The sequence below is a fragment of the Maritimibacter alkaliphilus HTCC2654 genome, assembly GCF_000152805.1.
GTDB lineage: Bacteria > Pseudomonadota > Alphaproteobacteria > Rhodobacterales > Rhodobacteraceae > Maritimibacter > Maritimibacter alkaliphilus.
Map to the genome: position 1 here is coordinate 1,596,855 of NZ_CH902578.1, position 55,457 is coordinate 1,652,311.

The 55,457-nt window shown below is 65.0% G+C and carries 55 protein-coding genes and 1 riboswitch (2 of these 56 cut by a window edge); of the genes, 26 read left to right on the forward strand and 29 right to left on the reverse strand.

Annotation, left to right across the window (positions count from 1 at the left end; all coding sequences use genetic code 11):
- Positions 1-367: the 3' portion of a D-aminoacyl-tRNA deacylase gene (gene dtd / locus RB2654_RS08800; RefSeq protein ID WP_008330575.1), read on the forward strand. 71 nt of this gene lie to the left of the window's left edge; 367 of the gene's 438 nt are visible here — the last part of the coding sequence; its start codon lies beyond the left edge, outside the window; it ends in the stop codon at positions 365-367.
- Positions 368-374: 7 nt separating this feature from the next.
- Here the strand turns inward: dtd and RB2654_RS08805 are convergent, their stop codons facing one another.
- From RB2654_RS08805 to RB2654_RS08830, 6 genes are all read right to left on the reverse strand, one after another.
- Positions 375-1,226 (reverse strand): oxygenase MpaB family protein, encoded by an 852-nt coding sequence (locus RB2654_RS08805; protein ID WP_187432385.1) that lies wholly within the window; start codon positions 1,224-1,226, stop codon positions 375-377.
- A 58-nt stretch (positions 1,227-1,284) separates the two neighbouring features.
- Entirely contained in the window at positions 1,285-1,731 is a 447-nt protein-coding gene (locus tag RB2654_RS08810; protein WP_008330577.1) for a hypothetical protein, read from the reverse strand.
- Between the two features lie 3 nt (positions 1,732-1,734).
- Entirely contained in the window at positions 1,735-3,006 is a 1,272-nt protein-coding gene (locus tag RB2654_RS08815; protein ID WP_008330578.1) for an agmatinase family protein, read from the reverse strand.
- Between the two features lie 94 nt (positions 3,007-3,100).
- Entirely contained in the window at positions 3,101-3,871 is a 771-nt protein-coding gene (locus tag RB2654_RS08820; RefSeq protein WP_008330579.1) for an ABC transporter ATP-binding protein, read from the reverse strand.
- A complete protein-coding gene (locus RB2654_RS08825) occupies positions 3,868-4,680 on the reverse strand; it encodes an ABC transporter permease (protein WP_008330580.1) in 813 nt (270 codons plus the stop codon). The genes RB2654_RS08820 and RB2654_RS08825 overlap by 4 nt, the downstream gene beginning before the upstream one ends.
- 52 nt (positions 4,681-4,732) lie before the next feature.
- A complete protein-coding gene (locus RB2654_RS08830) occupies positions 4,733-5,800 on the reverse strand; it encodes a putative urea ABC transporter substrate-binding protein (RefSeq protein WP_008330581.1) in 1,068 nt (355 codons plus the stop codon).
- 94 nt (positions 5,801-5,894) lie between these two features.
- Positions 5,895-6,004: riboswitch (guanidine-I (ykkC/yxkD leader) on the reverse strand.
- 207 nt (positions 6,005-6,211) lie between these two features.
- Here RB2654_RS08830 and RB2654_RS08835 point away from each other — a divergent pair.
- The gene (locus tag RB2654_RS08835; protein ID WP_008330582.1) at positions 6,212-7,726 is read left to right on the forward strand and encodes a glycosyltransferase family 2 protein; all 1,515 of its coding nucleotides are present in this window, start codon (positions 6,212-6,214) and stop codon (positions 7,724-7,726) included.
- Here the strand turns inward: RB2654_RS08835 and RB2654_RS23830 are convergent.
- The 8 genes from RB2654_RS23830 to choX form a co-directional block, all read right to left on the reverse strand.
- A complete protein-coding gene (locus tag RB2654_RS23830; RefSeq protein ID WP_008330583.1) occupies positions 7,723-8,088 on the reverse strand; it encodes a GFA family protein in 366 nt (121 codons plus the stop codon). The genes RB2654_RS08835 and RB2654_RS23830 overlap by 4 nt on opposite strands.
- A gap of 42 nt (positions 8,089-8,130) precedes the next feature.
- Positions 8,131-10,632 carry a GcvT family protein gene (locus RB2654_RS08845; RefSeq protein ID WP_008330584.1) on the reverse strand — a complete coding sequence of 834 codons (2,502 nt, stop codon included), beginning with the start codon at positions 10,630-10,632 and terminating at the stop codon, positions 8,131-8,133.
- A 90-nt stretch (positions 10,633-10,722) separates the two neighbouring features.
- Positions 10,723-11,400, reverse strand: a complete 678-nt coding sequence (locus RB2654_RS22360) for a hypothetical protein (protein ID WP_008330585.1) — start codon at positions 11,398-11,400, stop codon at positions 10,723-10,725.
- A gap of 74 nt (positions 11,401-11,474) precedes the next feature.
- Positions 11,475-12,494, reverse strand: a complete 1,020-nt coding sequence (choV, locus tag RB2654_RS08855) for a choline ABC transporter ATP-binding protein (RefSeq protein ID WP_008330586.1) — start codon at positions 12,492-12,494, stop codon at positions 11,475-11,477.
- Positions 12,491-13,324 (reverse strand): choline ABC transporter permease subunit, encoded by an 834-nt coding sequence (gene choW / locus RB2654_RS08860; protein ID WP_008330587.1) that lies wholly within the window; start codon positions 13,322-13,324, stop codon positions 12,491-12,493. Before choW ends, choV begins: the two co-directional genes overlap by 4 nt.
- A 7-nt stretch (positions 13,325-13,331) precedes the next feature.
- Positions 13,332-13,931 (reverse strand): hypothetical protein, encoded by a 600-nt coding sequence (locus RB2654_RS08865; protein WP_008330588.1) that lies wholly within the window; start codon positions 13,929-13,931, stop codon positions 13,332-13,334.
- Positions 13,928-14,515: a hypothetical protein gene (locus RB2654_RS08870; RefSeq protein ID WP_008330589.1), complete on the reverse strand. Its 588-nt coding sequence runs from the start codon at positions 14,513-14,515 to the stop codon at positions 13,928-13,930. The genes RB2654_RS08865 and RB2654_RS08870 overlap by 4 nt, the downstream gene beginning before the upstream one ends.
- Positions 14,516-14,554: 39 nt before the next feature.
- Positions 14,555-15,478 carry a choline ABC transporter substrate-binding protein gene (gene choX, locus RB2654_RS08875; protein WP_008330591.1) on the reverse strand — a complete coding sequence of 308 codons (924 nt, stop codon included), beginning with the start codon at positions 15,476-15,478 and terminating at the stop codon, positions 14,555-14,557.
- A 79-nt stretch (positions 15,479-15,557) separates the two neighbouring features.
- Here choX and betI point away from each other — a divergent pair, with 79 nt between their 5' ends.
- From betI to RB2654_RS08905, 6 genes are all read left to right on the forward strand, one after another.
- Complete coding sequence (gene betI / locus RB2654_RS08880; protein ID WP_083783363.1) at positions 15,558-16,133, forward strand: choline-binding transcriptional repressor BetI; 576 nt, start codon at positions 15,558-15,560, stop codon at positions 16,131-16,133.
- Positions 16,130-17,638, forward strand: a complete 1,509-nt coding sequence (betC, locus tag RB2654_RS08885) for a choline-sulfatase (protein ID WP_008330595.1) — start codon at positions 16,130-16,132, stop codon at positions 17,636-17,638. The genes betI and betC overlap by 4 nt, the downstream gene beginning before the upstream one ends.
- A 1-nt stretch (position 17,639) precedes the next feature.
- Positions 17,640-19,097 (forward strand): betaine-aldehyde dehydrogenase, encoded by a 1,458-nt coding sequence (gene betB, locus RB2654_RS08890; RefSeq protein ID WP_008330597.1) that lies wholly within the window; start codon positions 17,640-17,642, stop codon positions 19,095-19,097.
- A gap of 19 nt (positions 19,098-19,116) precedes the next feature.
- Positions 19,117-20,760: a choline dehydrogenase gene (betA, locus tag RB2654_RS08895; protein WP_008330599.1), complete on the forward strand. Its 1,644-nt coding sequence runs from the start codon at positions 19,117-19,119 to the stop codon at positions 20,758-20,760.
- Positions 20,761-20,774: 14 nt separating this feature from the next.
- Positions 20,775-21,344, forward strand: coding sequence for a hemerythrin domain-containing protein (locus RB2654_RS08900; RefSeq protein WP_008330600.1), 570 nt, complete (start codon positions 20,775-20,777; stop codon positions 21,342-21,344).
- Between the two features lie 70 nt (positions 21,345-21,414).
- Complete coding sequence (locus RB2654_RS08905; RefSeq protein ID WP_008330602.1) at positions 21,415-21,657, forward strand: HP1242/YdcH family protein; 243 nt, start codon at positions 21,415-21,417, stop codon at positions 21,655-21,657.
- 52 nt (positions 21,658-21,709) lie between these two features.
- Here RB2654_RS08905 and RB2654_RS08910 read toward each other — a convergent pair whose 3' ends face one another.
- The 5 genes from RB2654_RS08910 to RB2654_RS08930 form a co-directional block, all read right to left on the reverse strand.
- Positions 21,710-22,180, reverse strand: coding sequence for an SRPBCC family protein (locus RB2654_RS08910; protein WP_008330603.1), 471 nt, complete (start codon positions 22,178-22,180; stop codon positions 21,710-21,712).
- Between the two features lie 61 nt (positions 22,181-22,241).
- Entirely contained in the window at positions 22,242-23,633 is a 1,392-nt protein-coding gene (locus RB2654_RS08915; RefSeq protein ID WP_008330604.1) for a helix-turn-helix domain-containing protein, read from the reverse strand.
- A 56-nt stretch (positions 23,634-23,689) separates the two neighbouring features.
- Positions 23,690-24,910, reverse strand: a complete 1,221-nt coding sequence (locus RB2654_RS08920) for a multidrug effflux MFS transporter (RefSeq protein ID WP_008330605.1) — start codon at positions 24,908-24,910, stop codon at positions 23,690-23,692.
- Positions 24,911-25,007: 97 nt separating this feature from the next.
- The gene (locus RB2654_RS08925) at positions 25,008-26,255 is read right to left on the reverse strand and encodes a M10 family metallopeptidase (protein WP_008330606.1); all 1,248 of its coding nucleotides are present in this window, start codon (positions 26,253-26,255) and stop codon (positions 25,008-25,010) included.
- A gap of 136 nt (positions 26,256-26,391) precedes the next feature.
- Positions 26,392-27,783, reverse strand: a complete 1,392-nt coding sequence (locus tag RB2654_RS08930; RefSeq protein ID WP_008330609.1) for a M10 family metallopeptidase C-terminal domain-containing protein — start codon at positions 27,781-27,783, stop codon at positions 26,392-26,394.
- Between the two features lie 262 nt (positions 27,784-28,045).
- Here RB2654_RS08930 and RB2654_RS08935 point away from each other — a divergent pair, with 262 nt between their 5' ends.
- The 5 genes from RB2654_RS08935 to RB2654_RS08955 all read left to right on the forward strand — a co-directional run bounded on the left by RB2654_RS08935 (position 28,046) and on the right by RB2654_RS08955 (position 34,510).
- The gene (locus tag RB2654_RS08935; protein ID WP_008330610.1) at positions 28,046-29,578 is read left to right on the forward strand and encodes an acyl-CoA carboxylase subunit beta; all 1,533 of its coding nucleotides are present in this window, start codon (positions 28,046-28,048) and stop codon (positions 29,576-29,578) included.
- A gap of 49 nt (positions 29,579-29,627) precedes the next feature.
- Positions 29,628-30,014: a DUF6497 family protein gene (locus tag RB2654_RS08940; RefSeq protein WP_008330611.1), complete on the forward strand. Its 387-nt coding sequence runs from the start codon at positions 29,628-29,630 to the stop codon at positions 30,012-30,014.
- Positions 30,015-30,028: 14 nt separating this feature from the next.
- Entirely contained in the window at positions 30,029-30,433 is a 405-nt protein-coding gene (locus tag RB2654_RS08945) for a hypothetical protein (RefSeq protein WP_040885582.1), read from the forward strand.
- Positions 30,434-30,727: 294 nt separating this feature from the next.
- A complete protein-coding gene (locus RB2654_RS08950; protein WP_008330614.1) occupies positions 30,728-32,773 on the forward strand; it encodes an acetyl-CoA carboxylase biotin carboxylase subunit in 2,046 nt (681 codons plus the stop codon).
- Positions 32,774-32,914: 141 nt separating this feature from the next.
- Positions 32,915-34,510 (forward strand): DUF8728 domain-containing protein, encoded by a 1,596-nt coding sequence (locus RB2654_RS08955; RefSeq protein ID WP_148912469.1) that lies wholly within the window; start codon positions 32,915-32,917, stop codon positions 34,508-34,510.
- A 7-nt stretch (positions 34,511-34,517) separates the two neighbouring features.
- On the opposite strand, the gene RB2654_RS08960 is transcribed toward RB2654_RS08955, so the two are convergent.
- A complete protein-coding gene (locus RB2654_RS08960) occupies positions 34,518-34,958 on the reverse strand; it encodes a DUF4174 domain-containing protein (RefSeq protein ID WP_008330616.1) in 441 nt (146 codons plus the stop codon).
- Positions 34,959-35,042: 84 nt separating this feature from the next.
- On the opposite strand from RB2654_RS08960, the gene scpA reads away from it, so the two are divergent.
- Positions 35,043-37,169, forward strand: coding sequence for a methylmalonyl-CoA mutase (scpA, locus tag RB2654_RS08965; RefSeq protein ID WP_008330617.1), 2,127 nt, complete (start codon positions 35,043-35,045; stop codon positions 37,167-37,169).
- A 54-nt stretch (positions 37,170-37,223) separates the two neighbouring features.
- Here the strand turns inward: scpA and RB2654_RS08970 are convergent, their stop codons facing one another.
- Genes RB2654_RS08970 through RB2654_RS08985 form a run of 4 tightly spaced genes read right to left on the reverse strand, consistent with a single transcriptional unit; the run spans position 37,224 to position 41,669 of the window.
- A complete protein-coding gene (locus RB2654_RS08970; protein ID WP_008330618.1) occupies positions 37,224-38,024 on the reverse strand; it encodes a DUF1194 domain-containing protein in 801 nt (266 codons plus the stop codon).
- Positions 38,025-38,083: 59 nt separating this feature from the next.
- Complete coding sequence (locus tag RB2654_RS22365) at positions 38,084-39,256, reverse strand: hypothetical protein (protein WP_008330620.1); 1,173 nt, start codon at positions 39,254-39,256, stop codon at positions 38,084-38,086.
- 6 nt (positions 39,257-39,262) lie between these two features.
- Complete coding sequence (locus RB2654_RS08980; protein ID WP_008330622.1) at positions 39,263-41,044, reverse strand: SLC13 family permease; 1,782 nt, start codon at positions 41,042-41,044, stop codon at positions 39,263-39,265.
- Between the two features lie 31 nt (positions 41,045-41,075).
- Positions 41,076-41,669 (reverse strand): LysE family translocator, encoded by a 594-nt coding sequence (locus RB2654_RS08985; protein ID WP_008330624.1) that lies wholly within the window; start codon positions 41,667-41,669, stop codon positions 41,076-41,078.
- Positions 41,670-41,751: 82 nt separating this feature from the next.
- On the opposite strand from RB2654_RS08985, the gene RB2654_RS08990 reads away from it, so the two are divergent.
- From RB2654_RS08990 to RB2654_RS09000, 3 genes are all read left to right on the forward strand, one after another.
- Entirely contained in the window at positions 41,752-42,195 is a 444-nt protein-coding gene (locus RB2654_RS08990; protein WP_008330626.1) for an Lrp/AsnC family transcriptional regulator, read from the forward strand.
- Positions 42,196-42,430: 235 nt separating this feature from the next.
- Positions 42,431-43,171 (forward strand): YebC/PmpR family DNA-binding transcriptional regulator, encoded by a 741-nt coding sequence (locus RB2654_RS08995; protein ID WP_008330627.1) that lies wholly within the window; start codon positions 42,431-42,433, stop codon positions 43,169-43,171.
- Positions 43,172-43,283: 112 nt separating this feature from the next.
- Complete coding sequence (locus RB2654_RS09000) at positions 43,284-44,204, forward strand: pirin family protein (protein ID WP_008330629.1); 921 nt, start codon at positions 43,284-43,286, stop codon at positions 44,202-44,204.
- Positions 44,205-44,232: 28 nt separating this feature from the next.
- Here the strand turns inward: RB2654_RS09000 and RB2654_RS09005 are convergent, their stop codons facing one another.
- The 3 genes from RB2654_RS09005 to RB2654_RS23365 are packed head-to-tail and all read right to left on the reverse strand — an operon-like array spanning position 44,233 to position 45,009.
- Complete coding sequence (locus RB2654_RS09005; RefSeq protein ID WP_008330631.1) at positions 44,233-44,682, reverse strand: hypothetical protein; 450 nt, start codon at positions 44,680-44,682, stop codon at positions 44,233-44,235.
- 7 nt (positions 44,683-44,689) lie between these two features.
- Positions 44,690-44,848: a hemin uptake protein HemP gene (hemP, locus tag RB2654_RS22865; RefSeq protein ID WP_008330633.1), complete on the reverse strand. Its 159-nt coding sequence runs from the start codon at positions 44,846-44,848 to the stop codon at positions 44,690-44,692.
- The gene (locus tag RB2654_RS23365; RefSeq protein WP_008330635.1) at positions 44,845-45,009 is read right to left on the reverse strand and encodes a hypothetical protein; all 165 of its coding nucleotides are present in this window, start codon (positions 45,007-45,009) and stop codon (positions 44,845-44,847) included. Before RB2654_RS23365 ends, hemP begins: the two co-directional genes overlap by 4 nt.
- A 148-nt stretch (positions 45,010-45,157) precedes the next feature.
- Here RB2654_RS23365 and RB2654_RS09010 point away from each other — a divergent pair, with 148 nt between their 5' ends.
- Entirely contained in the window at positions 45,158-46,069 is a 912-nt protein-coding gene (locus RB2654_RS09010) for a DMT family transporter (RefSeq protein WP_040884631.1), read from the forward strand.
- Between the two features lie 3 nt (positions 46,070-46,072).
- Here the strand turns inward: RB2654_RS09010 and RB2654_RS09015 are convergent, their stop codons facing one another.
- Positions 46,073-47,059, reverse strand: coding sequence for a 2-hydroxyacid dehydrogenase (locus RB2654_RS09015; protein ID WP_040884633.1), 987 nt, complete (start codon positions 47,057-47,059; stop codon positions 46,073-46,075).
- A gap of 159 nt (positions 47,060-47,218) precedes the next feature.
- Between RB2654_RS09015 and RB2654_RS09020 the strand changes: the two genes are divergently transcribed.
- The 7 genes from RB2654_RS09020 (at position 47,219) to RB2654_RS09050 (ending at position 54,482) form a co-directional block, all read left to right on the forward strand.
- A complete protein-coding gene (locus RB2654_RS09020) occupies positions 47,219-47,698 on the forward strand; it encodes an SH3 domain-containing protein (RefSeq protein WP_171043002.1) in 480 nt (159 codons plus the stop codon).
- A 35-nt stretch (positions 47,699-47,733) separates the two neighbouring features.
- Entirely contained in the window at positions 47,734-48,696 is a 963-nt protein-coding gene (locus RB2654_RS09025) for a capsular polysaccharide export protein, LipB/KpsS family (protein WP_008330642.1), read from the forward strand.
- 43 nt (positions 48,697-48,739) lie between these two features.
- Entirely contained in the window at positions 48,740-49,645 is a 906-nt protein-coding gene (locus tag RB2654_RS09030; RefSeq protein ID WP_008330643.1) for a cation diffusion facilitator family transporter, read from the forward strand.
- A gap of 63 nt (positions 49,646-49,708) precedes the next feature.
- Positions 49,709-50,905: a bifunctional phosphopantothenoylcysteine decarboxylase/phosphopantothenate--cysteine ligase CoaBC gene (gene coaBC / locus RB2654_RS09035; protein WP_008330644.1), complete on the forward strand. Its 1,197-nt coding sequence runs from the start codon at positions 49,709-49,711 to the stop codon at positions 50,903-50,905.
- Positions 50,902-51,372 (forward strand): dUTP diphosphatase, encoded by a 471-nt coding sequence (gene dut, locus RB2654_RS09040; protein ID WP_008330646.1) that lies wholly within the window; start codon positions 50,902-50,904, stop codon positions 51,370-51,372. The genes coaBC and dut overlap by 4 nt, the downstream gene beginning before the upstream one ends.
- On the forward strand, positions 51,369-52,430 hold the full coding sequence (locus RB2654_RS09045; protein ID WP_008330653.1) for a HesA/MoeB/ThiF family protein: 1,062 nt from the start codon (positions 51,369-51,371) through the stop codon (positions 52,428-52,430). The genes dut and RB2654_RS09045 overlap by 4 nt, the downstream gene beginning before the upstream one ends.
- 24 nt (positions 52,431-52,454) lie before the next feature.
- Entirely contained in the window at positions 52,455-54,482 is a 2,028-nt protein-coding gene (locus RB2654_RS09050; protein ID WP_008330654.1) for a M3 family metallopeptidase, read from the forward strand.
- Between the two features lie 9 nt (positions 54,483-54,491).
- Here the strand turns inward: RB2654_RS09050 and RB2654_RS09055 are convergent, their stop codons facing one another.
- Entirely contained in the window at positions 54,492-55,274 is a 783-nt protein-coding gene (locus RB2654_RS09055) for a ChaN family lipoprotein (RefSeq protein ID WP_008330655.1), read from the reverse strand.
- A gap of 74 nt (positions 55,275-55,348) precedes the next feature.
- On the opposite strand from RB2654_RS09055, the gene cobU reads away from it, so the two are divergent.
- On the forward strand, positions 55,349-55,457 hold the 5' end (the start) of the coding sequence (cobU, locus tag RB2654_RS09060; RefSeq protein WP_008330656.1) for a bifunctional adenosylcobinamide kinase/adenosylcobinamide-phosphate guanylyltransferase. 434 nt of this gene lie beyond the right edge of the window; the window shows 109 of its 543 coding nt (coding positions 1-109); its start codon is at positions 55,349-55,351; the stop codon falls past the right edge of the window.

Sequence of the window (55,457 nt, forward strand, 5' to 3'; positions counted from 1 at the left end):
CGCGGGGCTGTTGATCCTCGTCTGTGCGAAGGACGGCGATGCCGAGGCGAATGCCGACACGCTGGCCGCCAAGGTCGCGAAGCTGCGGATTTTCAAGGATGATGCGGACAAGATGAACCGCTCGCTTCTGGACACGGGCGGGGCGGCGCTGGTGGTGAGCCAGTTCACGCTGGCCGCCGACACGCGCTCGGGCAATCGTCCGGGGTTTTCCACGGCGGCGCGACCCGACGAGGGCGAGCGGCTGTACGAATATTTCGCGGATCAATTGCGCGCGCAGGGAATCGAGGTCGCGCAGGGGCGGTTCGGGGCGGACATGAAAGTGTCGCTGGTGAACGATGGGCCGGTGACGATCTGGCTGGAGTTCTGAAGCGCCGCTACTCCGCCGCGCGCAGGGGGCCGTTGCCCAATTCCGAAATCACGTAGCCGCCGGGATAGGTCGGGCGGCGGCGCGCGGTGATGAGGCGCGGTTTCTTGCGGCGTGGAAGCTTGCCCAGCACCCATTTGCGCGCCGCCATCGCCCGCTCCACCGTCTTGCGCACCCCGCGCGACGGCGGCTCGAACCCCATCGCGAGGATCAGGGGGCCGTCCATCAGGGCGAGGGCGGCGGGCCGGGCGAGAGAGAAAAGCGGGCGCGGCAGGTAGAAGCCCAGCAGCAGGTCGAGCGAGGCGACGGCGATCCGGTGATTGCTCTCGGCGTAGCGGAACTGCGCGCCTTCATAGGCTCGGTTGAGGGCATCGAAGGCGGCGTATTCCGTGGGAATGCCGGAGATGCCCATGCGTGCGCCCAAGGCGCGGTAGTAGTTGGTCCAGGCCCGCACTTCGTCGTCGCTGAAAGGGCGCTTGGCGTATTTGGCGCACCAGCGGACGGGTTCGCAGACGAAGGTGGACAGGACGTAGAGCATATCGTCGTTCGAGATGCGGAAGCGCCCGTGGATCGCGTTGATGCGCGTCACCGCCTCGGCTCCGCGATCCGAGTCCAGCCCGTGTTCCATCGGTTCGGACAGCAGAAGCTCGGTGTCGTCGTAGCGTTTGCGCGGCTCGGTTTCGAACTTGCCGGTGCGCACCAGAAGGCCCGAGATCGACGGCACCGCGTAGGTGCGGAAGAGCGCGAATTCGAGCGATTTTTCGATGTCCCACGCGAATTCGATCGCGCCGAGCCAACGGCAAATTTCTTCGTACTCGGTGTCGGGGTCGCGCCCCAGCCCGCTCGTCTCGGTGATCGTCATGCCCATGTCCCGTCAGGCCCTGCCGTCACTATTGCGGTCGGCAGGGCCTTGGGCAAGGTCAGGCTTCGATCTCGTGCTTGCGGGCATGAAGGAAGTCGCGCAGGTCGAGCACGGATTTCTCGTCCATCGAGACGTAGATCAGCGACATATTGGTCCGCTCGCGCACCATTTCGCCGGGGAACGGCAGGTAGCTGAGTTCGCGCGACCCGAAACTGGGCGACGCGGTGCCGACCTGCCAGTCCGTCGTCAGTTCCACGTCCACGAGTTTCAGCGCCTTGTCGCCCCCCTGCCCCGGACGCTCGAACGGGACGCCCGCGAGTTTCAGGTAACTCGTCTTGTCGGCGGCCTTCACGAACCCGTCGACGAACTGGGCGGCAAGCACCTGAAGGTCCGCCGCTTCGTCAGGGTGGTGCATGTGCGAATGCAGGTGGTCGGCGTCATGCGGGTGGTTGTGATCGTGCGGGTGATGATGATCATGGTGGTGGTGCGGGTGGTCATGCGGCATGGATCAGCCCCCCACCTTGTGCGGATGCGGGTTCGACCAGCGCTTGCCCTCGAACTCGCCATGCGGGAACTGAACCGGCTTGTCGATCATCGCCTTGTGCTTGCCCAGCGTGCCGTGGCTGACCATCGCGCCCAGAACGTCGACGATGACGCGGGTGCCCATGAGGGCCGTGATGTCGGAAGTGTCGTAGGGGGGAGAAACCTCGACCAGTTCGAGCCCGCACAGCCCCTCTTTCGCGACGCCGGAGGCCAGCGCCAGCGCCTCACGCGGAAGAAAGCCGCCGGGTTCGGGCCAGCCGGTGCCGGGAACGAAACCGCAGTCGATCGAGTCGATGTCGAAGGACATATAGACCATGTCGACGCCGTCCCATGCCATGTCGAGCGCCATTTCGACGGTCTTGTCGATGCCCATCGCCTCGACATCCGCCATGGTGATGATGTTGGTCTGCCGCTCGCGCGCGACCTTCACCGCCTCACGCGGCACCTGCCAGCCGCCGATCCCGATCTGGACGAGGTTCTTGGCGGGCACGTTGGGCATATTCGTTGCATGGAACCACGGCGTCGTGTGCATCCGTTCGTCGAGGTCTTTTTCCTGAATGTCGGCGTGGCGGTCGAAGTGGACGATGCCGATCTTCTTGGACGTGACTTCCGCGATACCGCGCACACAGGGAAAGCCGATGGAGTGGTCGCCGCCGATCATGATCGGGAAGCTGCCGGAAGATGCCACGTGGCTCACCGCCCGCGTGATCTGGTCGAAGGATTTCTCAAGGTTCGCGGGGATGGTGAACACGTCGCCCGCATCGCAGAGCGTCATCTGTTCGCGCAGGTCGACGCCGATTTCGTAGTTGTAGGGCGTGTAGAGCGCGGAAATCTTGCGCACACCTTGCGGGCCGAACCGGGTGCCGGGGCGATAGGTCGTGCCGCCGTCGAAGGGGATGCCAAGGACGGTCGCGTCATAGTGCGCGACCTCCAGCACGTCCTCGGCGTAGGGCGCTTTCAGAAACGTATTGATCCCCGCGTAATGCGGCAGCTCGCCCCGCGCGAAGATGGGGATCGACTTGTCCTCGATGCTGTCGGCGCCGGTCAGGCCCATGCGCAGCGCCCAGCGGCGCTCTTCGTCCCAGCGGCCTTCGGGCAGGTCGCCCTCTTTCTGCATCGCTTTCCAGCCGCCAAGCTTGGTCAGGTCAGGATGATGGGCGCGTCGGTCGCGGGCGTCATGCGCGGCCGCGAGGTCGCGGGGATGGTGGGAACGGGTGTGTCTCGGGGTCGAAAACATCGCTGTCTCCTGTCGTCGTGCCGCGTCTGGCGGCGTCTGTCGCGGGCCTTGGTTGCAGCGACACGCGGAGCCCGTGGGCGCGTGCCGTGTCGGGTCAACTGGCGCGGGCCAGCGAGGGGTAGAGGTCGAGGATGCGCTGGAACGGGATGCCCCGGTCGCGGGCGTCGAAATCGTAGGTGATGGTCGCACCGAAGGCGCCGGGGTCGTGCGGGTCCCAGCGCGGCTTGTCGAAGACGAGGACGCGGTCGCCCAGTTTGAAGCCCTCTTCCAGATCGTGGGTGACCATGAAGACTGTCATCTTGGTCTCGGCCCTGAGTTCGGTGAGGAACTGGTGCATCGAGAGCCGCGTGCCGGGGTCGAGCGCGCCGAAGGGCTCATCCAGCAGAAGGATGCGCGGTTTCGCGGTGAGCGCCTGCCCGATGGCGAGGCGTTGCTGCATCCCACCCGACAGGCTCGCCGGATACTGGTCGGCCACGTGGTTCAGCCCGATCCGGTCGAGCATGGCGTCGGCGCGGTCCAGCGCCTCGCGGCGCTTGGCCCCGCGCAGGCGACCCGATGCGGTCTGAAAGCCCTCGCCCGCCACGATGTTCTGACGCACGGTCAGGTGCGGAAAGACCGAATATTTCTGGAACACCACGCCCCGTTCCAGCCCTGGCTCGACCGCTGGCGCGCCCCCGTCGATGGTGATCGCCCCCCGCGTAGGCTGCTCTTCGGCCAGAAGCATGCGAAGGAAGGTGGATTTGCCGCAGCCAGAGGCCCCGACGATAGAGATGAACTCCCCCTCGGCCACGTCGAGGTTCACACGTTCGAGGATCGGGCGGTTTCCGTAGCTTTGGAACACGTCGCGGACGGAGACGAAACTCATAGCCCCGCCTCCATCCACGGGAACGCCTTGCGGGTCAGGAGCCTGAGCGCCCAGTCGATGAGGAAGGCCAGGAGCGTGATCCAGATGACGTAAGTGAGGATGACGTCCATGGCGAGGTAACGGCGGACGAGGAAGATGCGGTAGCCAAGGCCCACGTCCGAGGCGACAGCTTCGGCGGCGATCAGAAAGAGCCATGCGGAGCCGAGCGACAGGCGGACATTGGCGATGAGGCGCGGCAGGATTTGTGGGAGCGCTACGCGGGCGGCGATGACCCATGTGGAGGCGCCGAGGGTCTGCGCCTTGACGATCTGTTCGTGCGGGATGTCGAGCACGCGTTGGCTGAGATCGCGGGTCATGAAGGGCGTGATGCCGATGACGATGAGCACGATCTTGGCGGTTTCGCCAAGGCCGAACACGATGAACAGGATCGGTAGCAGCGCGAGCGGCGGCACCATCGACAGGACCGCGACGAAGCCCGAGAGGCCACGCCGCGCGTAGGGCAAAAGGCCGATTAGCATCCCGAGGATGAGCGAGGTCAGGGCCGCGATCCCCACGCCGCCCAAAAGCCGGAGCAGAGAGGCCGCCGTGTCGCGCCACAGCAGGATTTCGCCCGAACGGCGATCAGGCTCGGTGAAAAGCCGGATCGCGGTATCGAGGATCGTCGCGGGCGCGGGCAGCAGCTTGTCCGCCGGGTTCGCGGCCAGCCGAATCTCGGACCCGATGGCATAGGCGATGGCGACGGCCACGAAGGGGGCCGCCGCGAGGGCGACCGCGAGGGGCCGGGCCGGGGATCGGTTGATGAGACGCATGGGTCAGCCTCGTGGCAAGGCGGGGCCGCGCGAACGGACCCGCGACGCGTGCTTACAGTTCGCCGTCGGCGGCCATCTGCATGTAAGTGGCGTCGTAGCGGAACTTGACGTTGTTCGCGTCACCGCTGGTCGAGCCATCCGGATAGGCCACGCCCACGAAGTCCGCGCTTGGTGCGCCCTCGCCAAGGATGCCCTTGTCGAACAGGAACTCGGCCACGTTGGTCATGGTCGTCGGCAGATCGGCGGACGAGGCCTGCGCAACGGCATCGGCCGGGTCATAGAACATCTCGGTCGCGGCGAGCTGTGCTTTGTAGCCCTCAAGATCGGTCCCCGAGGCTTCGGCCATCGCCGTCAACGCCTCTTCGTCGCCTGCGGCCATCAGACCCATGACTTCGTACCAGGCGCCCACCAGCGCCTTGCCGAAGTCCGGGTTGTCGGCCAGCGTTTCCGAATTCACGACCATGAGGTCGAGGATTTCGCCGGGAATGGCGGACGAGTCGAACACGTTGGTCGCGTCGGGGTTGCTGCCGAGGATTTCCGACACCAGCGGGTTCCACGTCACGACCGCCTGCACATCGTCGGTGGCATAGGCCGCGATCATATCGGCATCCGAGGTGTTGATGACCCCGTCCAGATCACGCTCTGCCAGACCGACGCTGTCGAGGCCACGGGCGAGCAGGTAATGCGAGACCGACAGTTCGACGAGGTTCACGGGCTTGCCCGCAAGGTCTTCGATCGTGCCCTCGCCTTTCAGGATCACCGCATCGTTCCCGTTGGAATAGTCGCCGATGATGAGCGCGGTGGTGTCGACGCCGCCGCCCGAGGGGATCGAGAGCGTGTCCATATTGGTGGCCGACACACCGTCGAAGGCGCCTGCGGTGTATTGGTTGATCGACTCGACGTAGTCGTTGATCTGCACGATCTCGACGTCGATGCCGTATTTCTCGGCCCATTTGTCCATGATGCCGCTGTCTTCGAGATAGCCCCACGGCATCCAGCCGACATAGATGGACCACGCCACCTTGAACTCGGTCTTTTCCTCGGCCTGAGCCGGAGCGAGAGATGCGCCGAGGACGCCGAGAGAGAGCGCCCAAGCGGACAGGATGTTCGTTTTGGTCATGATGTTCCCCGTTCTGCGTCCCGCCTTTGACTGGTCGGGTTCCGGTCCACTGGCGGAACAAAGAGATTGGGCGCGGACGAAACCAGCGCAGTATGTCTCCCGGGATTTTGGCCCGCCGTGTGCCCTGCCGGAATTTGCCGGATGGGTGACGCTTCTCGGACCAGACCCGCGCTTTGGCGCGGCGGAACCCTAAGCGTCCTGCACGTCAAGGTGAGCGCAAGCGCGATTTCCGCGTCAACCGAGAACCGAACGCTGCGGGGCGCGGGCATGACAATGGCGCACAAATGCGCGGCGATGGTGCAAAAATGGGCAGCCGCTGTCTGGATCGTGGCCCGGACAGGGACGCCCGACTTGGCCTTGCCGCCCCGCTCCACTAGACGTTCTGGCGAGGGACAAGGGAGTCACCGGCGCATGGCGACGGACACAGGGCAGACCGACGGGCCGCGCGTTTCGGTGATTATCCCGGTGCATGGGGTCGAGGCCTATATCGAGGACTGTATCGCTTCGGTTCAGGCGCAGGATCTGGCGTCGCTGGAAATCATCACGGTCAACGACGTGTCCCCCGACGACGCGCAACGGGTGATCGACCGTCTTGCCGCCGACGATCCCCGGATCAGGCCGATGGTTCTGACCGAGAACGTCGGACAGGGCTTTGCGCGCAACCGGGCGCTGGAGGTGGCGACGGGCGAGTATGTCTGGTTCATCGACGGCGACGACTGGATGCCCGACCCCGGCTTTCTGTCGCGGGCCGTCGCGCTCGCCGATACGACCGCGAGCGACATGGTGCGCGGGCGAAAGCTGTATCACGCGGTTGAGCGCAAACCGGGCCAGCCGCTGCGGCTGGTGGCGGACGAGGCGGAGCAGCGGTTTTCCGAAACGCGCGCGGGCATCGCCTTGGCCGACGATCCCTTCATTCTGGAAAGCTGGCATTTCTGGCTGTGGCTCTATCGTCGGTCCTTTCTGGAAGACCACGGCATCCGCTTCGCCCTGACCCAGATGGAAGAGCGGCCTTTCGTGGTCGAGGCGCTGTTGCGCGCGGACCGGATCTCGCTCCTCGCTGTCGAGGCGACGCGCTATCGCCAGCGGGCGCAGTCGACGATGCGGCGGGCGCGCACGATGGAGGACAACGCGCGCCTTCTGCAAAACCTCGCGCTGGTGGTGGACAGCTTCGACAAGTCCGGGGCCGTCGACCGCGCGAGCCCTTTGCGCGCGCATCTGAACGTGGCGATGACGCAATTTCTGGAGATCCTGTTCTTCCGCGAGGCCTTTGCCGATGTGCGCACCCGGTCGCAATCGGATCGGGATGCGTTCTGGCGGCAGGCGTCGGCAGCCTTTCGGCGCGCGGCTTTCACGCCCGCCGACATCGTGCCGGGGCTGGCCGGGCAGAACGACGCGGCGCTGGAAGCGCATGCCTATCACCTTGCCGTCGCCGGGCTTGGTGCCGACGACCCCGCGGTGACCACTCTGGCGGTCGATTTCGGGTTTCCGCCCGAGCCGGGCGAGGTGCCGGATGAGTTGGCGCGGGCGCTGGCGGATTACGCGGCGCACCGTCCGGGGGCCCATGCGACGCACCGCAACGCATCGACGGTGGTCAATTACGGCCTGTTCGGCTGGCGTCTCTGGTGCCTCGCCCCCATGCTCGCGCTCGTCGTGCCGCATGCCCAGCGCGCCGCGTTTCGGGCGGAACCCTCGACCTACGCGCACCGCCATTGGGCGCGCGGGGTCGCGCTTGCCTTTCCGACCCGCGATCCGGCACGGCCCTTCAGGTTCTGGATGCCCGTCTTCGCCCGCATCCTCGCAGCGCAGGGGCTGGCGGGCCACGTCCCACGCTTTCGCCGCGATCCGGTGAAATTCGTGCGCACCCTCGCGACGCCGTTGGAGCGATTGGCCGGGCGGCTGCTTTTTCCGGCGGGCGAGCTTCGCTAGTCCAGAAAGGTCCAGTTGTCGGCCCCGTCGAACTGGCGGATGCGAATGCCGTCGATCGCGCGCGGGTCGTCAGCCAGACGCAGGTTGAACGCGCGGTTGTCGTCGGCCTGCCCCTGCCAGTGGGTGACGCAGCCGCAGGTCGCGCAATGGTGGAAGGCGAGCGATTTCTCACCACGCAGATAGGGGACCGTGTGGTCTTCGCCTTGCAGAAATCGCGCATTCGTGGGCGGAGAATAGCCCCAAAGGGCGCCATATCTTCTACAAGCCGAACAATTGCAGGAATTCAGCTTCGGCGGTCGGGTGATCTGAAACCGCACCGCGCCGCACAGGCAGGAGCAGGTTATGAGGTCGTCGTCGGGCATGGCCGCCTCCGGGGATACCCCCGAAAGCTACCATGAAACACGTCAGCCATCCACGCGGATGCGGGCGTTGGTCGGGTCGTGCGGGCTGTCCTCCACGATCTCGCATTCCCACAGACGGTTCTGCATCTTGACCTTCAGCTTGGTCCCGACCTTGGCCAGTTCGGGCTTCACATAGCCCATGCCGATCTGCTTGCCGAAGGCGACCGAGTAGCCGCCCGAGGTCAGGCGACCGACTTTGGTGCCTGCGTCGAACAGCGCCTCGCGGCCCCACGGGTCGGCATCCTCCGGCCCGTCGATCAGGAGCGTGACGCACATGGACCGGATGCCTTTCGCCGCCATCTCGGCCTTGCCGTAGAAGTCCTTGTCCATGTCCACGAAGCGGTCCAACCCGGCCTCAATCGGGGTCGCGTCGCGGCCAAGTTCGGTGCCGAAGGCGCGGTAGGATTTCTCTTGCCGGAGCCAGTTCTGGGCACGGGCACCCACGGGTTTCAGCCCGTGCTTCTCGCCCGCCTTCATCAACTGATCCCACAGGTAGTTCTGCATCTCGATCGGGTGGTGAAGCTCCCACCCAAGTTCGCCGGTATAGGCGACGCGGATCGCCATGACCGGGCACATCTTGAGTTCGATGTTGCGCATCGACAGCCACGGGAAACGTTTGTTGGACAGGGCCGTGTCCGGGTCGGCGTCCACGATCAACTCTTTCAGGATGTCGCGGGCGTTGGGTCCGGCCAGCGCGAAGACGCCGTAGCGGGTGGTCACGTCTTCGCGGTTGATGCGCCCGAATTCCTCTTCTTTGTCCTCGATGGCCTTGTAGAGGTAATCTTCGTCGTAAGCCTGCACGCCGCCCGCGGAGACGAGGTAATAGCTATCCTCGGCCTCGCGCACAATGGTGTATTCGGTGCGGGTCGTGCCCGTGGAAGTCAGCGCATAGGTCAGGTTGATCCGGCCCACTTTCGGCAGCTTGTTGGTGGTGAACCAGTCAAGGAACGCGGTCGCGCCGGGGCCGGAAATGCGGTGTTTGGCAAAGGCAGAGGCGTCGATCAGCCCGGCGGTGTCGCGGATCGCCTGCGCTTCGGCCTTGGCATGGTCCCACCAGCCGCCACGGCGGAAGGACCGCGCGTCGTGGTCGAAGTTGTCGGGCGCATCCAGTGGGCCGTAATAGTTCGGGCGCTCGAACCCGTTCACGCAGCCGAACTGCGCGCCCAGTGCCTTTTGCCGGTCATAGGCGGGCGCGGTGCGCAGAGGGCGGCAGGCCGGGCGCTCTTCGTCCGGGTGGTGCAGGATATAGACGTGGTCGTAGCATTCCTCGTTCTTGCGGGCCGCATATTCGGTCGTCATCCAGTCCTGCCCGTACCGCTTGGGGTCGAGCGCGGCCATGTCGATCTCGGCCTCGCCCTCGACCATCATCTGGGCAAGGTAGTATCCGGTGCCGCCCGCAGCGGTGATCCCGAAGGAAAAGCCCTCGGCCAGCCACATATTGCGCAGGCCCGGCGCGGGGCCGACCAGCGGGTTACCATCGGGCGTGTAGCAGATCGGGCCGTTGAAATCGTCCTTGAGGCCGACCGTTTCCGAAGACGGAATGCGGTGGATCATCGACATGTATTCTTCTTCGATCCGGTCGAGGTCGAGCGGGAACAGGTCGGCGCGGAAGCTGTCGGGCACGCCATGTTCGAACCGCGCGGGCGCGCCTTCTTCATAGGGGCCGAGAATCCAGCCGCCCCGTTCCTCGCGCACATACCATTTGGCGTCGGCGTCGCGCAAAACCGGGTGCTGTGGCTGGGTCTTGCGGTATTCGACCAACGCCGGATCGGGTTCGGTGACGATGAACTGATGCTCGACGGGAATGGCGGGCATCTTGATGCCCAAGAGCTGCGCGGTGCGCTGCGCGTGGTTGCCGGTCGCGGTCACTACATGCTCGGCGTGGATTTCGAAGGTCTCCTCGGTCGGAACGAGGTTCCCGCCCCGCTCGCCCATCACCGTGCCGCGCACGATCCAGTGGTCGCCCGCCCATTCGTAGCTGTCCACCTGCCGCTTGCGGATGATCTCGACCCCGCGTTGGCGTGCGCCCTTGGCCATCGCCATCGTCACGTCGGCGGGGTTGATGTAGCCATCGGTCGGGTGGAAGAGCGCGCCGATCAGGTCTTCGGTGCGTAGGAGCGGCCAGCGGTCCTTGATCTCGGCGGGCGAGAGGAATTCGTAAGGGATGCCCACGGTGTCGGCGGTCGAGGCATAAAGCTGGTATTCGTCCATCCGGTCCCGCGTCTGCGCCATGCGCAGGTTGCCGACGACGAAAAAGCCTGCGTCCAGCCCGGTTTCCTCTTCCAGCGTCTTGTAGAACTTGACCGAGTAGTCGTGGATGTGGCTGGTCGCGTAGCCCATGTTGAAGAGCGGCAGAAGCCCGGCGGCGTGCCATGTCGACCCCGATGTCAGCTCGTCCCGCTCCAGAAGCGCCACGTCGGACCAGCCTGCTTTTGCCAGGTGATAGGCGATCGAGGTGCCAACGGCACCGCCCCCGACAACCAGAGCTTTCACTTGTTTCGCCATCACGCGACTCCCTTAAATGTCCGCGCCCAAAATGGCGCAACCGTGGGAAAGCGGGCAATTTGGCCCGACGCTTTGCGGTGCGAAAACGACCTAGCGCGCGTAGGCGGCGATGAAAGTGTCGACGGGCAGGATCGGGCGCAGGATGTCAGCCAATTCATCGACCTTGGCATCCTTGGGATCGAAGAGGACGTAACAGACGAAATCCTCGACCATCGCGGCCTGCTGTTCATATCCGTAGGTCAGAAACTCGCGCCCCGCTTCCGGCACCCAGAAATACGGGTCTTTCGACTCGATGCTTTCGCCTGCCGACACCAGCGGCGAGTAGTTCGTGCGCGCGCGGTTCTGCCATTGCCAGACATGGACAAGCTCATGCGCCATGATCGGTGCGACCGGGTAAAGCGCGCTGTCGGGCAGGCCCGCGAAGGCATCTTCGGGATACCAGCGGTAGGAGAAATAGATGTTGTCGTCGAGGACGAAGGCGGCGGGCCAATCCCAGTAGCGGCGCGGTGAGGGCTTGCGCACGCAAAGGTCATCGGGCGCCTTGCGCGGCGGCGGGGCCGCCTCGACCGGTTCGGACGGGTCGCGCAGCGCCGGATAATCGCGCGGCAGCGGCAGAACGCCTGCGCCCGCCAGCACCTCGATCCCCTCGATCTCCAGCGTGTCGCCGAAAAGGTTCTTGGCGAAAACGGTCTCGTTCGGGGTCAGGGTGCGCGCGCAGCCGGAGGCCAGGACCGTTGCGGCAAGAGTAAACAGAAGTGTTTTGCGCACGACGGACCTCGGAACTGCTCGTCGGGAAACCGTAACCGATTCCCCGCCGGATGAAAGCCCACCTTCCCGTGTGCCTAGCGCCCGCGCGGATCGACCAGTCGGGCGAGGACGCTGGATTGCGAAACGCGGCCCAGCACGGCGCCATCCTCGACCACCGAGAGCGGGCCGCCCTGCCCCAGACGTTCCATCACCTCGCCCACCTTGGTGGCGGCGTCGATCTGTCCTTCGCCCTCGCCCGGCTCCATCACGTCGCGGGCGGTGAGCACACCGAGCGGGTTCATATGGGCCACGAAATCGGCAACATAGTCGTTGGCGGGGGCCGTGAAAATCTCACGCGGGGTGCCGCATTGAACGATGCGCCCGCCCTCCATGATCGCGATGCGGTCGCCGATCTTGAACGCTTCGTCCAGATCGTGACTGACGAAGATGATCGTGCATTTGAACCGCTCCTGAAGATCGAGAAGCTCGTCCTGAAGCCGGGTGCGGATCAGGGGGTCGAGGGCCGAATAGGGCTCGTCCATCAAAAGGATCGGCGCGCCTGTGGCAAAGGCGCGGGCAAGGCCCACGCGCTGCTGCATCCCGCCCGACAATTCGCCCACCATCCGGTCGGCCCAGTCGGTCAGCCCCACGATTTCCAACTGTTCGTCCACCTTGGCCGTGCGCTCGGCCCGCGATTGACCACCCAGTTCCAGCCCCAGCCCGACGTTGTCGCGCACGGTGCGCCACGGGAGCAGCCCGAACTGCTGGAACACCATCGACACCTTGTTGAGCCGGATATGGCGCAAGGTCGCCGCGTCCGCATGGGTGACGTCGACCATCTGCCCGCCGTCCGACACGCGCACCGAACCGCGCACCACCGGGTTCAGCCCGTTCACGGCGCGCAAAAGCGTGGACTTGCCGGAGCCGGACAGCCCCATGAGCACGAGGATCTCGCCCTCGGCCACGTCGAGTTTGCAGTCGTGCACGCCCAGCACCTGCCCGGTTTCCTCCTGCACGGCGGCGCGATCCTGCCCCTCGTCCATGAGCGGAAGCGCCTGATCCGGCTGGTCGCCGAACACGATCGAGACGTTGTCGAATTCCACGGCATTGGTCATTTGCGTTCGATCCTCAGCATGCGGTCGAGGATGATGGCGACGACGACGATGACGAAGCCGCTTTCAAACCCCAGCGCCGTGTTCACCTGATTGAGCGCGCGCACGACCGGAACGCCCAGCCCGTCAGCACCGACGAGGGCCGCGATGACCACCATCGACAGCGACAGCATGATCGTCTGGTTGAGGCCCGTCATGATCTGCGGCAGCGCGTAGGGCAGTTCGACTTTCCACAAAAGCTGCCGCCCCGTCGCGCCAAAGGCCTGCGCGGCTTCTTTCAGCGCCATCGGGGTCGAGGATATGCCGAGGTGCGTCAGCCGGATCGGCGCGGGGAGCACGAAGATCACGGTGGCCAAGAGCCCCGGCACCATGCCGATGCCGAAGAACACGATGGCCGGGATCAGGTAGACGAAGGTCGGCAGCGTCTGCATCAGGTCCAAGACGGGCCTCATCCCGGCGTAGAGTTTCGGCCGATGCGCCGCCGCGATGCCGATAGGCACCCCGATCGCCATGCAGACCACGCAGGCCGACAGGACGAGGGTGAGGCTTTCGGTCGTCTCCTCCCAATACCCCTGATTCATGATGAACAGGAAACCGAGGACGACGAAGACCACGATCTTCCAGTTCTTTTGCAGAAACCACGTCAGCACCGCGAAGACGGCCACGATCAACAGGGGCGGCGGCGTTTGCAGCACCCAGAGGATCGCGTCGATCATGGTTTCGCCCGCGACGGATATCCAGTCGAACACCGGGCCGCCCACGTCCTGAAGCCAGTCGAAGACGTCGCGCGCCACCTTGCCGACCGGGATTTTCGTATCTTCGAGCCAGTCCATGTGCCCCCTATCGTGCCACGTCGGCGGATGTGCCGATCCAAGTGTAGTCGTAAAGTGTCTCGTCCCCGTCCGGCGTGATCCGCCGTTCGGACAGAATCGCGCCGATCTCGGGCGCATATTCGACCTCGCGGGTGTCGATCTCGCCGCTCGCGCTCGCTTCCATCACCCGGATGGTCCAGGTGTCATAGGTGCAGTCGAGGATGCCCCGTGTGCCATCGCCGACATGGTTGAACAACAGCGGGCGCGTCGTTTCCTCGCCCATCGAAACCTCGGTCAACGAAAGCGAGACATCGCCAAGACGGGCGAGATCGTCGAGCGCCCCGGTGTCGCCGGTATAGGACAGAAGCCGCACCTCGCCGCCCTCGTTCACCGACATGGGTGCAAGCGCATGGTCATAGGTCAGGGTGACCACCGATTTCACCTCGTCGGCATCGGTGATGAGGCGCACTTCGTTGAACCCATCCGGGCGCAATTCGATATCGGCGCGGATGAAGATCGGTTCGTTCTGAACCAGCACGATCCCCTGACGCAGATCAGCCCGCGTGGGACAGGTCGCCATCGCGGGACCGGCGGCGACGATCAGGGCGAGCGTCGTGATGCGTTTCATTCGATCTCCCCCACCACGGCGCCGTCGTATTCGACGACCGAAAGCGTGCGGCCACGCGGATCGACCTGTTCCGTGCGCACGACGACGCCCAGATCGGGCGCGTAGTCCCACAGGAAATGGATCGGCTCCATGCCTTCGATCGCGTTCTCGTTTCGCAGCACCCAGGTGTCGTAGACGCAGTCGCCGATCCTGACCCGGCCCTCGCCCTCGTAAAACAGGCGATAGTGACCGGTGCCGAAGCGTTTTCCGTCGACGATCAGCCCGAACATGGCGGCGAAATCCCCGGTCTCGTCGACCTTCAACGCGGCATCCATATCGGCCATGTAGTCGAAAGAGATAATGCCGTTCGCGCTTTCCTGCTGTTCGACGGCAAGCGCGTTGGCGTAGGTCGAGGCGCGACGCACTTCGCCCTCCAGCCGCGACATCTGGCGGTATTCGGTCAGAACGCCATCCTCTTCGCGATACATCACCTTGAACAAGGGCGAGGCGCGCACGAGCGTCACGCCCTCGGCCAGATCGGCCTTGGTCGGACAGGCCGCCATGGCAGGTGACGACAGGAGCAGTGAGACGAGGATCGCGCGCATATGGAAAGGGCGGCAGGTTCCCCCGCCGCCCGTCCGGTCTTAGTTGAGCGCGGCGGACACGGCTTCGACCGCATCGCCACCGTCCTTGGTGGTCACACCGTCCAGCCAGGGCTTCCAGGCATCCGGGTTCGCGGCAAGCCAGGCGGAGGCCGCATCGGTCGGGTCTTCGCCATCGTTCAGGATCGCGCCCATGATCTCGTTCTCCATGGCGAGGGTGAACTTGAGATTGCCGAGAAGCGCGCCTACGTTCGGGCATTCTTCGACATAGCCGGCACGGGTGTTGGTATAGACCGTCGCACCGCCCAGATCGGGGCCGAAGAATTCGTCACCGCCGGTCAGGTAACCCATCTCGAAGTTGGCGTTCATCGGATGCGGCTCCCACCCCAGGAACACGATGGGTTCGTCGCGCTTGGTGGCCCGGTCGACCTGCGCCAGCATCCCCTGCTCCGAGCTTTCAACCACTTCGAAGCCTTCGAGGTCGAAGGCGTTGCCCTCGATCATGTCCATGATAAGCCGGTTGCCGTCGTTGCCCGGTTCGATGCCGTAGATCTTGCCTTCGAGCGCCTCGCGCTGGCTGGCGATGTCACCGAAGTCGGCGATGCCGAGGTCCATGGCGGCTCTGTTCACGGCAAGGGTGTATTTCGCGCCCTCGAGGTTTTCGCGGACGGTCACGACCGTGCCGGCCTCACGATAGGGGGCGATGTCGCCTTCCATCGTGGGCATCCAGTTGCCGAGGAAGATGTCGATGTCGCCTTCGGCCATGGAGGTATAGGTCACCGGCACGGACAGCACCTTGATGTCGGTTTCATAGCCCAGCGCATCGAGGATCACGGTCGTCGCGGCCGTGGTCGCGGTGATGTCGGTCCAGCCGACGTCCGAAAACGTGACCTCGTCGCATTGCGCGAAAGCCGGGGCCGCAGCGGCACAGATCGCCAGCGCGGAAAGGGTCGTCTTGATGGTCATTCTATAGCTCCCTGTTTTTTATTGATTGACGAGTCAATCAAAGAAGAACACTTTGGCGCCCGCGTTACAAGGGTGAGTTATGCCAAAGGTTGGAATGGAGCCTATTCGCCGAGAGGCGCTAGTGAAAGCAACGATTGCTGAAATCGGCGCGATGGGCTCGCTCGACGTGACGGTGAGCAAGATCGCCAAACGCGCGGGCATGTCCCCGGCCCTTGCCCATCACTACTTCGGGTCCAAGGATCGCATCCTTCTGGCCGCGATGCAGCACATCCTGACGACCTATGGCCATTGGGTTCGCGTGGAACTGGCGCAGGCGACCACGCCGCGTGCGCGTCTTGAAGCGATCATCCGCGCGTCCTTCGAAGCCGGGAATTTCGAGCCTGCGGTGATCGCGGCGTGGCTGAACTTCTACGTCCACGCGCAGGGCGATCCGGGCGGCGCGCGGCTTTTGCGGATCTATCACGGGCGTCTGCGCTCGAACCTGATCCATGATCTGCGCCCCCTCGCAGGCGACCGGGCGGCGGACATTGCCGAAACGCTCGCCGCGCTGATCGACGGCGTCTATATCCGCCACGCGCTTGGCACCCCGCCCGATGGCGTGTCCGCCGTGGCCCGCGTGACCGACGTGCTCGACCGTCTGTTGGAGGCCCGATGACCAAACCGAACATCCTGATCCTGATGGTGGACCAGTTGAACGGAACGCTGTTTCCCGATGGTCCTGCCGACTGGCTTCACGCCCCGAACCTGAAACGGCTTGCGGCGCGCTCGGTCCGGTTCAAGAACGCCTACACCGCCTCGCCGCTCTGCGCGCCGGGGCGGGCGGCGTTCATGTCGGGGCAGTTGCCCAGCCGGAACGGCGTCTATGACAACGCCGCCGAGTTCCGCTCGGACATCCCCACCTATGCCCACCATCTGCGGCGGGCGGGCTATTACACCGCGCTGTCCGGCAAGATGCACTTCGTCGGCCCGGATCAGCTGCACGGCTTCGAGGAACGGCTGACCACCGACATCTATCCCGCCGATTTCGGCTGGACCCCGGATTACCGCAAACCCGGTGAGCGGATCGACTGGTGGTATCACAACATGGGCTCGGTCACGGGGTCGGGCGTCGCCGAGATTTCCAACCAGATGGAATACGACGACGAGGTCGCGCATTTCGCCAAGATGAAGGTCTATGACCTCGCCCGCGCCAAGGACGACCGCCCGTGGTGCCTGACCGTCAGCTTCACGCATCCGCACGATCCTTACGTGGCGCGCAAGAAATACTGGGATCTTTACGAGGACTGCGCGCATCTGCTGCCTGAGGTGCCCGCGATGGATTACGCGGACCACGACCCCCATTCCCAGCGCATCTTCGACGCGAACGACTGGCGCAGCTATGACATTTCGGACGACGATATTCGTCGGTCGCGCCGCGCCTATTTCGCCAACATCAGCTATCTCGACGACAAGATCGGGGAAATTCTCGAGGCGCTCGAGACCACGCGGCAGGAGGCGACGATCCTCTTTGTCTCGGACCACGGCGATATGCTGGGCGAGCGCGGGCTTTGGTTCAAGATGAGCTTTTTCGAAGGCTCTTCCCGCGTGCCGCTGATGATCGCCGCGCCCCAGTTCGAGCCGCGGCTGGAGGAAACGCCCGTGTCGACGCTCGACGTGACGCCGACGCTGGGCGAGTTGGCCGGGCTGGACCTGTCGGACATTCTGCCGTGGGTCGATGGGCAAAGCCTGTGCCCGGTCGCCTATCATCAGGCGCGCGAGACGCCGTTGAAGATCGAATATGCCGCCGAGGCGAGTTATGCGCCGCTCGTGGCGCTCGTGCAGGGCCGCTGGAAATACACCCGCTGCGCGCTCGACCCGGATCAGTTCTTCGATCTGGGGGCCGACCCGCAGGAACGGGTGAACCTTGCCGAGACGGAGCCGGACAACCCGTTCCTTGCCGAGTTCCGCAAGATGGCGGATGCGGCATGGGATCTGGAGCGGTTCGACGCCGATGTGCGCGCAAGCCAGGCCCGGCGCTGGGTCGTCTACGACGCGCTTCGCAACGGCAGCTATTACCCGTGGGATTACCAGCCGCTGCAACGCGCCTCGGAACGCTACATGCGCAACCACATGGACCTGAACGAAGTCGAGGAAAGCCAGCGCTTTCCGCGAGGAGAATGACATGATCGACCCGAAACCGACCGCCAGCCATTTCATCGACGGGGCCTATGCCGAGGACGACAGCGGCACGCCGATCCCGGTGATCTATGCGGCGACGGGCGAGGAAATCGCCCGCGTCCACGCCGCCACCCCTGCCCTTGCCGACCGGGCGATCGCCGCCGCCAAACGCGCGCAGCCGGAATGGGCCGCGATGAGCGGGACCGAACGGGGGCGCATCCTGCGCCGGGCTGCCGATATGATCCGCGAACGCAACCGCGAGCTGTCGGAGCTTGAGACGCTCGACACCGGCAAGCCGTTGCAGGAAACGCTGGTGGCCGACGCGACATCCGGCGCGGACGCTCTGGAATATTTCGGCGGGCTGGCCGGGGCGCTGACGGGCGAGCATATCCAGCTTCCGGGCGGCGATTTCGTCTACACCCGGCGCGAGGCGCTTGGGGTCTGCGTCGGCATCGGCGCGTGGAACTATCCGACCCAGATCGCCTGCTGGAAGGCCGCGCCCGCGCTCGCCTGCGGCAATACGATGGTGTTCAAGCCGTCCGAGACGACGCCACTCTGCGCGCTCAAGGTAGCGGAGATTCTGAAAGAGGCGGGCCTGCCCGACGGCGTGTTCAACGTGGTGAACGGCGCGGGCGAGGTCGGGGCGGCGCTGGTGGGTGACGACCGGGTCGCCAAGGTCTCGCTCACCGGATCGGTGCCGACGGGGCGCAAGGTGTATCAGGCGGCCGCGGCGGGCATGAAGCACGTCACGATGGAACTTGGTGGCAAGTCCCCGATGATCGTGTTCGAGGATGCAGATATCGAGAACGCCATCTCGGGTGCCATTCTGGGCAACTTCTATTCGTCGGGACAAATCTGCTCCAACGGCACGCGCGTCTTCGTCCACACAGACATCAAGGAGGCGTTCCTGTCGCGGCTGGCTGAACGGATCGGCACCGCCGTCATGGGCGATCCGCTGGACGAGGCGACGAACTTCGGCCCGATGGTCAGCGAAGGTCAGATGAACATCGCGATGAATTACATCGCCAAGGGCGTGGAAGAAGGGGCGCGGCTGGTCGCGGGCGGCAAGCGTGCGGACCGGGGTGGCTGGTATCTGGAACCCACCGTGTTCGCCGATGTCACCGACGACATGACCATCGCGCGCGAAGAGATTTTCGGCCCCGTCATGTGCGTACTCGATTTCACGGACGAGGACGAGGTCATGGCCCGCGCGAACGCCACGGAATACGGGCTGGCGGCAGGCGTGTTCACCCGCGATCTGGCCCGCGCGCACCGCGTGGCCGCCGGGTTCGAGGCGGGCACCTGTTACATCAACACCTATAACGACGCGCCGGTGGAGGCACCTTTCGGAGGTGTAAAAGCCTCGGGCGTCGGGCGCGAAAACTCCAAGGAAGCCATCAACCACTATTCCGAGGTGAAGTCGGTTTATGTGCGGATGGGCGACGTAGAAGCCCCGTTCTAGGCATCGAAAGGCCTGAAAAATGCAAGCGGACTATGTGATCGTCGGTGCCGGATCGGCTGGCTGCGCCATGGCGTATCGGCTGGGCGAGGCCGGGCATTCCGTCATCGTGATCGAACATGGCGGCACCGACGCGGGGCCGTTCATCCAGATGCCGGGGGCGCTGTCCTACCCGATGAACATGCCGCGCTACGACTGGGGGTTCTCGTCCGAGCCGGAGCCGCAGTTGAACAACCGGCGGATGGCGGTGCCGCGCGGCAAGGTGGTCGGTGGGTCGTCGTCCGTCAACGGCATGGTCTATGTGCGCGGGCACGCAAAGGATTACGACCATTGGGCCGACAGCGGCGCGACCGGCTGGGGCTACGCCGATGTGCTACCCTATTTTCAGCGGATGGAGCATTGGCACGGCAAGGGTGAAAGCGACTGGCGCGGCACCCAGGGGCCGCTTCACGTCCAGCAGGCGCGGCAGTGGAACCCGCTGTTTCACGCCTTCGTCGCGGCGGGGCGTGAGGCCGGGTATCCGGTGACGGAGGATTACAACGGCCACCAGCAGGAGGGGTTCGGTGCCTTCGACATGACCGTCTGGCAGGGGCGGCGCTGGTCGGCGGCGAATGCTTACCTCAAGCCAGCGATGGCAAAGTGGGACGTGACGCTGGTCAACGGCCTCGCCAAACGGGTGGTGTTCGAGGGGGGCCGCGCGGTCGGTGTCGAGATCGGTCGGCGCACGGACGAGACCATTCGCGCCACCCGCGAGGTGATCCTCGCCGCATCGTCGATCAACACGCCGAAGCTGCTCATGCTGTCGGGGATCGGGCCGGGTGCGCACCTGCGCGATCACGGGATCGAGGTGCGGGCGAATCGGCCCGGCGTGGGGCAGAACCTTCAGGACCATCTCGAGGTCTACATGCAATATGCCTCGAAGAAACCGATCACGCTTTATCGCTACTGGAACCTCTTGGGCAAAGCCTGGGTCGGGGCGCAGTGGCTCTTTACCCGGACGGGGCATGGCGCATCGAACCAGTTCGAAAGCTGTGCCTTCATCCGGTCGCAGGCGGGCGTCGAATATCCTGACATCCAGTTCCACTTCCTGCCCATCGCCGTGCGTTACGACGGCAAGGCCGCCGCCGAGGGCCACGGGTTTCAGGCGCATGTGGGACCGATGCGGTCGAAGTCGCGGGGCGCGGTCACGCTGGCCTCGGCCGATCCGGCGGACCCGCCCAGGATCACCTTCAACTACATGAGCCATGACGAGGATTGGCAGGACTGGCGCCGGGCCGTGCGGCTCACGCGCGAGATTTTCCGCCAGCCCGCGATGGAGGAGTTCGTCAAACACGAGATCCAGCCGGGCGGCGGCGACACGGACGGCGAGATCGACGCCTTCGTGCGCGAACATGCCGAAAGCGCCTATCACCCCTGCGGCACCGCGCGGATGGGGGCGGCGGACGACCCGAACGCCGTGGTCGACCCGGAGTGCCGGGTGATCGGGGTCGAGGGGCTGCGCGTGGCCGACAGTTCGATCTTTCCGCGTATCACCAACGGCAACACCAACGCGCCCTCGATCCTCGTCGGCGAAAAGGCCGCCGATCATGTGCTCGGGCGCACACCCCTTCCGCGCGACAACCGGGGGCCTTGGATCAATCCGGACTGGCGAACGGCGCAACGCTGACCTAGCTAGGGAACATGACCGACGATCTGTCCCTCGACGCCCGCGACGGGCTGCCGCCCGAGCTCAAGGTGCTGCTTGACGATTACCCCCGCGAGATGTGGCAGGGGCACCCGAATTTCTCGGGCCTCACCGCCTTCTGGCTTCAGATGCACGGCAAGTTCCGCTCGGTCCAGACAGAGCTTCTGGGCCTGACGCAGGCGTATCTGGACGCGAAAGAAGACCCGATGCGGTTCGGCGCCGCGACCTCGCGTTACACCGGCTTTTTCCTCGAAGGGCTGCATGGGCACCACAATATCGAGGATCATCATTATTTCCCGCAGATGGTCGCGCTGGACGCCCGCGTGGCCCGCGCCTTCGATGTGCTGGACGCCGATCACCACGCCCTCGCCCATCACATGAACGCGCTGGCGGATGCCACGAACGCGGTGCTGCGCCCGCTTCAGAACGGCGAGGACGCGCGCGATCCGGCGGGCAAGCTTCATGGGGTTCAGAGCGATTTCCAGAGCTTCCTCGACCGGCACCTGACGGATGAAGAGGATGTCGTCGTGCCGCTCATCCTGAACTATGGCGACAATTTTCACTGACTTGATCCGGGTCAAAGTGAGTGACCACATAGCGGCCTAGTCTCGGTCCACACGCTGACAGGAGACAGACATGGCCCATACGCCGCACGAACTTCACGAGGAATTCCCGGAGCACGCCGAAAAGATCACGGCGCTCAAGACCTCGGACCCGCATTTCGCGAAACTTCACGACGCGTATCATGACATCAATCGCGCGATCCATCGCGCCGAGACCAATGTCGAGCCGACCGATCAGTTCGCGGAAGAGGACATGCGCAAGGAACGCTCGCGCCTGAAGGACGAACTTTACCGGATGCTGACCGCACCCGCGTGATCGGGATCGGTGTAGATGAACGAACGAACCCCGGCCACCGTGCCGGGGTTTTTCATTCGGCCTCGACCTCGTCGGGCGACTTGCCCTCTTCGACGATCTGGCTGAAGCGGTCGAAGAAGCTGTCGACCATCTTCTTCGCGAACCCGTTGACGATGCGGCTGCCAAGCTGGGCCAGCTTGCCGCCGACCTTGGCGTCGACCTCGTAACTCAGCTCCGTGCCGCCTTCGACCTCGGTCAGCGTCACGTTCGCGCCGCCCTTTGCAAAGCCTGCGACCCCGCCCTTGCCCTCGCCCACGATCCGGTAGCTTTCGGGCGCATTCACGTCCTCAAGCGTCACCTCGCCCTTGAAGGTCGCCTTCACCGGGCCGACCTTCTGCTTCACCACGGCCTGAAACCCTTCGTCGGGCGTTCCCGTCAGCTCCTCGCACCCCGGAATGCAGGCCTTGAGCGTCTCGGCGGAGTTGAGGTGGGTCCAGACGGTTTCGCGGTCTGCCGCAATCGTGCGGCTTCCAGACATTTCCATGATGTCGCTCCCTGTTCGTTGCCCCGAAACTAGAGGGCGGGCGACGGGGGGTAAAGCCGCCTTACCGCGCGATCTCGTATGGCAGGGTGCCGCGAAGATCCGGATCGACGCGCAGTTTTCGCTCCAGCGGCGGGACCGAGCGTTGGTGGCAATCGGGCCGTTCGCAGATGCGGCAGGAAATCCCGATCGGTTCGAAGGCGGTGGCGTTGGTCACGTCCAGATCGTCGGCGTAGACGAGCGATCCGGCGTGTTTCACCTCGCACCCGAGGCTGATCGCATAGCGCCGGATCGGGGCCTGAAAACTGCCGCCCGACTTCGACACGTCGCGCGCGAGCGAGATGTAGCGGACGCCATCGGGCGTCTCGGCCAGTTGGCGCAAGAACCGCCCCGGCGTCTCGAACGCCCGGTGCACGTTCCACAGCGGGCAGGCCCCGCCGAACCGCGCGAATTGCAGCCGGGTGGCGGAGTGGCGCTTGGTGATCGTCCCGGCCTGGTCGACGCGCACGAAGAAGAACGGGATGCCCTTGGCACCGGGTCGTTGCAGCGTGGACAAGCGGTGCGCCACCTGTTCGATGGATGCGCCGAACAGATCGGCGAGCCGTTCGAGGTCATGGCGGGTCGCCTGCGCGGCCTCGAGAAACCGGGCATAGGGCAACAGCGCGGCCCCGGCGAAATAATTGGCGAGGCCGATCTTGGCGATGGCGCGCGCCTCGTCCGACTGGAACCGGGCGAAATCGAGCGTCGCTTCCAGCAGGTCGTTCTGCGCGATGAGCGCGATCTGATGCAGGAGTTGAAAGCGGCGTGTCGCGGGCGAGGCGAGCGCCGAGAGCGTCAGCACACCGGCTGCGGCGTCGTAGCCGCGGATGCGGTCGGTGTCCGACAGCACCACCGACACGCCGCGCCGGGCGAGATAGGCCTCGGCCGCCGCTTCGGGTGCGGCGTCGCGGACGAAATGCTCTGCCGCACGGTCGACCGCGTCGATGTAGTTGTCGCAGTAGTGAAAGAAGTCGCGGACCTCTTCCCACGGGCTCGCCTGCACGGTTCCGCCTTCGCGCCCGAGGGCTTCGTCGAGCGAGGCGAGGCGTTCGTGCCCCTGCCGATAAGCACGGTGGATTTCGAGGAACGCGCGGGCCAGTGCGGGCGCGTTCGAGGCCACGAGGCGCAGGTCCGCGATGGGTGGGGCCGCATCGGCGAACACGGGGTCGGCCAGCGCCTCGCGCATGTCGGTGACCAGCCGTTCGGCGTCGCCCGTCGAGAGTTCGGCCACGTCGAAGCCGAATTCCTGCGCGAGGGCCAGCACCACACCCGTCGAGACGGGGCGGTTGTTGTTTTCCATCTGGTTGAGATACGGCAGGCTGACGCCCAGCTTTTCCGCGAACGCCTTTTGCGTGAGGCCCAGCCGCGTGCGCGTCTCACGCAGTTTGACGCCTGCATAGAGCTTTTGTGTCGCCATCTCGCCCTCCCTTTGCAAAGAAAAGCGTTACGCTTTGCAAAAGCGCGCGGCAAGGCTCAGGCGGACAGGGCCAGCTTTTTTTCGCGGCGGATCACCACGACGACCGACAGGACCGCGAAGACCGACGAGGCGAGCATGAGCCACACCAGAGGGTCAGGGCCGCTTTCATGGGTCAGCCGCGTGCCGACGAACGCCGAGATGGCCGCGCCGCCGCCGATCATCATCGCCCCGCCCAGTCCCGAGGCGCTGCCGGCCAGTTCCGGGCGGACCGACAGAAGGCCGCTGTTGGCATTGGGCAAGGCCATGCCGTTTCCGAGGCCCACGAAACTCATCATGCCGAAGAAGAACCACGGCGTCGCGAGGTCGAGGAACAGGGCCAAAAGGACGACCGACAGGCCGGCCACCACCGTAACGGCGCCCGCCAGGATCATCGCGTTGATGCCGAATTTGGGTGAATACCGCCCGGCGATGTAATTGCCGAAGAGGTATCCGACCGCGGGCATCCCAAGGAGGAGGCCGAGCATCCCCGCCTCGATCGAGAACAGCTCGTTCCCGACGAAGGGCGCACCGCCGAGATAGGCGAAGAAGGCGCCGGAGGAAAACATCGCGGCGGCGCTGTAGCCCCAGAACCGAGGCGAGCGCAGCAGTTCCGGATAGGCGCGCAACTGGTCGCGCAAGGTGCCCTCGCCGCGCGGATGGGTTTCGCCAAGGTCGCGGCTCATCAGCCAGATGATCGCGACACCGAGAACGGCCTGAAGCCAGAATGTCGACTGCCACCCGAAGGCCTGCCCCATGATACCGCCGATGGCGGGCGCGGCCATGGGAACCAGCGACATGCCCATCGTGACATAGGCAATCATCGAGGCCGCCTTGTCGGCCGGCACCATGTCCCGGATCACGGCCCGGCTGAGGACAAGCCCCGTGACCACGAAGGCCTGCATGATCCGAAACGCGAGGAATATGCCGGTGGTGGGCGCGAAGATGCACCCGACGGTGGCGACGACATAGACGGTGAAGCTGGCCATCAGCACCGGGCGACGGCCGAGCCTGTCGGACACCGGGCCGAGGATGATCTGAAGCACCGCGTTCATCGCGAGGTAGACGGCGACCGAAAGCTGCATGACGCGGTAATCGGTCTCGAAATACTCCGCCATGTCGGGGAGCGACGGCAGGAACACGTTCATCGACAACGCGGCCAGCCCCGTCATCAGCGTCAGCGTCAGAATGTGGGGGGGCGTCGAAGGGTCGAGAAATCTGACTTCGGGCGCACTGCTCATGCGAGAGGGTTACGGTGGCGTTTCACCCCTGTCGAGGTGAAACGGTGCGTCAGAACGCGGAAAGACGCGACCCGGTTCTGCATTCCTGCACAGTGGACTAGACGAAAAGATCGCCGTCCATCAGGTCCGCGCGCGTGGCGTCATGCACGAGCAGGCTATGGCCGCCGCCCAGATCGATCCAGATGTCCGCGCCGCGTTGTTCCGTGTCGGACAGTATTTCCGCGACCGATCCGAAACCCTGCACCTTGATGCGGTCGAAATCGTCCTGAAAATCCCGGATCTCGTCACGGCCACCGTTGAACACGAAGGTATCGGCACCGGGGCCGCCGCGCAGGATGTCGTCGCCCGGCCCCCCGTTGATCCAGTCGGCGCCCTTGCCGCCACGTAGCCGGTCGTCCCTGTCCCCGGCGAGCAGAATGTCGTCGCCCTGCTTGCCGTTCAGCATGTCGTCGCCCTGATTGCCCTCGATCCGGTTGGAGGCCGGATTGCCCGCAAGCCGGTCGTTGCCCGCCCCGCCGCGCGAGTTTTCGATCACCGTGCCGAAGGCGACGACGACATCCTCGTAGGCCGGGCCGAACCGTGAAAACGCGCCTTCGCGCAGGTCGAGCTTCACCCGGTGGGGCGTGCCGGTCGCGTCGAACGTGTCGATGCCGCCCGTGTCCCAGATCGTGTCGGTCGTGGCGGTGCGCGAGCCGACATATGTGGTGTCGTCATCGGCATAGCGCGCCGCACCCCAGATGTCCTGCAAGGCCAGCACGTCGAAGACGCCCATCGCATCGGAGGCGACGCCCGACCCCGGATGGCGGTCATAGGCCATGAGCGACCATTTGTTCGTATCGAACCGATCCGGCAACAGGTCGGAATCGAACGTGTGGCGCAGGCCCAGCGCATGACCGATCTCGTGCAGGACGACGCCGTAGCGGTCGGTGACGATATCGAAATCCCTGTCGAAAACGGCGAAACTGTCGACGGCGGTGATCTGGCTGCCCGAAGTGTCCGCCTTCCACCCGCCATATCCGGCCGTGCCGTCATCCAATTCGGCGAAGGCGAGGTCCATGTCCGGGTTCGTCGTTGCCGACACTTCGACGAAATCGACGTTCAGAAAGGTTTCGATATGGGCAAGCGCCCGGCGGACCGCCAGTATTTCGGAAAGCTGCCACGCCTCGAAACCGGAAAAGGCGACAGCACCGCTCGCGTTCAGGAAACTGAAGGTCGAGGCGGCGTCGTTGAAGGCGAAGGTGATCTGTTGTCGGCTGCCCGGCGCATTGCCGTTGATGGCGTTCGCGTTCTGAAAGATCGGGTATTGCAGCGCCTGAAGGATCGTCGATTTCGCCGGTGTCGCCATGGAATTCTTCCTCTGGTTCGACGCGGACGAACCGGGGGAAGCCGCCCGCCGCGTGGCGACGGGGTAAGGCGAAAGGGGTTAAGCGGGCCTCAAACCGGGCCCGGCAATGTCATTCAAATTTGAAAGGTTCCGCGTCTCAGGTGTCGAGCGCAGTCTCGACCGTGGACAGGGTCGCGCCCTCGATGGTCAGCACGTCGCCGCCGCCGAAGTCGATCACCACGTCCGAGCCGGATTTCACCGCGAGGGCCTTGACGGCGGCCTCGTTTCCGAAGCCGGAGACGATCAGGCGGTCGTTGCCTTTGCCCAGATCGGTGATGGTGTCGGCATCGTATCCGGGCTTGAACACGAAGGTGTCGTCGCCCACGCCGCCGCGCAACGTGTCGTTCCCCGGCCCGCCGTCGAGCCGGTCGTTGCCGCGCCACCCCCTGAGATCGTCGGACCCGGTGCCGCCGAACAGGCTGTCGTTGCCCGGCCCGCCACGCACGAGGTCGTCGCCCGCCTCGCCATAGACCCGGTCATCGCCGGGCGTTCCCTTGACCGTATCGTTCCCGTCGCCGCCATAGACGATGTCGTCGCCCGCGCCGCCGCGCACCTCGTCGTTCTGGGCATCGCCATAGACGGTGTCGGCCCCTTTTCGCCCGCGCACGAGGTCGCCGCCACCGCCGCCGAAAAGCCGGTTGGCGTAATCGTTCCCTATGACGGTATCGGCGAAGGCGCTGCCGCGCGCGTTCTCGATCACCGTGTTGAAGGCCACGACCATATCCTCGGTGCCGAACCAGCGCGAGAACATGCCTTCGCCGAGATCCAGATGGACCGGGCGCCCCCATGCGGAGGCATCCATCCAGTCGGTTCCGCCGCTGTCCCAGACCACATCCACCTTGCCCGCCCCGAGACGCGGGCCGGCATAGCTCGTGGCCCCATCGTTGTAGGTCGCCGCGCCCCAGATGTCCTGAAGCGCCAGCATGTCATAGGCCATCATGCGGATCGTGGCGTCGATGCCGGGGGTCGGATCGGCGTCATAGGACATCAGGCTGTAGTGCAGGTTGTCGTATGCCGGATCGAGCCGCGCCCCTTCGAATGTATGGTCGAGGCCCATCGCATGACCGATTTCGTGCAGGATCAGATTCTGTCGACCCGACGACAGGTCGATGGTGTTGTTGAAGACCGCGAAGCCGTCGAAGGCCGTGATCCGGGTGCCGGAGCTGGAATACTGCGGGCCACCCAATCCGGCGGTGCCGGGAAACATCGTCACCTTGCCGAGATTGAGGTCGGGATCGCGATTCCCCGACACCTCGACGAAATCCACGTTGAGGAAGGTCTCGACCGTTTCCAGAAGAAAGCGCACCACCGACTTTTCGTCCGGCGAAAAGGCCGTCCACCCGGAATACGAATACCAGAGGTCGCCCGGCTGGCTCACCTCGAACTGGTAGGTCACGGTGCGGCGCGGGCTTGACGTCGTGTTCACCGGGTCCAAGGCATAGAGACCGGGGAACTGGAGCGCCTGAATGATGTCGGCTTGTGTGGGCATACGGTCCTGTGGATGATCGAACGTCGGGGGTTTATCGCACAAAGCCTTTGGGCCACAGTCCCCCAACGGATCGCAATGGCGTGTTCACGCCATCCCGGCGGGAAGTTGCCGAAGATCGACGCAGGCCCGCCACGGGTAAAGATATTTGCAATTATTCAATTCGCAAAACGACTGTCACAATAGCTTTGCAAATACGCCGGATTCCATTTGGGAAAGCGAAGGCATAAGGATAGGTTGCGCGAAAATCTAGGAGGGCCGCCCCATGAAAGACATCCTGCAACAACTCGAGGATCGCCGCGACGTCGCGCGCATGGGCGGTGGCCAGAAGCGGATCGACAGCCAGCACGCCAAGGGCAAGCTGACCGCGCGCGAGCGGGTCGAGCTTTTGCTGGACGAGGGCAGCTTCGAGGAATTCGACACCTTCAAGGCGCACCGCTGCACCGACTTCGGCATGGAAGAACAGCAGTATCCGGGCGACGGGGTCGTGACCGGCTGGGGCACCATCAACGGGCGTCTCGTCTATGTCTTTTCGCAGGATTTCACGGTGTTCGGCGGCTCGCTGTCCGAAACCCACGCTGAAAAGATCTGCAAGATCATGGACATGGCCGTTCAGAACGGCGCGCCCGTCATTGGTCTGAACGATTCCGGCGGTGCGCGCATTCAGGAAGGCGTCGCCTCGCTCGCCGGGTATGCCGATGTGTTCCAGCGCAACATCATGGCCTCCGGCGTGGTGCCGCAGATTTCCGTCATCATGGGGCCCTGCGCGGGCGGCGCGGTCTATTCGCCTGCGATGACCGACTTCATCTTCATGGTGAAAGACACCTCTTACATGTTCGTCACCGGCCCCGACGTGGTGAAGACCGTGACGAACGAGGTCGTGACGGCGGAGGAACTGGGTGGCGCGTCGACTCACACCCGCAAATCCTCGGTCGCGGATGGCGCGTTCGAGAACGATGTCGAGGCGCTGTTCGAAGTGCGCCGCCTTGTCGACTTTCTCCCGCTCAACAACCGCGAAAAGGCGCCGGTGCGCCCGTTCTTCGACGAACCGGGGCGGCTTGACCAGTCGCTCGACACGCTGGTGCCGGACAACGCGAACTCGCCCTACGACATGAAGGAGCTGATCCTGAAGGTCGCGGACGAAGGCGATTTTTACGAGATTCAGGAAGATTTCGCGAAGAACATCATCACCGGCTTCATCCGGCTCGAAGGTCAGACCGTCGGCGTCGTGGCGAACCAGCCGATGGTGCTGGCCGGGTGTCTGGACATCGACTCCAGCCGCAAGGCCGCGCGGTTCGTCCGGTTCTGTGACGCCTTCGAAATTCCCATCCTGACCTTCGTGGACGTTCCCGGCTTCCTCCCCGGCACCGGGCAGGAATATGGCGGCGTCATCAAACACGGCGCGAAGCTGCTGTTTGCTTACGGCGAGGCGACGGTGCCGAAGGTGACGGTCATCACCCGCAAGGCCTATGGCGGGGCCTATGACGTTATGGCGTCCAAGCACCTGCGCGGCGATTTCAACTACGCCTGGCCCACCGCCGAGATCGCGGTGATGGGGGCCAAGGGCGCGGTCGAGATCCTGTATCGCTCGGAACTGGGCGACAAGGACAAGATCGCGCACCGCACGAAGGATTACGAAGACCGCTTCGCCAACCCCTTCGTCGCCGCCGAGAAGGGCTTCATCGACGAGGTCATCATGCCGCACTCGACCCGCAAACGGGTGAGCCGCGCTTTCGCCTCGTTGCGCAACAAAAAGCTCCAGAACCCCTGGAAGAAACACGACAACATCCCGCTCTGAGGGATGTCGGGAGGGAAGCGTGATGTGCCTGGCAGTGTCAGTTCGATGCATGTTGGCCGCTTTCGCGGCCTCGCTCGCGCTGCCCGCCGTGGCGCAGGAGGAGATCGCGCTTCCCTCCGGCTCTGCCGTGACCTACCACGACTTCATCTGGGGCGAACCGGGGCCTGCGGGGCTGACCATCCGGTTCCGGTTCCTCGACCCGGAGCTTCCCGGCAGAAAGGACGCCGAAGGGGTGATCGACGCGACCGAGGACACGCAGTATCTGTGCGAGTTCTTCGCGTTGGAGCGGATCGCGAGCACCGGGCCGCAACCGAAGCAGATCGTTATCTCGATCTCGGACCGGCCCGTGGAATTCGGCGAGCCTGACCCGGACGTGACACAGATTTTCGAAGCCTATTCCTACCGCGACGGCACCTGCATCTGGGAGATGTTCTGATGGCCCTGCCCTACATGACCAAGCATCGCGGCTTTCCGGGCCGTCTGCCGGGCACGGATTTCCAGTTCACCGTGCGCCGGGCGAACAAGAAAGGCGCGACGCCGCTTATCAAGCGCGAACGGTTCGCGGACCGCAAACATGCCGACAAGCGCGCCGACATGGGGTTCATGGCCGCGCTGTGGGATTATTTCGGCGAAGAGCCGTTCGAGCGCGGCAATCTGGATGCGGGCCGCCTGTCGTGGCTCTTTGGCCGCGAAGTGGTGGCCGCCGAAGACCCGTTCGACCCGAAAAGCTACGAGGCGATGCTCAGGATCGACCGGCGCGTGGCCGAAGCGAGTTTCCCCGAAATCTTCAGCGACGATGCGGACTTCGGGTTCGAGGACGACGCGTTCGATGATGAGGGCTGGGACGACGAATGAGCAACTTTTCGCTTCCCCTCCAAGGATTTGCGCAAGGTTTGGCGCATCGGGCCGCGGCGCGCGTTTCGCGCTGTTCGGCCCCGAAAACCTCTGGCACCGTCACACACATGGCAGACGCTCTATCCCGGTGTTCTGCCTGGTTTAGTCAAACCGTTACCCTTCCCCTTCTGCCCGGGTTGGCCTCCCCTGGCCAACCCGGGATTTTCTTTGCCGCTCCGCCCTTTGGCGTCGAGCGACCGCTTCCCCATACCCGCGGCAGCGCCGCCAACGAGACGTAAGAGAGAGGGACAGGAGATGTTCAAGAAGATCCTGATTGCGAACCGGGGCGAGATTGCCTGCCGCGTGATGAAAACCGCGAAGAAAATGGGCATCCAGACCGTCGCGATCTATTCGGATGCGGACCGCCACGCGCTGCATGTGCAGATGGCGGATGAGGCGATCCACATCGGCCCGCCGCCCGCCAACCAGTCCTATATCGTCATCGACAAGGTGATGGACGCAATCAAACAGTCGGGTGCCGAAGCCGTGCACCCCGGTTATGGCTTCCTGTCCGAGAACGCCAAGTTCGCCGAGGCGCTCGAGGCCGCTGGTGTCGCCTTCATCGGCCCGCCGAAAGGCGCGATCGAGGCGATGGGCGACAAGATCACGTCGAAAAAGATCGCGCAGGACGCGAACGTGTCGACCGTGCCCGGTTACATGGGTCTGATCGAGGACGCCGAAGAGGCCGTGAAAATCTCGAACGAGATCGGCTATCCGGTGATGATCAAGGCCTCCGCCGGTGGCGGCGGCAAGGGGATGCGGATCGCGTGGAACGACACCGAGGCGCGCGAAGGCTTTCAGTCGTCCAAGAACGAGGCCGCGAACAGCTTTGGCGATGACCGGATCTTCATCGAAAAGTTCGTCACGCAGCCGCGCCACATCGAAATTCAGGTGCTCTGCGACGCGCACGGCAACGGCATCTATCTGGGCGAGCGGGAATGTTCGATCCAGCGCCGCAACCAGAAGGTCGTGGAAGAAGCCCCCTCGCCCTTCCTCGACGAAGAGACGCGCAAAGCGATGGGTGAACAGGCCGTCGCCCTGGCCAAGGCCGTGGGATACGCCAGCGCCGGCACGGTGGAGTTCATCGTCGATGGCGAGAAGAACTTCTATTTCCTCGAAATGAACACCCGCCTTCAGGTAGAGCACCCGGTGACCGAGCTCATCACCGGCGTCGATCTGGTCGAACAGATGATCCGCGTCGCGAACGGCGAGAAACTGACGATCACGCAGGACGACGTGACCCTGACCGGCTGGGCCATCGAGAACCGGCTTTATGCCGAAGACCCCTATCGCGGTTTCCTGCCCTCGATCGGGCGTCTGACCCGTTACCGCCCGCCCGAGGAAATTGCCGCCGGGCCGCTGGTCACCAACGGCAAATGGCAAGGTGACGCGCCCGAGGGCGAGACCGCCGTGCGCAACGATACCGGCGTCTACGAGGGCGGCGAAATTAGCATGTATTACGACCCGATGATCGCCAAGCTCTGCACTTGGGCGCCGACGCGGGCCGAAGCGATCGAAGCGATGCGCGTGGCGCTCGACAGCTTCGAGGTCGAGGGGATCGGGCACAACCTGCCGTTCCTGTCTGCCGTGATGGATCACCCGAAATTCGTATCGGGCGACATGACCACCGCCTTCATCGCGGAAGAATACCCCGAAGGCTTCGAAGGCGTGACGCTGGACGAGGCGCACCTCAAGCGCATCGCCGCCGCCTGCGCCGCGATGTTCCGCGTGACCGAGATCCGGCGCACCCGGATTTCCGGCACGATGGACAACCACGAACGCACCGTGGGCCGCGATTGGGTCGTGTCGCTTCAGGATGCCGTCTATCCCGTGACCATCGACGCGGACCGCGAGGGGTCGACCGTGAACTTCGACGATGGCAGCGCGATGCGTGTCGCGTCCGACTGGACGCCGGGCGATCAACTGGCCCATGTCGATGTGGACGGCGAGCCGGTCGTGCTGAAGGTCGGCAAGATCACCAACGGCTTCAAGATCCGCACGCGCGGGGCCGAATTGGCCGTGCATGTGCGCACCCCGCGCACCCACGAGCTGGCGCTTCTGATGCCCGAAAAGGTGGCACCCGACACCTCCAAGATGCTGCTCTGCCCGATGCCGGGCCTCGTCGTGAAGATCGACGTGGAAGAGGGTCAGGAAGTGCAGGAAGGTCAAGCGCTGTGCACCATCGAAGCGATGAAGATGGAGAACATTCTGCGCGCCGAGAAAAAGGCCGTCGTGACCAAGATCAACGCAGGCCCCGGCGACAGTCTGGCGGTCGACGAAGTGATCATGGAATTCGAATGATCCTATGGCTGGGCGTGGCGACATATCCGTGAACCTGTGCGGCCATTTGGCCGCGCCTCACGGTTTTCGCCGCGCCCGTCACTGGTCCCGTCCCGGCACCGTGCTAGCTTGCGCCAAAAACGAATGGCACGAGGCATGAGCATGACCCTGACCGACGACGGGCAGACCTTTTCCGCAGGCCGCTGGCCGCTTTCGGCCCTGTCGGTGGCGAGCGCGGTTCTGATCTTCGCCGTGATGCAGGGGATCGTCCTGTCGCTGACCGGCGGCGTTTTCGATTATCCGCTCGACGACCCCTATATCCACCTCGCGCTGGCCGAGGTGATCGCGCAAGACCAATACGGCGTGAACCTTGGCGAAGCCGCCTCACCCGGTTCGTCCGCGCTGTTTCCCTTTCTGCTGGTCCCCTTCGCCGGGACCGAGTTTCACCGCTACCTGCCCCTGATCTGGAGCGGCGTCGGCCTGATCTTTGCCGCATGGCTCTGGGGTCGCCTGCTGGTCGAGGCGGGCTATGGGCGCGCCGAATGGCGCTGGCTGGGGCTGGCCGCCGCCGTGCTTGGCCCCATCGCCGTGATGATGCCGATGGTCGCCTTCGTCGGAATGGAACATTCCCTACATGCGGCGGCGACCTTGGCGCTGCTTCTGGGCCTCCACCGTCACTTTTCCGATAATGGCGGGGTTGGCCTGATCCTTGCCGGCGCCTTCTTCGGGGCCGCGTTCCGCATCGAAGGGCTGGCACCGGGGCTGATCGCCGCCTGTGCGCTGTTCTTGACGGGCAGCCGCCGGAACGGGCTGGCGACCGCTGCTGCGACGCTGCTGCCGATCCTGATGTTCATGGGCTTTCTCGTCTCGCAGGGCCTCGACCCCCTGCCCTCGTCGGTGCAGACGAAACTCAGCATGACCGATCCGGGGGACGAGCCGGGGTTCATTCAGCTGCGCCTCGCGATCCTTCTTGTGAACCTGCGCGAGCCGGGCGGGATGTTCGTCGCCGTCCTCGCGCTCGCCTCATTCCTGATGTGGCGGGCGACACCGCTCAAAGGCACGCGCTGGGGGGTGCTGGTGCTGGTCATCGGTGCCGCCGCCGCCGCGCATCTGCTGGCCGGACAGATCGGCTGGCTCAACCGCTATGAGCATTACATCCTCGTCATGACCGCCGCCGGGTTCCTCGTGCTCCTGCCCAAAGCCACCCAAGGCGCGGTGACACCGCTGGCCATCGGCGGGGTTGCGGCGCTGATCCTTGGCGGCGCGCTGGCCTATCGCCTGCCCATGCATTTCTTCGAACTGCCGCCCTCGGCCCGCGCAATCCATACGCAGCAGGGGCAGATGGCGCGTTTCGTGAAGGACTACCTGCAAACCGACGTGGCCGTGAACGATCTGGGCTATGTCGCATGGCAGAACGACAACTACGTGCTGGACCTTTGGGGCCTTGCCTCAGCCGAAGCGCGCGAAATCCGCACCACGGCCCCGGTGCCGGGTTGGACCGGCGATCTGACCGCGAAATACGACGTGCCCGTCGCACTGGTCTATGACCACTGGTTCGAAGACGGGATCGGCGCGGATTGGGTCAAGGTGGGCGAATTCCAACTGACCGTGCCGGGTGGGTTCCTCGGCGGCTATGTCGTGTCGTTCTACGCCACGTCGCCGGATACCGTGGCGATGCTGACGGGTGCGCTTGAGGCGTGGATTCCCACGCTTCTGCCCCACAGCCGGTTCGTCTGGGCCGAGGGGATGGAGCCGTGATGCGCCGTTACCGCACCAGCCGCTGGTCCTGCACTTCCTGCAACCGCACCGGCATCTTGTCGATGGAGCGGGTCAGTTCGCGCACCTCCCACGGGAAGGGTTTGCGCAGGTATTTCTGCCCGTCCTTGCCGATGAGCACGATCATGAAATCGCGGGGGCGAAGCTCCTTGCGGATCGGCGACAGGTTATCGGGGTCCGTATCGGTGATGACGACCACGTCCCGCTCGATCAGCGGCTCGGGCCGATCGGCGATGAAAGCAAGCTGCTCCAGATACCGGGGGTCGTTCGGACTGTCGGCGAAGATCACCAAAGGGCGCGCTTCCCACTTGAATTCGGACAACGTGTGCTCGCCCGCCTCGATGATCGGCAGTTCCGGTGCCTCTTCGGCAGCATGGGCGACAGGTGCGGCGAGCATCACGAGCCCGGCCAAGGCAGCGGTTCTGAACATCTCTTCTCCTTCTGCCCTCAATATAGGGGCGGGAGACACGCGAACAAAGAGCCGGATTTCCGGCGCAATGCAAGGAGTTAGCCAATGAGCGACCAGAACGACTGGAAAGCGCTGGCCGAAAAGGAATTGCGGGGCCGCGCCGTAGACGATCTGAACTGGGAAACCCTCGAGGGGATCACGGTCAAACCGGTCTATACCCACGACGATGTGAAGGATCTGCCGCATATGGGCAGCCTCCCCGGTTTCGGCCCGTTCACCCGTGGCGTGAAGGCGACGATGTACGCCGGGCGGCCCTGGACCATTCGCCAATACGCCGGTTTCTCGACCGCGGAAGAGAGCAACGCCTTTTATCGCAAGGCGCTGGCCGCCGGTCAGCAGGGCGTCTCGGTCGCCTTCGATCTGGCCACTCACCGGGGCTACGACTCGGACCATGAACGCGTCGTGGGCGACGTCGGCAAGGCGGGCGTGGCCATCGACAGTGTCGAGGACATGAAGATCCTGTTCGACGGTATCCCGCTCGATCAAGTCTCCGTGTCCATGACGATGAACGGCGCGGTGATCCCGATCCTCGCCAACTTCATCGTGACCGGCGAAGAGCAGGGGCATGACCGGGCGGTGCTGTCGGGGACCATTCAGAACGACATTCTGAAGGAATTCATGGTCCGCAACACCTATATCTATCCGCCCGAGCCTTCGATGCGGATCATCTCGGACATCATCGAATACACGTCCAACGAAATGCCCAAGTTCAACTCGATCTCGATCTCCGGCTACCACATGCAGGAAGCGGGCGCGAACCTCGTGCAGGAGCTGGCGTTCACGCTGGCGGACGGCAAGGAATACGTCAAAGCGGCGATGGACGCCGGGATGGACGTGGACAAGTTCGCGGGCCGTCTGTCGTTCTTCTTCGCGATCGGCATGAACTTCTTCATGGAGGCCGCCAAGCTGCGCGCCGCGCGGCTCTTGTGGCACCGGATCATGACCGAAGTGGGCGCCAAAAACGACCGCTCCAAGATGCTGCGCACCCATTGCCAGACTTCGGGCGTAAGCTTGCAGGAGCAGGACCCCTACAACAACGTGGTGCGCACGGCCTATGAGGCGATGTCGGCCGCGCTTGGCGGCACGCAGTCGCTCCACACCAATGCGCTCGACGAGGCCATCGCGCTCCCGACCGAGTTCTCGGCCCGGATCGCGCGCAACACGCAGCTTATCCTTCAGGAAGAGACCGGGATCACCAACGTGGTCGATCCCCTCGCCGGCTCTTACTATGTCGAGGCGCTGACGGCGGAACTGGCCGACAAGGCGTGGGAATTGATCGAAGAGATCGAAGAGATGGGCGGCATGACCAAGGCCGTCGCCTCCGGTATGCCCAAGCTCAGGATCGAGGAAACCGCGGCGCGGCGTCAGGCCGACATCGACCGGGGCACCGAAGTCATCGTCGGCGTGAACAAGTATCGCAAGGACCACGAGGACCCGATCGACATTCTCGACGTCGACAACGTGCGCGTGCGCGAGGGTCAGGTGAAGGCGCTGGAGCGTATCCGCGCCGAACGCGATCAGGCCGCCTGCGACGCGGCTTTGGATGAACTCACCCGCCGCGCCAAGGAAGGCGGCAACCTGCTCGAAGCCGCGGTGGAAGCCGCGCGCGCCCGGGCCACAGTGGGAGAAATCTCGATGGCGATGGAAAAGGAATTCGGCCGCCACCGCGCGGAAGTCAAAACGCTGGCCGGGGTCTACGGCGCGGCCTACGAGGGGGACGAAGGCTTCGCGGCGATCCAGAAGGACGTGGAGGCCTTTGCCGAAGAAGAGGGGCGCCGCCCCCGGATGCTCGTCGTCAAGATGGGTCAGGACGGGCATGACCGGGGCGCAAAGGTCATCGCGACCGCGTTCGCCGACATCGGCTTCGACGTGGACGTGGGCCCCCTGTTCCAGACGCCGGAAGAGGCGGCGCAGGACGCGGTGGACAACGACGTGCACGTGGTCGGCATCTCGTCACAGGCGGCGGGTCACAAGACGCTCGCCCCCAAGCTGATCGAGGCGCTAAAGGCACAGGACGCGGGCGACATCATCGTGATCTGCGGCGGGGTCATTCCGCAACAGGACTATGACTTCCTGAAGAAAGCGGGCGTGAAGGCGATTTTCGGACCGGGCACGAACATTCCCGAAGCGGCCAAGGATATCCTGAAGCTCGTCCGCGCCGCACGCGCCTAGGTTTTTTCAGCCATGACAGAACAAGGGGTCGGGCCAACGCCCGGCCCTTTTCGTTCAGGGCATGTTCCAGTCTTGCGACCGCTGCGCCCACATCTTTTCCCCGATCAGGCAATCGTAGCTTTCGCCTTCGTTGTATTGCACGGGGATGATCTGTTCGGCGGGCGGGATCGACCCGATGAACACCTCCATCACCAGTTTTTGCAGCACGGCGTCCGCGAAATCCTCCCACCCGAGCACGGGAACCACGAAGGCCCCCGGCCCGCCGATCACGCAATCGCGGTAATAGACGTCAAGGTCGTCGATGCTCCACAGGCTCCACAACCCGTCCTGCGTGAGAAGCGGCAGGCCGTTGATGACGATGCCCTGCGAAATCGCGGCGTCGCGCATCTCTTCCACATGGCGTCCCTGATTGTTCGGCCCGTCGCCGGAAACGTCGATGACACGCCTGATCCCGTCGTAGTCGTTCGAATTGATCGCGGCGGTCGCGTAGGCCAGCGCCTCGGAAATCGAGGTCCGGCGCATGGTCGGGTTGAAGGTGACGGTGAGCGCATCGGCGAAGGCGTGCAGGTCTTCGCGGGATTCGATGAGGGTCCAAGGCACGATCTCGCGCTGACTGCCCGCCCATTCGACATAGGTGATCGCGATCCGTCCCATCGCGCCCGACCCGACCGCATCCGCCAGCGCGTCCGACCTGAGGGCCGCGGCATAGCCGCGCCGTTGGATTTCCAACTCGTGATAGCTGACCGACCGCGACACGTCGACCATGAGCGCCAGTTCCAGATCGACGAGGATCGGCTGCGCACGAAGCGGCGTGGCGGACAGGATCAGAGCGACGAGCAGGGCGAGCGTTTTCATTCCCGCAGCATGGCGGGGGCCGGCCTGCGCTGTCTATTCACAAGGTGGTGGCCCGACCTTCAGCCGTCCGCATCCTTGCGCCTGACCCTGTAGCCCGCCGCCTTCACGGCACGAAGCTGCGCCTGAGCTTCGCGGTGGGCATAATCGTCCTGGCCCACGTGCATCCGCCCCGGCAGCGGGTAATCCGGGCTGAACGGTGCGCTTTCGCCGTAGCCGAAGGCGCTGTCCTGCACGAAGACCCGGTCGCGCATCCACGGCCAGACCTCGCGCCGGAGAAACAACTGGTCGTCCACGCGGGAGTTCAGCACCTTTTCGCGCGACTTGGCGAAGGCGAGGATGCGTTTGCCCATGCCGGGAATATTGCCGCGATGCGCCCCCCAGAGGCCCGCGAGGATCAGTTCGGAATGGGTCAGGAAATCGCGCATGACGTGGAACGGCTGACCGGAGTTCAGCCAGTCCTGCACCGCCACGCGTTCGCGGATCGTGGGCACGCTGTCGGCATCGCGGCAGACGTAGATATCCACGTCCCGGTCGTCCTCGACCAGAAAGCGCCAGAACAGACCGTAACGATTGGCGGGCAGCGAGGGCACCATGCGAAGCTGGGCACCGTTCGCGCGAAGCTCCTTGCGTGCCGCTTCCGGCACGCTCTCGTCGATATAGAAGCGGGGCGTCCAGCCCGGATAGACATAGCGCGCGACGATGGCATTGCGCACCGCGCCCTCAAGATATCGCGCGCCATTGCCCCATAGCGAATAGGAGATGATGTTGCGCTCGGGTCGTTCGGGGTCGAAGCGATGCACGACCGGCGCGGGGCGGTCGCCAAGGACCGGCGCTTCGGTTTCTTTCAATTCGAGCGCCCGGATCGACCAGCGCCTGTTCTCTTCCAGATTGCCCTTTCGCCCGTTCAACTCGGACATATAGCTCGCCCGAAGCACATCGGGGATCGGCGTCCTGTCGTCACTCGCGACCGCAAGCGCCTCGTCCACGAGGTTGGCGCGGGTGAGCGCCGAAATCAGGTTCGACGCGTTTTCGCGGTTGGGTTCAAGCTCATAGACCGCCCGCGTGATCTCGACCGCCTTGGCGGTGTCGCCGGTGTTGAAGGCGTGCGCGCCGAGGATGCGGCGGGCAGGCAGGTAATCGTCTGGCGCGGTTTCCAGCACGGCGGCCTCGTCGGGCGTCAGGGTCAGGTTGCCGCGTTTCAGGATGGTTTCGACGAGGTCGGCGTATTCCATTGGGTGTCACATCGGCCAGAAGATCAGGATCAGCGGAATCGAGGTCGCCACGACGATACCCTCGAGCGGCAGGCCCATCCGCCAGTAATCGCCGAAGCGGTAACCGCCGGGGCCAAGGATCAGCGTGTTGTTCTTGTGCCCGATGGGCGTGAGAAAGGCGCAGGACGCCGCCACCGCCACGGCCATCAGGAACGGGTCGGGGTTCTTGTCGAGCGCCGCCGCCATCTGGATGCCCACAGGGGCCGCGACGATGGCCGTCGCAGTGTTGTTCAGCACATCCGACAACGACATGGTGACGACCATCAAAAGCGTGAGCACGGCCCAGGGCGGCAAGCCATTCGTGATCGAGACGAGGCCGTTGGCGATGAGTTGCGTGCCCCCGGAGGCTTCCAGCGCCGCGCCCAGCGGGATCATCGAGCCGAGCAGGACGACGACGGGCCATTCGACGTGATCGTAGACCTCGGTCAACGGCACGATGCCATTCAGAACGAACCCGATCACGACCGCGCCCAGCGCGACGGGCAGATAGACGAGGCCGAAACTGGCCAGCGCGACCGCGACGGCGAACATGCCGATGGCGAGCCAGACCTTGCGCTCCTGCGTCACGGCGAGGCCACGTTCGGCCAGTGGGAGCGCGCCCAGCCACTCGGTCACGGCGGCCTCCTGCCCCGAGGGGACGAGGAGGAGCAGGATATCTCCGGCTTTCACCGGGGTCTTGGCGATCTTGGAGCGGAACTTTTTTTCCGAGCGGCGGATGCCAAGCAGGACCGCATGACGCCGCCAGTTCAGACCGATGGCCTGTGCGGTCTTGCCGTTGATGCGGCTGTCGTCGGTCACGACCACTTCGATCTTGGACAGGCCGGCCCCGTCCGCGCGCAACCGCTCCTCTCGCTTGGTGTCGGCGAAGCTGAGGGACAGGGAGGCGCGGAATTCGTCCAGCGCCTCGGGCGTCGCCTCGAGCACCAGAATGTCGCCTGCCTCGATCTTGGTCGTGCGCTGGGTGCCGTATTTGCGTTTGCCGTCCCGGATCAGGCCGAGGATCACGACGTCGTTGCTTTCCGCGTCCTCGTAGATCTCCTCGACCCGCTTGCCGACGATCTTCGCCTCGTCGGGAACCACCAGTTCGGCGGTGTAGTCGGAATAATCCTGCATCGGGTCGATGGCCGCCCCGCCCTGCTCGGCCTTGGGGATCAGCCGCCAGCCGATGAAGGCGACGAAGACGAGACCGACCAGTGCGGTCAGGGCGCCGACGGGGGCGAAGTCGAACATCCGAAACGGCTCGCCCAGGCTTTCACCACGGATCGAAGCGATGATGATGTTGGGCGGGGTGCCGATGAGCGTGGCCATGCCGCCGAGGATCGTCGCGAAGCTGAGCGGCATGAGGCTGAGGCCCGGCGCGCGGCCCGCCTTGCGCGCGGTCTGGATGTCGACGGGCATCAGAAGCGCGAGCGCGGCGACGTTATTCATGAAAGCCGACAACACGCCGCCGATCGCGCCCATCACGGCGATATGCGCGCCGAGCTTGCGCGACGAATCCACCAGCGTGCGGGTGATGAGGAACACCGCGCCGGAACGCACGAGGCCCGCCGACACGATGAGGACCAGCGCGACGATGAGCGTGGCGGGGTGGCCGAAGCCGGAAAAAACCTCGTCCTTGGGCACGACGCCGATGATCGCACCAAGGATCAGGGCCCCGAAGGCGACCATGTCGTAGCGGAATTTTCCCCAGAGCAGGAGTGCGAAGACGCCGACGAACAGCCCGAAGAGAATGATCTGATCCAAAGTCATGCCAAAGGCTTAGCGCCTCGGGCGGCGCGGGTCACGCCATAACCACCGGGATGAGCGAGGCGAGGAGCAGCGTGGCCATGGTCCAGTTGAAGACCGTCAGCCGCCGCGCGTCCGTCAGCCACAGGCGCACCCGCCCGCCCAAGACGGTCCAGACCGACACGGAAGGCAGGTTCACCGCGCCGAAGACGAGGGCGACCAGCACGACCGCTATGAGCGTGCGCTCGGGCGCATAGGCGGCGATGGCGGTCAGGGCCATCGACCAGGCTTTCGGGTTGGCCCATTGGAAGGCGGCGGCTTGCAGGAAGGTCATCGGCCGTGCCTCCTGCCCCGTCTGTGTCGGCGCGGCGGCATGTGCGATCTTCCACGTGAGCCAACCGAGGTAGAGCACGGCGACGACCTTGAGCAGGTCGTGCAGGATCGGCCAGCGGTCGAAAAGCGCCATGAGACCCGCGCCGACGAGCACGATCATCACCGTGAACCCGACCCCGACGCCCAGCATATGCGGCAGCGTGCGCCGAAACCCGAAATTCGCACCCGAGGCCATGAGCATCAGGTTGTTCGGCCCCGGTGTGAGGGACGAGACGGCCGCGAAGCCGACGAGAGCGATGAGGAGTTCGTGCGTCATGGCGCAATGATTTCATCGACCGACCGCCCAGGGATTGCGAATACGTGTTTCCAACGCGATTTCCTTGCAATAATTGTCAGCCATGGACCATATGGATCATCGAATATTGCGCGAACTGAAGCGCGACGGGCGGATCGCAAACACGCAATTGGCGGAGCGAGTCGGGCTGTCGCCCTCGGCCTGCCTGCGCCGCGTGCAGGCGATGGAGAAATCCGGCGTCATCTGCGGCTACCGCGCCGTGACCGACCCCACCAAGATGGGCACCGGGTTCGTTGCCTTCCTGATGGTCGGGCTGTCGGATCATTCCAAGAAGGCGCTGGAGCGGTTCGAGCGCACCATGCTGGCCTGCCCCGAGATCACCGAATGCCACAACATCACCGGGACGGCGGAATACCTGCTGCGAGTCGAGGCGGCGGATCTTGCCGCCTACAAGGCGATCCATACGGATGTGGTGAGTGCCTTGGACGGCGTGCGGCAGCTGACCACCCATGTCGTCGTGGGCACCCCGAAGGACGAGCGCGGCTGAGGGGTTGCGCCGGGGCCTGCGCCCCGTCGCGGCGGGCCTCGCTGCGCTCGGCCAAGCCCGTGGCGGCCTGTCGCCCCCCCCCGGTCGTTGTGCCTGTGGCGCGTGCGGGACCGGAGGGCCAGCCCTCCGGACCTCCCGAGGTTTTCTTGAAACGAAGAAGAGGGACGCGGGCTTGCGAGCCACCGGGGTGGTGACATATAGAGGCGCGACGCAATGAATACGCATGGAGGCATGCATGGCTGGCCACTCAAAATGGGCGAATATCCAGCACCGCAAGGGGCGGCAGGACGCCGCGCGCTCGAAGCTTTTTTCGAAGCTCGCCAAGGAAATCACCGTGGCTGCCAAGATGGGCGACCCGGACCCGGACAAGAACCCGCGCCTCAGGCTCGCGGTGAAGGAAGCCAAGTCGAACTCGGTGCCGAAGGACGTGATCGACCGCGCGATCAAGAAATCGCAGGCCGGTGAAGGCGACGATTACGAAGAGATCCGGTACGAGGGATACGGCCCGAACGGGGTGGCGGTGATCGTCGAGGCGATGACCGATAACCGCAACCGCACCGCGTCCACCGTGCGCTCGACCTTTTCGAAGAACGGCGGGAATCTGGGTGAAACCGGATCGGTCGGGTTCATGTTCGACCGGATGGGCGAAGTGGTCTATCCGGCTTCGGTGGGCGATGCCGATACCGTCATGATGGCCGCGATCGAGGCGGGCGCGATGGATGTGGAAAGCTCGGAGGACGGGCATATCATCTATTGCGCCGACACGGATCTGAACGAGGTATCGACGGCGCTGGAAGCGGAACTCGGTGAATCCGAGTCGACCAAGCTGATCTGGAAGCCGACGACCACGACCGAGATGGATCTCGAGTCGATGCAGAAGCTGATGAAGCTGATCGACGCGCTTGAGGATGACGACGACGTTCAGCGCGTGACGACCAACTTCGAGGCGCCCGACGAGGTTATGGAACAACTCTGATCGTCAGGGTCGTTTTCGAACATCCGAACCGGCGCACGGCCCCTGTGCGCCGGTTTTTCTTTTCCCTTTCGCGTATCGGCCCCACTTTGGGAGCAGGCGAGAGGAGAGAAACATGAGCTGGAACCCCACCCTGCCCACCGGCGCGACGCCGGACGATATCGAGACGGTGATCGTGCCGCGCAGCCGTGACATCGGCCCGTTCGAGGTGCGCCGCGCCCTGCCCGCCGCCGGGCGCCGCTTGGTCGGGCCGTTCGTGTTTTTCGACCATTTCGGCCCGGTCGAGTTCGTCACCGGCGAAGGGATGGACCTGCAGCCCCACCCCCACATCGGGCTCGGCACTGTGACCTATGTCGTCGAGGGGGAGTTCGAGCATCGCGACTCGCTCGGCACCCGGCAGATGATCCGGCCCGGAGCGGTGAACTGGATGGTGGCGGGGAGCGGTATCGCGCATTCCGAGCGCACGACGCCGCAGACGCGCGCGGCGCCGTCGAGCTTGCTCGGGCTTCAGACATGGGTGGCCTTGCCGGAAGACGAGGAGGATCGCGATGCCTCGTTCGAGCATCATGGCGAGGGCGCGCTTCCGGTGCTGGAGGGCGAAGGCAAGTCGCTCAGGCTCATCATGGGGCGCGGCTGGGGCGAACGGGCTCCGGTCACGACGTTCCACGACATGTTCTATGCCGATGTGACGCTCGAGGCCGGGGCGAAGATCCCTTTGCCCGACGAACACGAGGATCGGGGGGCCTATGTGCTGTCCGGCAGCATCGCGGTCGCGGGCGAGGTCTATGAGGCCGGGCGCATGATGGTGTTCCGGCCGGGGGACGCGATGACACTGACGGCAGGGCCGCAGGGTGCGCGGCTTATGCTGCTCGGGGGCGAGACGCTGAACGGCCCGCGCCACATCTGGTGGAACTTCGTCTCGTCGTCGAAGGACAAGATCGAAGAGGCCAAGATGGCCTGGGCGACGGGGGCCTGGGCCAAGGACAAGTTCCGCCTGCCGCCGGGCGACGATGAGGAGTTCGTGCCGCTGCCCTGACCCGGTTCACCCGGACGCAGCCGCCCAGTCAGTGCACCCGACCCGCCGACACCGGCGTCGCGGCGAGACGGCTGAGGGCGACGCCCGCGCGTTCTGCGAGCGAGACGAGGCTCGGCGCGAGATCGGCGCGCACCAGCAGGGTCGCCATCAGCATCGCATCGTCCCGGTCGCCTGCGAGCGCGGCACTCACGACCTGCGCGATGCACGCTTCGTCACCGCCGAGGCATTTGCACGTCAAGTGGTGGCGCATCAGGGGACGGCGGCCATAGAGGTGGCACAACTCGCAAAGCGATCCGATGGCCGACATCGCCTCGCGCCCGCCGTAGGGGCCGGTTTCGGCCTCGAACGCCTGTCGCACCGACGCATCCGCCGCGCCTCCGACGAGCCTGAGGCACAGGACCGCGCCGGCCTCGACCGCCCCCAACTCGTCCAGCAGGCCGACGGCCGCGCCGCCACGGGGGATCACCGACCCGTCCATCCGCGCCTCACTTCGTCAGGATGAGCTTGCCCGCGCGCGTGATGCGCAGGGTGTAGAGCGCGTCGCCCAGCATGATCTTGGCGGTCCGGCCGCCCAGCGTCAGTTCTTCGGCCCGGTGGAGCGGACAGGGCGCTTCGCGGAGAGTTTCGTTGGACATCGCGTTCATCGGCTCGTCTCCGTCGTCGTCAGGCGGTCGAGAAGCCATTCGAACCCGTATCCCTGTCCAAGGCCCGCCTCGGCGAGCAGTTCCATGATTTCCGTGCGGGCGCGGTGTCCGTCACCCCCACCGATCACACCCGTCGAGCGGGACTCTTGCGCGTTTCTCATGATCTTTCCTCGGTCTGACCTCTGGCTGGCCCGACGAGGGTTGCGGGTGGCTGGAGGGGATCACAAGTCAAATCTGACAAATTCAGTCGGATTAGTCAATCGCGGTTTCGCGCTTGCACCCCGGCGCGCTTCCGGGTCACTTGTCGCCATGTCGGACGCAAGCGATGCTGCACCCTCCAACCCCATGGTCGGTGTGTTCTGGATGGTGGTCACGGGCCTGCTTTTCGTGGGCTTCACGGCGATCGTGAAATCGACCGGGGGGCGGCTGCCCGCCGCCGAAACCGCGTGGTTGCGCTATGTTCTGGGGCTTTTGTTCTTCGTGCCTTTCGCGCGGCGCATCCTGTCGATCCGACTCGATGGGCCGACACTTGGCCTGCTCGTCATTCGCGGCCTGTTCCATGCGGTCGGTGTCATCGCGTGGTTCTTTGCGATGACCCGCATCCCCTTGGCCGAGGTGACGGCGATCAATTACCTCAACCCGGTGTTCGTGACGGTCGGCGCCGCGCTGTTCCTTGGCGAAAAGCTCGCCTTCCGCAGAATCGCGGCCATCGCTGTGGCGCTTGTCGGCGCGCTCGTGATCCTGCGCCCCGGCGTGCGCGAGATCGAGCCGGGGCACTGGGCGATGATCGGAACTTCGCTCGCCTTCGCCGTCGCCTATCTGATCCTCGGCCCGATTTCGAAACGGGTGGAGCCGTTCGTGATCGTCGCCATGCTGTCGCTCACCGTGGCACTGGCCCTGACCCCGGTCGCGCTGATGAACTGGGTAACGCCGACCTGGAGCGAGATCGGATGGCTTTTCGCCGTCGCGGCCTTCGCCACCGCAGGGCATTACACGATGACGCTGGCCTTCGCGGCGGCCCCGCTGACCGTGACGCAGCCGATCACCTTCCTGCAACTTGTCTGGTCCGTCGCGCTCGGCGCGGTCTTCTTCGGCGAAGGTGTGGACCCGTGGGTGATCGCAGGCGGCGGCATGATTATCACCGCCGTCAGTTTCATCACCTTCCGCGAGGCCATTCTGAAGCGTCGGGTGACGCCCGGCACGAACCAGACGAAATTCTGAGGTTCAGAGCATCCCCGGAACGACCAGGTCGGGCGGGCGGTGACCGTCGTCGAAGGTCTTGATATTGATGATGACCTTCTCGCCCATTTCGATCCGGCCTTCGACCGTCGCCGACCCCATGTGAGGCAGCAGAACCGCGTTGTCGAGTTCGCGCAGGCGCGGGTTCACCTCGTGCCCGTGTTCGAACACGTCGAGCCCCGCGCCGCCGATCTCGCCCGCCCGCAGCATCCGGGTCAGCGCGTTCTCGTCGATCACCTCGCCGCGCGAGGTGTTGATGATGACCGCCTCGGGCTTCATCAGCTTCAGCCGCCGCGCGTTCATCAGGTGGAAGGTGGAGGGCGTGTGCGGGCAGTTGATCGACAGAACGTCGACCCGGCTGACCATCTGGTCGAGGCTTTCCCAATAGGTCGCCTTGTGCTCGGCCTCGATATCGGGGTGGAGTTGTTTTCGGTTGTGGTAATGGACCTGCATCCCGAACGCATTGGCGCGACGGGCGACCGCCTGACCGATCCGGCCCATGCCGAGGATGCCGAGACGTTTGCCGGCGATGCGCCGCCCAAGGCTTGCGGTCGGCGCCCAGCCCTTCCATTCGCCCTGTGCCATCTTGCGGATGCCTTCGGGCAGTTTGCGGGTCACCGCGATAATCATGGCCATCGCCATATCCGCCGTGTCATCGGCCGAAACGCCGGGCGTGTTCGACACCAGAATGCCCCGCTGGCGGGCGGTCTGAACGTCGATGTGATCGACGCCCGCGCCATAGTTCGCGACGAGTTTCAGGTTGTCGCCGGCCTGTGCCAGCAGCCCTTGGTCGATCTGATCGGTGAGTGTCGGCACCAGCACGTCGGCGCGGCGCATTGCATCCGCCAGCGCCTCGCGCGTCATGGGCACGTCGTTCTCGTTCAATTCGACGTCGAAGAGTTCGGCCATCCGCTTTTCGACCGCCTCGGGCAACCGTCGCGTAACGACAACACTCAACCGCTTCCGAGCCATGCCCTGCCTCCCGTGGCTTTTCAATTCAGCGCATCGGTGGCATCGTGTCAGGGAACGCAAAAAGGCACAAGCGCAGGATAATAAAATTGCGCGGCCAATAATCGACAACACGCGTTCACGGGCAGAGCGATGACGAAGACAGGCGCATTTCTGGCGTTCATGGCTGTCGTCCTGGGGCTTATCGTCTCAGGCGCCGAGGCACGCGCGGCCGAGCGCGGGTCGGTCACCAACATGCCCATTCCACGCTTCGTTTCGCTGAAGGTGAGCGAGGCCAACGTGCGGCGCGGGCCGTCACTCACGCACAAGATCGACTGGGTTTTCACCCGCCGTGGGATGCCGTTGGAGGTCACGGGCGAATTCGGCCATTGGCGCCGAGTTCAGGATCGTGACGGGGTCGGCGGCTGGGTGCATTACTCACTCATCTCGGGCGCACGGACGGCCATCGTGGACCGCGACCTCGCCCCGGTGCTGGTGCGGGCGGCAGCGGACGGACAGGTCAAGGCGCGGCTCGAAGCCGGGGTGATCGTGAACATGGACAAATGCGGGCCGGTCTGGTGCCGCGTGAAAGTCGGGGGGTATCGGGGATGGATGGAGAGATCCGCTTTGTGGGGCCTAAAGCCGGGCGAGGTCATCGAATAGGCGTCGAAGAGATCGCCACGCCCGCCTCGGCCCGCATGTTGATGAAACAAGGGCGGCGGGTTCTCATCATCCATGCCGACCGGGACAAGCTCGACTCGGTCGTGAACGGAACGGATGGTTTCTTTCCCAAACTCGCCGAACGCGCCCTGCGCGACGGCATCCAGACACGGGTGGTGCGCGCCGAGTCGAAGGTCGCGGCGATGATGTCGGCGCCGGGTCTGCGCAACGTGCATATCACGATGGGCGACGCGCCTCGTTACGTTCCCGACGCGCTTCACGTCGCTTTGGGTCCGGTGTCGGGCTTCTGGTATCTCGACGAGGTCGGCGTCAAGGCGAACAGTTCGATCCGGTTCAACCAGTTCGCCCCGGAGCGGATCGAAAAGGAACCGGCGGAGTATTTCTTCAACGGTGTCACGGGCTGGATGCTGTCGCACAATGTCTCGCCGATCCGGCAACCGGCCCGTGTCGACGGCGGGCTGGACCGCGCCCGCGCGACGATCTTTTGTCAGGAGATCGAGCGCCACACCCACCGCGCCCACTTTCTGACGACGGAAGAGATGATCCGCACCGTGGCCGAGCATGAACGCGAGCGGCTGATCTACCTGAAGCCGCATCCGGCCCAGTCGAAACCGATGCGGCGCGACATCATCGCGGTCGCGCAGGATTACCCGAATGTGATGGTCACCGATGCCTCGGTCCATGACCTCGCCGCTGCCGCCGATATCGTGGTCACGCAGAATTCCGGTGCCGGATTCGAAGCCCTGATGCAGAAAAAGACGGTCGTGACCTGCGCCAAATCGGATTACTGGCAGGCCACGCTCACCGCCCGCACGGCGACGGAATTGCGCGAGGCGATGGATTACGGGCGCGCCAGCATGAAGGGCTTTCCCTACGAGAAATTCCTCTACTGGTTCCTGCACCGTCACCTGCTCGAAGTCGCGAAGGACAATTTCGCGGATCGCGCATGGGAACGGATCGCCGACAAGGTCTTTCTGTAGCCCGCGCCATGCGCTAAGCAATCCCCTCAGTTACGGGGACGTCATGGCCAATTCGACGCGCATGAACCTTTCGGCAGGGATCGCATCGTCCCTTGTCGCGCTGACCCTTGTCGGGCTCAAGATCTGGGCGCTTGGCGATACCCGCGCCTTGTCGGTCGGCGCATCGCTGATCGACAGCGCGATGGACCTGATGATCTCGCTCGGCGGTCTGGCCGCCATTGCCTATGCCGCCCGTCCGGCGGACGAGGATCACGCCTTCGGCCATAGTTCGGCCGAAGACCTCGCCGCGCTGGGGCAGTCTTTGTTCATCATGGTTTCGGCGGGCGTGATCACCTGGGCTTCGGTCGCGCGGCTGTTGTCGGACACGCCCACCGAGCTTGCCAACGAAAGGCGCGGCATCGTCGTCATGGTCGTCTCGATCATCCTGACCGTCTGCCTCGTCCTCTGGCAGCGGCATGTGGCGAAGCGGACCGGAAGCCGCGTGGTCGCGGCGGACAGCCTGCACTATCTGGGCGACCTGATCCCGAACCTCGGGGCGATCGCCTCGCTCTGGGCGTCGGTCGCCTTCGGGCTGACGAGCATCGACAGCATCGTCGCCATCGGCGCCGCGCTCATGCTGGTCGTGGGCGCGCTCAACATCTTTCGCGGGGCGTTCAACGCGCTCATGGACCGGGCGGCGGACGACGACATGATCGCGGGGATCGAGGACGTGATCCGCGATTTTCCCGGCGTCCACGGATTCCACGACCTCAAGACCCGCATGGCCGGGTCCGTGACCTTCGTGAACGTCCATATCGAACTGGACGGACGACAGACATTGGACGAGGCGCATACGATCGGGGCGGCGCTGCGCCGCGAAATCCTGAAAGCTTTTCCCAATACCGACGTGCTCATCCACAAAGACCCGGTCGGGGTCGAGCCGCATCCCGAGGACCCATCCCGGCGCTAGGCGGTGTCGCATCGGTTGCCCAGCGCGGGCCAACCGCTTAACTAGGTTTCAAGGAAGGGTCTCATGCTCGCGGGTAAACGTGTTCTTCTCATCATCGGCGGCGGTGTCGGGGCGTTCAAGTCGCTGACGCTGATCCGTATTCTGCGTGAGCGTGGGGCAAGCGTGGTGCCGGTCATCACCCGCGCGGGGCAGGAGTTCGTGACGCCCCTGTCGGCGTCGGCTCTGGCGGCCGAAAAGGTCTACACCGACCTCTTCAGTCTGACGGACGAGGCCGAGATGGGGCATATCGAACTCAGCCGCGATGCCGACCTCGTGGTCGTGGCACCCGCCACTGCCGACCTTCTGGGCAAGATGGCGAACGGGCTGGCGGACGATTTGGCCTCGACGCTGCTTCTGGCCACCGACAAGCGCGTGCTGGTCGCCCCCGCGATGAACGTGCGGATGTGGGAGCATCCGGCGGTGCAGCGCAACGTGGCGACGCTCATGTCGGATGGCGTGCTGTTTGCTGGCCCCGTCGAGGGCGCGATGGCCTGTGGCGAGTTCGGCCCCGGTCGGCTCGTCGAGCCGGACCAGATCGCCGATGCCGTCGGTGCCGCGCTGGCGGACGGGCCTTTGAAGGGCAAGCACATCCTCGTCACCTCCGGGCCGACCCACGAACCCATCGACCCGGTGCGCTATATCGCGAACCGCTCGTCCGGGTCGCAGGGCACGGCGATTGCCGAGGCGCTGTCGGCATTGGGCGCCGCCGTCACCTTCGTCACGGGTCCGGCCGATGCGGAACGTCCGCGCGGGGTGCATGTGATCGAGGTCCAGACCGCGCGCGAGATGCTGGAGGCGGTTGGGTCCGCCCTGCCCGCCGATGCCGCCGTCTTCGCTGCCGCCGTGGCCGACTGGCGCGTCGCGAGCGCGTCGGACAAGAAAATGAAGAAGGACGGGTCGGGCACCCTGCCCACGCTCGACTTTGCCGAGAACCCCGACATCCTCGCCACCGTAAGCCAGATGGGTGACGGGCGGCCCGCGCTGGTCGTGGGCTTCGCCGCCGAGACCCATGACGTGATCGCCCATGCCACCGCCAAACGCGACCGCAAAGGCTGCGACTGGATCGTGGCCAACGACGTGTCGCCCGAGACCGGGATCATGGGCGGGTCGGAAAACGCCGTGACGTTGATCTCGGATGCCGGGTCCGAGGATTGGCCGCGCATGGGCAAGGTCGAGGTCGCCCGCAAGCTCGCCGCCCGCATCGCCGAGGCGCTGGCATGAGCGGCCCGGTGATCCGCGTTCTGCGCGAGGACTGGGCGGACAGGAACGTGGCGCTCCCCTCCTATGAGACGGCCGGGGCCGCCGGGGCGGATATTCGCGCCAATCTGATGCCCGAGGATCGCGACACGGGCTTCACGCTCGCACCGATGGAGCGGCGGATCGTGCCCACGGGTCTGCGCGTCGAAATCCCTGACGGGTTCGAGATGCAGATCAGGCCGCGGTCCGGTCTGGCGCTGAAACACGGCCTCAGCCTGCCCAACACCCCCGGCACCATCGACAGCGATTATCGCGGCCCGCTGGGTGTGCTATTGGTGAACTTCGGGGCAGAGCCCTACACCATCGGGCATGGTGACCGGATCGCGCAGGCCATCGTCGCGCCCGTGGTGCAGGCCACCTATGAGGTGGTCGAGGCGCTTGGCGACAGCCACCGGGGCGACGGCGGGTTCGGCTCCACGGGCACGAAATGATCTTTGTTGTCATCGCACTGGCGGCGATCTGGGGGCTTGGCGCGCTGTTCAAGGTGCCTGCGAGCCGTAGCTGGGTTCTGACCGCCGTCGTGCTGGTGGCCGTCCTGCTGGCCCACGCCCTGCTCCCCCCTGACAACCCGATCCCGCAGCTCTTCGGCGGAAGTTTCGCTGGCTGGGCAACGGCGGTGGGCGTGCTGCTCGTCATCGCGGGCTACAGCCGGGGGGTCAGGGCGCTGCGATCCCGTTCGACCCCGGTCGCGCCGACACAGGACGGCCCCTTCACCGACACCGAACTTGGCCGCTACGCCCGCCACATCGTTTTGCGTGAAATCGGCGGGCCGGGGCAAAAGGCCCTGAAGGACGCGAAGGTGCTGGTGATCGGCGCGGGCGGTCTGGGCTCGCCTGCGCTGCTTTATCTCGCGGCGGCGGGGGTCGGCACCATCGGCGTGATCGACGACGACACCGTCGATAACTCCAACCTCCAACGGCAGGTGATCCACGCGGACGCCCGGATCGGCACGCCCAAGGTGTTCTCGGCCGAGGCCGCGATGGTCGCGCAGAACCCCTATGTGACCGTGCGCCCTTACAACCGCCGCCTGACGGAGGAGATCGCCGAGGACCTGTTCGCGGATTACGATCTGATCCTCGAAGGGTCGGACAATTTCGAGACGCGCTATCTGGTGAACCGGGTCGCCGCCAAGCTGGGCAAGCCTGTGGTCGGCGCGGCGCTCACCCAGTGGGAGGGGCAGATCTCGGTCTGGGATCCGGCCAAGGGCGCGCCGTGTTACGAGTGCGTCTTTCCCGAGGCCCCGGCCCCCGGCCTTGCCCCGTCCTGTGCCGAGGCGGGCGTGGTCGGCCCCCTGCCCGGCGTTCTGGGGTCGATGATGGCGGTCGAAGCGGTCAAGCTGATCTCCGGCGCGGGCGAGCCCCTGCGTGGCCGGATGATGATCTATGACGCGCTATACGCCGACACCCGGTCGATCAAACTCAAGCGGCGGCCCGACTGCCCCGTTTGCAGCGGCGCACATGGTCTGGACGTTTCGGCGGGTGGTGCTTAGCTGTTTCCTCAAAGGAGACGCGCCATGACCAACCCGCTTCTGTCCGACTGGGACACCCCGTTCGACCTGCCCCCCTTCGATGACATCACCGACGCCGATTTCGAACCGGCGATGGAGGCGGCGCTGGCCGACGCCCGCACGAACGTGGCTGCGATTGCCGACAGCCCGGATGAGCCGACCTTCGCCAACACGATCGAGGCGCTGGAAGAGGCCGATGCGCTTTTGTCCAAGGTGTTGGGCGTGTTCTACAACCTCGCCGGGGCCGATGCGAACGAGACGCGCGAAGAATTGCAGCGCAAGTTCTCGCCGCAACTCGCCGCCTATTCCTCGGACATTCTGCTGAACGCCGACCTCTTCGCGCGGATCGACGCGCTGTGGGAGGGGCGCGAGGATCTGGACCTGTCGGATGAACAGGCCCGGCTTCTGATGATGACCCGACGCCGTTTCGTGCGGGCGGGTGCGCTTCTGGAAGGCGAAGATCGCGACCGCTACCGCGCCGTGATGGAACGGCTCGCCGTTCTGGGGACCGAGTTCACCCAGAACCTGCTGGCCGACGAGCGGTCGTGGCACATGGAGTTGAACGAGGCAGACCTCGAAGGTCTGCCGGATTTCGCCATCGACGCCGCGCGCGCGGCCGGCGAGGACAAGGGCGTGGGCGGCCCGGTCGTGACGCTGTCGCGCTCGCTCATCACGCCGTTTCTGGCCTCCTCCCCCAAGCGCGAATTGCGGCGCAAGGCCTATGAGGCCTACGTGTCGCGCGGGGCGAATGGCGGCAAGACCGACAACCGCGCGATTGCGGCGGAAATCCTGAAACTGCGCGAGGAACGCGCCAAGCTGCTCGGGTATGAGAGTTTCGCGGCCTACAAGCTGGAAACCGAAATGGCGGGCACGCCCGAGGCGGTCGAAGACCTGCTGAACAAGGTCTGGACGCCCGCGCGCGCCGCCGCGCTGGCCGATGCCGAGGCGCTGGAGGCCATGCTGCACGCGGACGGTCACACCGGCCCGCTGGAGCCGTGGGACTGGCACTATTATTCCGGCAAGCGTCGGCAGGAATTGCACGATCTGGACGAGGCCAAGGTCAAGCCCTACCTGCAACTCGACCGGATGATCGACGCGGCCTTCGGTGTCGCGAACCGTCTGTTCGGGCTGGAATTCGCGCCGCTCGACGTCACGCCCTATCACCCCGATGTGCGGGTGTGGGAGGTCACGCGGGGCGGCGAACACGTCGCGGTTTTCATGGGCGACTATTTCGCGCGCGGCTCGAAACGCTCCGGCGCGTGGTGTTCGGCGATGCGGTCGCAAAGCCGTCTGGGGGGCGACAAGTTCCCCATCGTCACGAACGTGTGCAACTTCGCCAAACCGGAAAAAGGCAAGCCCGCGCTTCTGAGTTGGGACGACGCGCGCACGCTGTTTCACGAGTTCGGCCATGCGCTGCACCAGATGCTGTCGGACGTGACCTATGAAAGCCTGTCGGGCACCTCGGTCGCCCGCGATTTCGTGGAACTGCCGAGCCAGCTTTACGAGCACTGGCTGGAAGTGCCCGAGGTGCTGGGCGAATACGCGACCCACGCCCAGACCGGCGAGCCGATCCCGGCGGATATGCTCGACCGTCTGATCGGGGCATCCACCTATGACGCGGGCTTCGCGACCGTGGAATACGTGGCCTCGGCGCTGGTCGATCTGGAGTTCCACCGGGGCAGCGCCCCTGCGGACCCGATGCAAAAACAGGCCGAGGTGCTGGAAAGCATCGGTATGCCGCGCGCGATCCGTATGCGCCACGCGACGCCGCATTTCGCGCATGTGTTTTCAGGCGACGGCTATTCCTCGGGCTACTATTCCTACATGTGGTCCGAGGTGATGGACGAAGACGCTTTCGCGGCCTTCAAGGAGGCGGGCGGCGCCTTCGACCCCAAGGTCGCAAAGAGCCTTGAGGAAAATATCCTGTCCAAGGGCGGCACGGTCGAGGCCGACGCGCTTTACGTCAGGTTCCGGGGCAAGATGCCCGAGGTCGAGGCGCTTTTGAAAGGTCGGGGGCTGATCGCGGCGCAATAGCCGCCCGGTTCACTCGTCGAACACCGCGCAGGGGTCTTCGCGCTCGACGGCGGGTGCGCTCAGGTAGGCGTCGAAACCGCCCTCCGGCTCCCCGCCGTCCTCGCCCTGCCCAAGCGTCAGGACGAGGATTTGCGGTCGCACGCGCGCGATGTAGCTGGGCACGCCCCAGTCCTCGCGGGCATGGCCATTGCCTGTGATGACCGCCACCGGCCCCCCGGTCTCGTCCAGCGCCTCGATGGTCACGCGGGCCAGCGTGGCGTCGCGCAGGCGTTGCAGGTCGACCATCATCGGCAGCATCTCGGTCGGCAGTTTGCCGCAATGGGCATCGAGTTGCAGGTTCAGACGATCCGCCAGTTCCTCGGCCTCGAGGGCCTCTTCGAGGCCATAATCCGCGGCGCCTTCGCCAAAGGATCGCGCCACCCCGACCTCCATCGCCGCGCGCGCCGCCTCACGCGGGACCGCCGCGCCGAAGACCTGCGCGCCACGGGACGCCGCGAAGATGGGGTAATACATTGAAAAGTCCGGCCACCCGGCCTCTTCCCACCCCAGCAGCGCGCCAAGGGCTTCGGGGTCGCCAAGCCTGTCGTCGCGCACCTCGTCGGCCTGCGCCTGCGTCAGCATTTCGAACACCACCGCCCTCGGCTCGATGTCCCTGATCGCGTCGGCCTGCGCGGCATGATGCACGGGGTTGTCGTGCACTTCGCCCAGCACGTAGACGTCCGCGACCGTGCCCGCGAAAGGTCCGGCATGGGCCGCGACCGGTGCGAGCGCCAGAAAAAGAAATCTCCACATGGGGTCAATGTGGAGGCTCGGCCCGACGGCGGCAAGTGCTTCCCCTCGTCCGCGCGACTTGCTAGGCACCATCCATGTCGCTCACCCTGCCCCCTCTCACCCTCGTCGTCGGTGCCGCCAATTCCGGCAAGTCGGCCTATGCCGAACGGCTCACCGAGGCGACGGGCCGCCCGATGACCTATA

Excerpts from the sequence above, each read along its gene's own strand:
- RB2654_RS08805 (WP_187432385.1), bottom strand. The coding sequence starts at position 1,226 with ATGACGATCACCGAGACGAGCGGGCTGGGGCGCGACCCCGACACCGAG.
- RB2654_RS08810 (WP_008330577.1), bottom strand. The coding sequence starts at position 1,731 with ATGCCGCATGACCACCCGCACCACCACCATGATCATCATCACCCGCAC.
- RB2654_RS08815 (WP_008330578.1), bottom strand. The coding sequence starts at position 3,006 with ATGTTTTCGACCCCGAGACACACCCGTTCCCACCATCCCCGCGACCTC.
- RB2654_RS08820 (WP_008330579.1), bottom strand. The coding sequence starts at position 3,871 with ATGAGTTTCGTCTCCGTCCGCGACGTGTTCCAAAGCTACGGAAACCGC.
- RB2654_RS08825 (WP_008330580.1), bottom strand. The coding sequence starts at position 4,680 with ATGCGTCTCATCAACCGATCCCCGGCCCGGCCCCTCGCGGTCGCCCTC.
- RB2654_RS08830 (WP_008330581.1), bottom strand. The coding sequence starts at position 5,800 with ATGACCAAAACGAACATCCTGTCCGCTTGGGCGCTCTCTCTCGGCGTC.
- RB2654_RS08835 (WP_008330582.1), top strand. The coding sequence starts at position 6,212 with ATGGCGACGGACACAGGGCAGACCGACGGGCCGCGCGTTTCGGTGATT.
- RB2654_RS23830 (WP_008330583.1), bottom strand. The coding sequence starts at position 8,088 with ATGCCCGACGACGACCTCATAACCTGCTCCTGCCTGTGCGGCGCGGTG.
- RB2654_RS08845 (WP_008330584.1), bottom strand. The coding sequence starts at position 10,632 with ATGGCGAAACAAGTGAAAGCTCTGGTTGTCGGGGGCGGTGCCGTTGGC.
- choV (WP_008330586.1), bottom strand. The coding sequence starts at position 12,494 with ATGACCAATGCCGTGGAATTCGACAACGTCTCGATCGTGTTCGGCGAC.
- choW (WP_008330587.1), bottom strand. The coding sequence starts at position 13,324 with ATGGACTGGCTCGAAGATACGAAAATCCCGGTCGGCAAGGTGGCGCGC.
- RB2654_RS08865 (WP_008330588.1), bottom strand. The coding sequence starts at position 13,931 with ATGAAACGCATCACGACGCTCGCCCTGATCGTCGCCGCCGGTCCCGCG.
- RB2654_RS08870 (WP_008330589.1), bottom strand. The coding sequence starts at position 14,515 with ATGCGCGCGATCCTCGTCTCACTGCTCCTGTCGTCACCTGCCATGGCG.
- choX (WP_008330591.1), bottom strand. The coding sequence starts at position 15,478 with ATGACCATCAAGACGACCCTTTCCGCGCTGGCGATCTGTGCCGCTGCG.
- betI (WP_083783363.1), top strand. The coding sequence starts at position 15,558 with ATGCCAAAGGTTGGAATGGAGCCTATTCGCCGAGAGGCGCTAGTGAAA.
- betC (WP_008330595.1), top strand. The coding sequence starts at position 16,130 with ATGACCAAACCGAACATCCTGATCCTGATGGTGGACCAGTTGAACGGA.
- betB (WP_008330597.1), top strand. The coding sequence starts at position 17,640 with ATGATCGACCCGAAACCGACCGCCAGCCATTTCATCGACGGGGCCTAT.
- betA (WP_008330599.1), top strand. The coding sequence starts at position 19,117 with ATGCAAGCGGACTATGTGATCGTCGGTGCCGGATCGGCTGGCTGCGCC.
- RB2654_RS08900 (WP_008330600.1), top strand. The coding sequence starts at position 20,775 with ATGACCGACGATCTGTCCCTCGACGCCCGCGACGGGCTGCCGCCCGAG.
- RB2654_RS08905 (WP_008330602.1), top strand. The coding sequence starts at position 21,415 with ATGGCCCATACGCCGCACGAACTTCACGAGGAATTCCCGGAGCACGCC.
- RB2654_RS08910 (WP_008330603.1), bottom strand. The coding sequence starts at position 22,180 with ATGGAAATGTCTGGAAGCCGCACGATTGCGGCAGACCGCGAAACCGTC.
- RB2654_RS08915 (WP_008330604.1), bottom strand. The coding sequence starts at position 23,633 with ATGGCGACACAAAAGCTCTATGCAGGCGTCAAACTGCGTGAGACGCGC.
- RB2654_RS08920 (WP_008330605.1), bottom strand. The coding sequence starts at position 24,910 with ATGAGCAGTGCGCCCGAAGTCAGATTTCTCGACCCTTCGACGCCCCCC.
- RB2654_RS08925 (WP_008330606.1), bottom strand. The coding sequence starts at position 26,255 with ATGGCGACACCGGCGAAATCGACGATCCTTCAGGCGCTGCAATACCCG.
- RB2654_RS08930 (WP_008330609.1), bottom strand. The coding sequence starts at position 27,783 with ATGCCCACACAAGCCGACATCATTCAGGCGCTCCAGTTCCCCGGTCTC.
- RB2654_RS08935 (WP_008330610.1), top strand. The coding sequence starts at position 28,046 with ATGAAAGACATCCTGCAACAACTCGAGGATCGCCGCGACGTCGCGCGC.
- RB2654_RS08940 (WP_008330611.1), top strand. The coding sequence starts at position 29,628 with ATGTTGGCCGCTTTCGCGGCCTCGCTCGCGCTGCCCGCCGTGGCGCAG.
- RB2654_RS08945 (WP_040885582.1), top strand. The coding sequence starts at position 30,029 with ATGACCAAGCATCGCGGCTTTCCGGGCCGTCTGCCGGGCACGGATTTC.
- RB2654_RS08950 (WP_008330614.1), top strand. The coding sequence starts at position 30,728 with ATGTTCAAGAAGATCCTGATTGCGAACCGGGGCGAGATTGCCTGCCGC.
- RB2654_RS08955 (WP_148912469.1), top strand. The coding sequence starts at position 32,915 with ATGACCCTGACCGACGACGGGCAGACCTTTTCCGCAGGCCGCTGGCCG.
- RB2654_RS08960 (WP_008330616.1), bottom strand. The coding sequence starts at position 34,958 with ATGTTCAGAACCGCTGCCTTGGCCGGGCTCGTGATGCTCGCCGCACCT.
- scpA (WP_008330617.1), top strand. The coding sequence starts at position 35,043 with ATGAGCGACCAGAACGACTGGAAAGCGCTGGCCGAAAAGGAATTGCGG.
- RB2654_RS08970 (WP_008330618.1), bottom strand. The coding sequence starts at position 38,024 with ATGAAAACGCTCGCCCTGCTCGTCGCTCTGATCCTGTCCGCCACGCCG.
- RB2654_RS22365 (WP_008330620.1), bottom strand. The coding sequence starts at position 39,256 with ATGGAATACGCCGACCTCGTCGAAACCATCCTGAAACGCGGCAACCTG.
- RB2654_RS08980 (WP_008330622.1), bottom strand. The coding sequence starts at position 41,044 with ATGACTTTGGATCAGATCATTCTCTTCGGGCTGTTCGTCGGCGTCTTC.
- RB2654_RS08985 (WP_008330624.1), bottom strand. The coding sequence starts at position 41,669 with ATGACGCACGAACTCCTCATCGCTCTCGTCGGCTTCGCGGCCGTCTCG.
- RB2654_RS08990 (WP_008330626.1), top strand. The coding sequence starts at position 41,752 with ATGGACCATATGGATCATCGAATATTGCGCGAACTGAAGCGCGACGGG.
- RB2654_RS08995 (WP_008330627.1), top strand. The coding sequence starts at position 42,431 with ATGGCTGGCCACTCAAAATGGGCGAATATCCAGCACCGCAAGGGGCGG.
- RB2654_RS09000 (WP_008330629.1), top strand. The coding sequence starts at position 43,284 with ATGAGCTGGAACCCCACCCTGCCCACCGGCGCGACGCCGGACGATATC.
- RB2654_RS09005 (WP_008330631.1), bottom strand. The coding sequence starts at position 44,682 with ATGGACGGGTCGGTGATCCCCCGTGGCGGCGCGGCCGTCGGCCTGCTG.
- hemP (WP_008330633.1), bottom strand. The coding sequence starts at position 44,848 with ATGAACGCGATGTCCAACGAAACTCTCCGCGAAGCGCCCTGTCCGCTC.
- RB2654_RS23365 (WP_008330635.1), bottom strand. The coding sequence starts at position 45,009 with ATGAGAAACGCGCAAGAGTCCCGCTCGACGGGTGTGATCGGTGGGGGT.
- RB2654_RS09010 (WP_040884631.1), top strand. The coding sequence starts at position 45,158 with ATGTCGGACGCAAGCGATGCTGCACCCTCCAACCCCATGGTCGGTGTG.
- RB2654_RS09015 (WP_040884633.1), bottom strand. The coding sequence starts at position 47,059 with ATGGCTCGGAAGCGGTTGAGTGTTGTCGTTACGCGACGGTTGCCCGAG.
- RB2654_RS09020 (WP_171043002.1), top strand. The coding sequence starts at position 47,219 with ATGGCTGTCGTCCTGGGGCTTATCGTCTCAGGCGCCGAGGCACGCGCG.
- RB2654_RS09025 (WP_008330642.1), top strand. The coding sequence starts at position 47,734 with ATGTTGATGAAACAAGGGCGGCGGGTTCTCATCATCCATGCCGACCGG.
- RB2654_RS09030 (WP_008330643.1), top strand. The coding sequence starts at position 48,740 with ATGGCCAATTCGACGCGCATGAACCTTTCGGCAGGGATCGCATCGTCC.
- coaBC (WP_008330644.1), top strand. The coding sequence starts at position 49,709 with ATGCTCGCGGGTAAACGTGTTCTTCTCATCATCGGCGGCGGTGTCGGG.
- dut (WP_008330646.1), top strand. The coding sequence starts at position 50,902 with ATGAGCGGCCCGGTGATCCGCGTTCTGCGCGAGGACTGGGCGGACAGG.
- RB2654_RS09045 (WP_008330653.1), top strand. The coding sequence starts at position 51,369 with ATGATCTTTGTTGTCATCGCACTGGCGGCGATCTGGGGGCTTGGCGCG.
- RB2654_RS09050 (WP_008330654.1), top strand. The coding sequence starts at position 52,455 with ATGACCAACCCGCTTCTGTCCGACTGGGACACCCCGTTCGACCTGCCC.
- RB2654_RS09055 (WP_008330655.1), bottom strand. The coding sequence starts at position 55,274 with ATGTGGAGATTTCTTTTTCTGGCGCTCGCACCGGTCGCGGCCCATGCC.